The organism is Nonomuraea sp. CA-141351, from assembly GCF_050944675.1.
Taxonomy (GTDB): Bacteria; Actinomycetota; Actinomycetes; order Streptosporangiales; family Streptosporangiaceae; genus Nonomuraea.
The window spans coordinates 1503074-1560744 of sequence record NZ_CP191982.1 but is presented as its reverse complement, the minus strand read 5'-3'; the positions used below and the strand labels follow the sequence as shown (position 1 = coordinate 1560744).

Sequence of the window (57671 nt, the reverse complement as noted above, 5' to 3'; positions counted from 1 at the left end):
GGTGCGCCCTCGACCCGATCACCACCCGCTCGCCGGACAGCAACTGCCCGAAGGCGACGTCGATGGCGTCGAGGTCGGTCGCCATGTCGGCATCGACGAACCCGACGAACGGGGCACTGGTGCGGAGCAGTCCGGCACGTACGGCGGCGCCCTTCCCGGGAGCCGGGCACCGCATCAGCCGGACCGCCACAGGTCCACGCGGCCAGTCCCTGACGATCTCGCCCGTGCGGTCCGTGCTGTTGTTGTCGACGACGATGACGGCGGTCGGGAACGGCATGCGGGCAAGCTTCGCGCACAGCTGCAGGAGGCCCCCGGGAAGTCGTCGTTCCTCGTTGTAGGCGGGAATGACAATCTCAAGCAGTGGTGGTCGGCTCGTCCCCTCGTCCCCATGTGGAGAGGGCGGCATGTCGGCTCGGGTTACCGGTCGCCGTAGAAGTAGAGAGGCTGGTTGACCGGCGTGGCGGTGGCGCCGGTGAGAGAGACCGTGGTGACCGTCGCCACGAGAGCCGCTACGGCGACGCCGATGATCGCTGCTAAGAGGATCTTTATCATGGGGGGTTCCTCCTCGAGCGGACAAATGGTGCGGGCCGTCCCCAACCTAGAACCAATTCTTGCTACTCGGAAGTAGCTCTACAAAATCTTTATAAATCCCCTGATCAGGGCACATATCGAGGCAGCACGGGGCTGTCGAATCGGTAGAGTCGCAGGTCACCCGTATCGACCACTGGCCTTGCGCTCCGTAGCCATACGCCGAACCGTTGCCGCTCTTCAACTGTCCCCGCGTTGACTATCACGTAGCGAAATCCCGCTGCGGGTAGATCGGGCGAGGGTCCTTCTAGTACGTGTTCTACCGCCTGCGCCCGCGGGTCCTCGCTCTTGACGACCATGTCACCGACCCGTACGGCGTCGTTGGAGACCACTCGCCGCCCCGGCACGGCGAAGAAGCGCTGCGCGGGATCCAGCACGGCCCGCCCCCCGTTCCACGGGAACTGCCGGTAGGACTCGAACGGCAGCACCAGCACGTCCCCGGGCTCCCGATCGCGCCGGATGACCTCACGCGCGGCGGTCCAGCTCTCCGGGTAGGAGACGGCCCCCAGCTTCCCGAGCGACCCCCACGCCATGGTGGGCAGCACGGCCACCGGCACCAGAGCCATCGCGGCGACCCACACCCGCTCGCGCGCGACCGAATCGACGAGCAGCCCGAGCCCCAGAGCCGCCACCAACGCCAGCGGCGCCACGAACTGCTGGGCGTCCCTGAACACCGCGAACCCGCCCCACACCCCGACCAGCCAGGCGAACGCCTCCCTGCCGGGCTCGCTCACCCCGGCGCACGCGATGGCCAGGCCCGCGAACGCCGCCACGGCCAGGCCCTTCTTGTACGGCACGTCTCCCCGCAGGAAAAAGACGACCCCGGCCAGCGTGAGCAGCAGCCTGGCCGCCGCCCCCGCGAAGGCGCCGTAACCAGGGGGGACCGCGTACGCGTTCCAGATCCCGCCCAGCGACAGCAGGCTCCCCACCGCGCCGAACGGCGTGTCGGCCCTGGCCGCGAACGCGTACACACCGGCCGGGTCGCCATGGATCCCCTCGGGCCGCAGCGCGGTGGGCACCAGCCACGGCAGGCTGAACGCCGCCAGCAGCCCTGCCACAGGCAGGATCCGGCGAGCCACTGGAAGCGCCGTGATCGCGGTGACCGTCATCGCCGCGAACCCGCCGACCGCCGCGGGCACCATGGCAAGTGCGACCCTCCGGCCCGACCACGCGGCCCGCACCACCCAGGGCAGCCCGGCGTACCCGAGCAGCAGCGCCCACTGCCCCATCAGCAGCCGCTCGGCCACGTACGGGTTCCACACGTAGATCGCGCCCGCCACCAGCCGCGGCCCCAGGGACCCCGACGGCAGCAGCAGCGCGGCCCCCGAGCACCCCATCACGAAGATCCCCAGCAGGATCGCCTTCTGCACCAGCTCGGCAGGCAGCACCAGCGACAGCGCGGTCACCACGGCGTCGCTCGGCACGACCCGCGCGGCCCCGCCCGCCAGCCCGAACGTCCACGCGGTGAACGCCGGGTCCGGCACGAACACCATGTCCTGGAGCAGCGTGAACCCCCAGCCCAGCGCGGGTCCGAGCGCCAGGCAGCCGAGCGCCAGCCCGAGGAGGGCGGAGGCGGCCCCGGCTCTGGGCATGTGCGGCATCCCGCTATGACATCACAACCCCGCTACGGCCATTCCCCGCCCGACCTCCGCATGGTTGAGTCGTCGCGGGGGTGATGTCGAGCGTGTCTACAGCGGGGGCGCGCCAGTGGTCACGCGGCGGCGACGCCGTGCTCGCCGCGGGCCTGGTGATGGTCGCGGTGCAGCTCGTCTGGAAGTTCGAGCTGGTCAGGCGGACGTACTTCCGCCAGGACGACTTCCACTACCTCATCAGGGGCCTGGAGAACGGCTTCACCTGGGACTATCTGACCTGGGTGGACGTGGGCCACCTGCTGCCCGGCGGCTTCGGCATCTCGTGGGCGATGGCCCGCCTGGGCGGCTACAACGAGGTGCTCGCGCACACGATGACGATCGCATTGCAGGCCGGGGCGAGCCTGGCGCTGCTGCGGCTGCTGCGGCTGCTGTTCGGGGCGCGCCCCGCCATCCTGGTGCCGCTCGGGCTCTATCTGGTGACGCCCATGACGATCCCGTCGCTGTCGTGGTGGGCGGCGGTGCTGGAGACGTTGCCGATGCAACTCGCGCTGCCGATGGCGCTGCACGCACACGTGCTTTACGTGCGCGACGGCCGGCTGCGCCACGTGGTGGCGGCGTGCGCGTGGACGGTGTTCGGGCTGCTGTTCTTCGTTAAGGCGGCGTTCATCCCGGTCCTGCTCTTCGTGGTCACCGTCTGCTGGCTCACGCCCGGGCGCTGGCGGGTGCACTGGCGGGCGTGGGCGCCGTACGCGGCGATCCTGGCCGCGTACTCGTGGCTCTTCTTCACCAGGCTCTACAGCTCGGTCCAGCTCACCGACGCCACGCAGACGCCGCACCTGCCGGGGGCCGAAGTCGCGGGCGAGCTCGCCTGGGTCCTGGCCACGCGCGGGCTGGTGCCCACGGCGCTCGGCGGTCCTTGGCAGTGGAAGCCGATCGGCGACGACTACGCGATGGCCGCCACCCCGGAGCCGCTGGCCTGGGCCACGCTCGGCGTGGCCGCCGTCGTGATCGCGGTGTCGGTGCTCTACCGGCGGCGGGCCTGGCCGGCATGGCTGATGCTGCTCGGCTACTTCCTGCTGGCCGACGTGGTGCCGGTGCTGCTGGGGCGGATCGAGCAGCTCGGGCCCGGGGTGCTCGGCTATGAGCTGCGTTACCTGGCGGCCACGGCCATGGTGCTGGCCATCGTGGTCGGGCTGGCGTTCATCCCGCTGCAGGGCGAGGAGCGGCCGTGGCTGCGCCCGCGGCTCCGGCTCCGGTGGGCCTGGGTGCCGCTGGCCGCCGCGGTGACGGCGGGGTCGGTGTGGTCCGTGGCCGCGTACGCCGACCGGCCGCTCGGCAGCACCGTCCGAAGTTACGTGGAGACCGCAAGGCAGGCGCTCGCGCGCGTGCCCGCAGGCTCGGTGGTACTCGACACGTACGTGCCGCCGGCGGTCGCCGCGCCGGTGTTCTTCCACGACTACGCCCTGCACTCCCGTGTGCTGAGCCTGCCTTCTCCGATGCCCGTGACCTGGACGAAACGGCTCGAAGGACTGGTGCGGAACCCGCTGACGTTCGACGCCGCTGGGCGGCTGCGCCCGGTGACGCTCGACGGCGTCAAGATCCCGCAGGGCGCCACGTGCATGCCCGTCGGCGGGAAGGAGGTCCGCTTCCCCCTCCCCAGGCCGCTCGCGGGCGGCGAGTGGACGGCGCAGATCTCGTACCTGAACGGCCCCGAGACCACCCTGTCGGTACGGCTCGGGCTTGGGCGCACGGTGGTGCGGGCAGGCCGGGACCTGGGCACGACCTACGCCACGGTCACGGGCCATGGGGACGAGCTGGCCATCAGCACGCTCGACGGCTCCACGTGCGTCGGCGAGATCAGGATCGGCGTCCCGGTCCCGGCCGAGGACGCCGCGCCCGTCCCGCCGCTGCCCGTCCGCTAGTCCCTCGGCAGGCCCAGCATGCGCTCGCCGATGATGTTGAGCTGCACCTCCGTGGTGCCGCCGTAAATGGTCATCGCCCTGGTGGCGAGCACCGCCCGGTTCCAGTAGCCCGCATCGCCGAGCTTGATGTCGGCGGCCACGACCGCCGCCGGCCCGAGCAGGTCCACTGCGGTCTCCGAGACGTGCTGGGCGTGGGAGGTGGACAGCAGCTTGCGTACGGAGGCGTCCGCGCCCGGCTCGGCGCCGGCGAGCTGCTTGAGCGTGACCCGCAGCGAGAGGGCGTTGATCGAGTGGCCCTCGCACACCACTTCGGCCACCGTCTGCGCCTCGGCAGGCGTCAGCTCGCGATCGAGCCGGCCGATCAGGCCCAGCAGGTCGGACACGGAGGCGCCGGTGCCGCCGGAGCCGGACGACAGCGAGACGCGCTCGTTCGACAGCGTGTTGCGGGCGACCTTCCAGCCGTCGCCGACCTCGCCCACGACCAGCTCGTCGGGGACGAAGACGCCGTCGAGGAAGACCTCGTTGAACAGGTTCTCGCCGGTCATCTCGGTCAGCGGCCTGACGGTGACGCCCGGGGCCTTCATGTCCACCAGGAAGTACGTGATGCCTTCGTGCTTGGAGCCGTCGCTGGAGTTGCGGGCGATGCAGATGCCCCACTCCGCCACGTGGGCGACGGAGGTCCAGATCTTCTGGCCGGTGAGCTGCCAGCCGCCCTCGACCTTCTCCGCCTTCATCTGCAGCGAGGCCAGGTCGGACCCGGCGCCGGGCTCGGAGAACAGCTGGCACCAGATCATCTCGCCGCTGAGCGTCTTCGGCAGGAAGCGCTCCTGCTGCTCCGGAGTGCCGTAGGCGGCGATGGACGGCACCACCCACGCACCGATGATCATCGCGGGCAGCTTGACCTTGGCGGCCTTGAGCTCCTGGGCGATCAGCACCTGCTCCAGCGGCTTGGCGTCGCGGCCCCACGGCCTGCGCAGGTGGGGCATGACGAAGCCGCGCTCGGCCAGGGCGCGCTTCTGCTCCTTGCCCTCCAGCCGGGCGATCTCCGCGATCTCGGCGCGGATCGACTCGCGCAGTTCCTCGGCGTCCTCTGGCAGGTCGATCTGCATCTCTCGGGAGACGCCCTGCAGGGCCAGCTCGGTCACCCTGGCGGCCCACTCGGCGGACGAGCCGAGGAGGGCGCGCAGCGTGAGCGCGCGGCGGTAGTAGAGGTGGACGTCGTGCTCGAAGGTGTAGCCGATGCCGCCGAACGTCTGGATGGCGTCCTTGGCGCACTGGACGGCGGCGTCGGGGGCCATCACACCGGCGATGGCGGCGGCGTACTCCAGCTCCTTGGCTGCGCTGATGGTCGCGCTCCCTCGTGCCTCCGTTGGCATCGGGCTGGACGCCCTCGCTCTCTCCGGCCCGGCTCGCCGCTCCGCTGCTCTCGTGGCGTCCCAAACTGTGGCGCGAGCCTGCTCCAAGGCGACGAGCATGCGGGAGAGCTTGTGCTTGATGCCCTGGAACTGGCCGATCGGGCGGCCGAACTGGACGCGTACCTTGGCGTATTCGGCGGCGGCCGTGACGCACCAGGAGGCCAGGCCCGCCGCCTCGGCGCCGAGCAGGATCGCGGCGATATCACGCACGTCGGAGCTCTGGACGCCGCCCAGGATGCCCTCGGCGGGCACGACCACCTCCGACAGCTCCACCTTGGCCACCGGCCTGGTGAGGTCGAGGGACTTGACCGGGGTGACGGTGGCGGCGGACGCGTCGACGAGGACCCATTCCTCCCCGTCGGCCGTGGAGACCGGCAGCACGAGCGCGTCGGCCAGCGAGCCGCCGAGCACGGGGTCGGCCGTGCCGGAGACGACCAGGGAGCCGTCCTCGGTGCGGGTGCCGCTCAGCGTGCCGGTCAGCGCGACGGCGCCGGTGAGGGTCCCGTCGGCGAACGACTCCAGGTGCTCGGGGCGCTTCGAGGCGTTGATCACGGCGCTGGCCAGCACGGTCGGCAGGTAGGGACCCGGAGCCATGCGCTCGGCCAGCGCCTCGACGGCCACGGCCGTCTCCAGCAGGCCGTAGCCGGAGCCGCCGTACTCTTCAGGCACGTGCAGACCGAGCAGCCCCTGCTCGGCGAGGCCCGGCCAGAACGCGGGGCGCGTGTCCGCCCCGGCACGCAGCAGCTCGGACGGGATGTTCCGCTCGGCCCAGCCGCTCACCGACTCGCGGAGCGCCTCGTGCTCCTCGCTCAACCCGATCGCCATGCTCATCCTCCATGCCAGGTCCGGCCAACACCCAGAACCATATTCTAGAGGATACTTCTGGGCCTAGAGCGGACGCACCTGCTCCACGAGGGTGTTGATGTCGCGCCAGTGCGTCTTTTGCGTCTCGGGGATGGAGGCCAAGAGCATCGCGGGCTTGGTCTTGCCGACCTCGACGACCGTCACCATGGCCTGGGCGACCTGCTGCTTGCCGTTGAAGGTGTAGGTGACCTTGTAGCCGAGCGTCCAGCCCTTGCCGACCGGGACCTTCTTGGAGGCGGTCCAGGCGAGCGTGGCACCCTGGGGGTACTGGGTGCGGATCGCCCAGCGGGCGGCCTGGGTGGCGAGCTCGCGGTAGTCGGCGTCCTTGGAGGGTTTCTTCGCGGACGCGTCACCGGGAAACATGGCCGAGGCGATCACCGTGTGCGGGATGGCCACCTTGCCGATGCGCTGCGCGATCGAGAACGGCGGGAACGACTTGGCCTTCCACGGCGCGGCCAGCCTGGGATAGCTGATCCCGGTGTTCTTGTCGCTGATGATGCCGGTGACCACTGAGGCCGTGCCCGACAGGGTCGGGTACGCCTTGCTCGTCGGCACCGGCGGCAGCACGATCGGGGTCTCCGTGGCGGTCGGGGTGGGCGACGCCGTGGGGACGGCGGAGGCCGGTGCGGGGGCGACGGAGACGCCCTGCTCGGCCGCCTTCTTGTTGGCGGGCACGTCGCCGGAGAAGAGCATGAAGATCAGGAACACGGCCAGGACCGTGCCGAGTATGGCTCCGACGAGGTAGACGGCCTTGATCGGGATGTCACCGAGGCCGCGCCTCGGCAGCTCGGGGATGGGCGGCAGCGTGGAGGATAACGGGCTGATCGGAGGCGACTGCACCGGGACCTGCCGAGCCGGGGCTTGCTGCGCCGGAGGCTGAGCAGGCGGCCGCTGCGCCGGAGGCTGGTGAGCAGGGGGCTGCTGTGCCGGCGGGTTGCCGGCCGGCGGACGAATCGGGACCGAAGGCCCCGGCGCCGGCGGGCGCGGAATCTGGATCGTCTCCTCGGCCGGCAGGACGATCTTGCGGAACGGGGTGGTGGGTGAATCGTATGAGGGCCTCTGGTCGCCGACGTCCTCCATGGTCATGAGGTTACGTCACAAGAGAGCGGGATAATTCCTCTATTCGCCCCGCAGAATCTAATTCTGTATGGTCTGCGGATATGAGGGGTTTCTATGAGCTCGCAGTCGGCGACCCCGAACGTCCCGCCCTCCTGGGTGACGCGAGCGCCACCTACGGTGAGCTGCTCGCCCGGACGAACCAGGCCTCCAACGGCCTGACGTCCCGTGGAGTCGCCCCCGGCGACCGCGTGGTCACCGTGCTGAAGAACGGGCTCGACGCGCTCACCATGATGCTCGCGACGTACCAGATCGGCGCGTACCTCGTCCCCGTGAACTGGCACTTCACGGCCGAGGAGATCGGCTACATCGTGGACGACTGCGGAGCCGGGGTGGTGATCTCACCGGAGGCCCTCACAGTCGGCGAGCTCATCTCCGGGCAGCCCGCCGACGCGCCCGCGCACCGGCGGGCCGGGTCCATGATGCTCTACACCTCAGGTACGACGGGGCAGCCCAAGGGAGTGCGGCGACGGCTGCTGGATCTGACGCCGGAGGAGCTGTACCCGATCCTGATGCGGAAGAGCTGGCGGCACTTCGGGCTGCCGTTCGGCGGGGTGCACCTGGTGTGCTCGCAGCTCTACCACTCGGCGCCGTACGGGCAGGCCATGATGGCGCTGCAGTTCGGGCACTCGATCGTGGCGCCCGAGCGGTTCGAGGCCGCCGAGGCGCTGCGGCTGATCGAGCGGTATCGGGTGACGAACGCGTTCATGGTGCCCACGATGTTCCACCGGCTGCTGGGGGTGCCGGATCGGGAGTCGTACGACCTGTCGTCCCTCACCCACCTCTACCACGGGGCGGCCCCGTGCCCGCCGGCCACCAAGCAGGCAATGATCGACTGGCTCGGGCCGGTGCTGTGGGAGTACTACGGCTCCACCGAGGCGGCCGTGGCGACCATGGTGTCGTCGAAGGAGTGGCTGGCCAGGCCCGGCACGGTCGGCAGGGCGCTGGACGGGATGACGTTCACGATCATCGACGAGGACGGCCGCGAGGTGCGGCCCGGGTCACCGGGGCTGGTCTACATAGGCGGGATCAACCGGTTCGAGTACCACGGCGATCCCGGCAAAACGGCGGCGGCGATGCGCGGGCAGGCGTACACCCCGGGCGACATCGGCTACCTCGACGAGGACGGCTACCTGTTCCTGCTGGACCGGCGGACCGATCTGATCATCTCCGGCGGGGTCAACATCTACCCGGCCGAGATCGAGGCCGCGCTGCTCGAGCACCCCTCCGTGGCGGACGTGGCGGTGATCGGCGTACCGGACCCGGAGTGGGGCCAGAAGGTCGTCGCGCTCGTGCAGCCGGCGGCCGGGGTCGTGGGCGGGGACCAGCTCACGGCCGAGCTGCTGCGGCACTGCGCGCCCCGGCTGGCCAGGCTCAAGCATCCGCGCGTCATCGAGTACCGGGAGTCCTTGCCGCGCACGCCGACGGGCAAGCTGAGCAGGCGTAACGTCCGGGAGGCGTATCTTTCCGGCTGAGGTGGGCACAGATCTCCCATGAAGAGGATCGTTGCGGGACTGGCCACCGCTGCCGTGCTGCTCACCGGCTGCGGACCTGCCCCCACGTCCAGGGCCGCGCTGACTGGCACGCCCACTTCGCGACCGGCCGCTTCGTCCCCATCTCCGGCATCGCTGCATTCCCTGGAGTCGGAGTACGAGAAGGTCATCGCCAACGTGCTGCCGTCCATCGTGCAGATCAACACCAAGGTCGGACTCGGGTCCGGCATCGTGTACGACTCCGCCGGCCACATCGTCACCAACGCTCACGTGGTCGGAACGGCCACCAAGATGGAGGTCACGGTCGCCACCGGCGGCGCCCCGCTCCAGGCCAGGCTGGTCAGGGCCTTCAAAGCGGGCGACCTCGCGGTGATCAAGGTGGACCACCCCGGCGGGTTGCGGCCCGCGAAGTTCGGGGACTCGTCCAAGGTGCGGGTCGGGCAGATCGTGCTCGCCATGGGCAACCCGCTGGGCCTGTCGGGCAGCGTGACGGACGGGATCGTCTCGGCTATCGGCCGTACCGTCTCCGAGCCGCAGGAGGAGGGCTCCCCCGGCGCCACGATCGCCGGCGCCATCCAGACCTCGGCGGCGATCAACCCCGGCAACAGCGGCGGGGCGCTCGTCGACCTGGCAGGTCAGGTGATCGGCATTCCCACTCTCGGCGCCACCGACCCCGACCTGGGCGGGGGCGCCGCCCCCGGCATCGGGTTCGCGATCCCGAGCAACACCGCCACGGACATCGCCGCCCAGATCGTCAAGCAAGGCAGGGTCACCAACAGCCACCGGGCCGCCCTCGGCCTCAGGGGCAGCACGGTGATCGGCGCGGACGGCTTGCCGAGTGGGGTGGGCGTGGTCCGCGTCGAGCCGGGCGGGGCCGCCGAGAAGGCCGGGATCCGGCCCGGTGACCTGATCACCTCGATCAACGGCAAGAAGACGACGACGATGGCGGCCCTGGCCGAGACCATCGCCGCCCTCAAGCCCGGCGACCAGGCCAAGGTGGGCGTGCTCCACTCGGACGGCCAAACGGAGACGGTCGCCGTGACCCTGGGCCAACTCCAGAGCGAATGAGGGCCGTCCCCCCAAAGCCTCGCCTCCAAGGAGCCGAAGAAGTCCGGGGTGATGCACGCCCCACCCTGCCCCGAAGCCCTCTGCTTCCTTCCCCTCCAAAGGGCCCCAGCCGAAGCCGGGGAGTCACTGCTTGGCGGTGAAGATGACCTCGACGCGCCGGTTCTGGGCGCGGTTCTTCTCGTCGGGTTTCCCGTCCACCAAGTTGGGCCGCTTGGGCCGGCTCTCGCCGTACCCCCGCGCCTGGAGGGTCACGCCCGCGTCCGCGAGCAGCCCGCGCATGACCGCCTGGACGGCCTGCGCCCGCCGCTGCGACAGCGTGACGTTGTACGCGTCGCTCCCCTGGTCGTCCGTATGCCCCTCGATCTTGACCACCCCGCCCGCGCCGTCGGCCTTCACCTTCTCGGCCACCTGCTGGAGCCGCTGCCGGGCCTTGGCGGTCAGTTGCCACTTGTCCAGTGCGAACAGCACGTCACTGGTGAGCGAGACCGTCACCTGACGCCCCTGCTTGGTCTCGCTCTCGGTCCCGTCCAGCGACTCGACCTCGCCGATGATGTCCTCGACGGGCAGCACGAGGTTCTCGACGACACCGGTGGCGTCGGCCGGCGGGCTGGGCGCGGGAGTGGGGGCCAGGACCAGGGACAGGGCGACGCTAAGAGATCGGAACATCGGTGAACACGCCGATCATGGGCATCTCGATATTGATCTTGGTGACGTCCGCGGGAGGCGCGGCGAAGACCGCGTACACCGTGGACGTCTGCCCCGACTCCAGGAACTGGCCCTGGGTGCCGGAGCAGACGCACTGCGCGTCCTCGCCGGTGCCGTTGCGCGCCACCCGGTAGCGCTTGGCGTTCACCGGGTCGATCAGGGAGACGGCCGAGACCGTGAAGTCCAGCGTGCCGGTGCTCATGCCGTTGTGCATGTTGACCTTGCCGGCGGTCGCGGTGACCGTCCAGTTGAGTGTGAGGGTCCTGCCCTGGCGTTTGAGCCCGGTGATGTCGGCGCGTGCCTTGCCCTCCTTGACCGCGACCTCGCGGGTGGCGATCACCTTGGTGTCCTGGGGAGCCGCGCTCTGCTGCTCCTCCGCGGGGCTCGTCTCCTGCTTCTCGGTGGGGGACTCGGCGACGGCCTGCGACTGCCGCTCCTCGCCCCCGCCGCCCTGCCGGCCGGGGAGCGCTCCGCAGCCCGCCAGCGCGACGGCCGCGACGGCCAGCGCGATCGTCTTTCGCATTATGTGATCACCTTCGTCGTCGGGGGTACGGCCCTCACCGTAGGGAGGAGACCTTCAGGATCCGCATAGCCCGCTATATCCGCTGACCACGCCGCCTGCGGGCCTCCTGCGCGAGCCGTTCGACATCGGCCTTGCCCTGCTCGTCACCGAGGTCGTCAAACTCTCCCATAGCACGCGTAAGACTCTCAACGGCGCCCTCGATGTCGTCGAGGTCCAGCGCGGCGTGGGCGAGCGCCGTCAGGGCCTGCGCGGTGCCCCTGCGGTCGCCGTACGCGACGAACATCTCCAGCGCTTCCCTCGCGGAGCCGGCGGCGGCGCCGGGCTCGCCCTCCGTCCTGACGATCTCGGCCAGTACGAGCAGCGCCACCGCCTCGGGCAACCGGTCGCCCAGGCGGCGATTGATCCGCAGCCGCCGCTCCACGCAGTCGCGGGCCTCGGCCCGCCTGCCGGCGCCGAGATGCACCCTGGCCAGGTCCAGCAGCGCCTCCGCCTCGCCACGCGGGTCCCCGAGGTCCTGGTAGGCCGTCAGGCTCTGGTTGAGCGCGCCTTCGTCCCGGCGTAGCGCGCCCAGCGCCCGTAAGGCGTCGGCCCGCCCGCGCTGATCTCCGGCCTCCTCGAAGACCTGCAGGGCCCGGACGAACGCCTGATAGGCCTCCGCCGGGCGGGACTGGACGAGGCCGAGCCTGAGCGTGATCCTGGCCAGCTCCAGCCCTTCCACCAGCGGCTGGGCAGCCCGCAGCGCCGCGGCCGCCGCTTCCGTGCGGCCCTCGGCCCTGTGCAGGTCGGCCAGGCCCCGGAGCAGGAGCGCCTCGCCGTGCCGATGGCCCACCGCCCTGGCCGCGTCGAGCCCGGTCGCCGTGGTCACGTGCCAGTCGTCGTGGTGCGCGCCCAGCTCGAACAGCGGCGTCAGGTAGAACGCCAGCCGCCAGGCGGCCTCGTACAGGCCCGCCCGGTAGAAGTCCTCGACGGTCGCCACCAGGAACCGGCGCTCGGCGCTCAGCCACCGCGCCTCCTGCCGCAGCCAGCCGGTCTCCAGTCCCTGCCCGCCTGCTCCAGCCCCGGGCGGATGGACCTCGGTGCGGCCGGTGCCGGGCTCGGCCGGGAGGAGGGTGGCTCTGGCCTGCCTGGTTCGCTCGAGGATGGCGCCCGCTCTGGCCGCCAGCACACCCGCCGGGCCGCCGTCCTCCTCCGCGAGGCGCTCGGCGGCGTAGAGCCTGGTCAGGTCGTGCCATCCGTATCGCTCCTGGCCCGCCTCGTCCAGGCCGCGTGACTGCAGCAGCCCGGCCTCGGCGAGCGGCTCGAGATCCGCGTCCAGGACCCAGGAGGCGAAGTCGGGCGCCGACAGCGCGCCGAGCCCGCGCAGCAACCCCTTCTCAGGGTCCGGCAGCCCCCGGTAGCCGAGAGCCAGGCTGCCCCGTACGGCCAGGTCGCCCGCGCTGAGCTCGTCGAGCCGGCGCCGCTCGTCCCCGAGGCGGCCCGCCAGGTGATCGAGCGTCCACCCCGGCTTCCTGGCCAGCCGGGACCCGGCGATGCGCAGGGCCAGGGGCAGGTTGCCGCAGAGCCGGACGATGCGCAGGGCGGCCTCGGACTCGGCGCGTACCCTGTCGTGCCCGGCCACCTCGCCGAGCATCGCCACGGCCTCGTCCTGGCCGAGAACCCCCAGCTCGTACGCCCGCGCCGCCTCCAGCCCGGCCAGCGGCGACCGGCTCGTCACCAGGGTGAGGCTGCCAGGGCCGGTCGGCAGCAGCGGGCGTACCTGGGCCTCGTCGGCGGCGTCGTCCAGGACGACGAGCAGTCTCCTACGGGCGGTCATGCTCCGGTAGAGCCGCACGCGCTCGTCCAGCGCCGGTGGGACCGCGCCGTCCGGGTAGCCCAGCGAGCGCAGCAGGTCCTCCAGAACGGCGCCCGGCGGCCGGGCGCCGAGCGAGGCGTAGAGGCGGCCGTCCGGCCGCTCGAGCGAGGTGGCGGCACGCACGGCGACGGCCGACTTCCCGCAGCCGGGCGGACCGTGCAGGACGAGGTGCACAGGCGCGGACTCGTGCTCGCGGGCTGTCCGCACGATCCACTCGAGCGCGTGCTGCCGGCCGACGAAGTCGGAGATGTCCGGCGGCAGCTCATCGACCGGCCCCGCACTCTGCCGTGGCTCGCCGGTTCTCATCCATGGAGGGCCTTCGTCGTTCAGGACCCGATGGTGTGCGGCGGTCAGCTCGGCGCCCGGCTCCAGGCCCAGCTCCTCCACCAGCGTCCTGCGCGCGTCCTGGTACGCCCCGAGCGCCTCCGACCGGCGTCCCGCCTGCTGGAGGGCTTCGATGAGGCGTACCCAGGCACGTTCGCGCAGCGGATGCGCCCCTACCAGCGCCCGCAGCTCCCCGACCACCTCCGCACCCCTGCCGAGGCGCAGGTCCAGCTCCACCCGCTCCTCCAGCGCGGTCAGGCGCAGCTCCTCCAGCGGCACGGCGTGCGCCCGGCGCAGCGTGGACGATTCGACGTCGGCCAGCGCCTGCCCCCGCCACAACCCCAGTGCCGCCCTGAACGTGCCGGCCGCCTCCGCGATCCGCCCCGACTCGCGCTCCTGCCTGGCCGTGGCGACCAGCCGCTCGAACCGGTGGCAGTCGACCTCGTCCCGCTCGACGTCGATCGCGTAGCCGCCCGGCACAGTGCGGATGCCGTCCACGAGCTTGCGCAACGCGCTGACGTACACCCTGAGCACCGACCCCGCCGACGCCGGCGGCCGGTCGTCCCAGACCACGGAAACCAGGCGTTCGACCGGCACGGTCTCGCGGGCCGACAACAGCAGCGCCGCCAGCAACGTCCGGTGCTTGGCCGGTCCCGGAACCTGGCCGGCGTCGATCCTCAGCGGCCCGAGCACGCCGAAGCGCACGTTCACGCACCTCTCAGCATCACTGGCCCGCCGGTCTGAGCGCGAAGGAATCGAAGCGGACGCGCAGGCTCGCGGTGGCGCCGGATGCGGCGTGGACGCCTGACTCGTTCGGGCCGTAGGGCGCGTCCGCGTCGGACGCCTCCGCGACCAGGCGTTCGTTCAGCCACATGCGTAGCGTCACCTTGCCCCCGCTCTCGCCGCACTCCGCCACGATGCGGTTGACGGCCGCGCTCTGTGCGCTCGCCGGGCCGTACAGGGTCCTGCCCCTGGTGCCCGTGCGGCGCTTGACGATCGTGACCTTGCCTGAACTGCTCACCCCGAACTCGTAACGGTCTCCCGAGCGCGCCGAGCCATGGCACCACACACCGTACTCCCCGGACCCCTCCTCAAGGGCGGCCTTCGCGCTGACGACCACGCCGCCCTCCGGCTCCTGCCTGGGTGCCGACTTCCACAGCCGCCAGCCCGGCTTGACGGTCAGCTCGTAGCCGGAGCCCGGCTGCCGGGCGGTCCCACCCTCCGACGAGCCGACGGCCCACGAGTCGCCGAAGCCCGCCTCGTACGGCCGGCTCTCCTGGGAGAGCCCGGGCACGGCCACGGCGGCGACGGCGAGGACGAGCGCGCCTGCCCCCGCGATCCACGGCCACCGCCTCCGCTTCGGGCCGCTGGGCGGCTCGGGCGCCCCAAGCCGGCCCGGGGCGGGCGGCACGTCGGAGGCAGGCGACGCGTTGGGGAGGAGCGGTGCGGCGGCCGGGGTGGCGCCCGTCCAGGTACGTTCGACCACTTCGGTGGCCGCGGCCAGGCGGGTGCCGCCGACCAGGTCAGCCAGGAGCCGCTGGGCCGTCGGGCGCATGCGGGGATCCTTGGCCAGGGCCTGCTCCACGATCCGCCTGACCCCCTCGTCGAGCCCGTCCAGCCTGGGCCCCTCCTGCATGATCCGGTACACGACCTCCCCGGGCGCCCCGCCCCCGAACGGCAGCCGCCCAGTCCCCGCGAACGCGATCACCCCGCCCCACGCGAACACGTCGATCGCGGGCGTGAGCGGCTCCCCGCGCACCTGCTCGGGCGCCATGAACGCGGGCGTCCCGAGTATCGCCTGGCTGGCCAGGGCGTCGTTCTCGACGAGCTGGGCGATGCCGAAGTCGATCACCCGGGGGCCGAGCGGCGAGAGCAGCACGTTGGACGGCTTGAGGTCGCGATGGATCACCCCGGCCCCGTGGATGGCGCTCAGCGCGGTGGCGATGCCCACCGCGAGCGCCTCCAGGTTCCCGCCCGAGAGCGGCCCCTGATCGTGTACGGCATGCGCCAGGTCAGGCCCCTTGACGTACTCGGTGACGAGGTAGGCGACGTCACCGTCGATCCCCGCGTCCAGCACGGGCGCGGTGCAGAACCTGGCCACCCGCCGAGCCGCCGCGACCTCCCTCTCGAACCTTCGTCTGAACGCCGGATCGCGGGCCAGCGCGGGATGGATGACCTTGACCGCGGCCAGGCCCCCGGTGGGTGTGGACGCGAGATGCACCTCGCCCATGCCGCCGCTGCCGAGCAGGCGCCGCAGCGTGTACCCGCCAATGACCTCGTTCATCGCAGACACATTAGCCAGACTCAGACAACTCAGGTCCTATCAGGGCGATCAGGTCATCCCAGGGGAGCGCGCTCCCCTGCTCGTACGCCCGCGCGTACCGCTCCTCGCCGAGCCGGGCCCCCGCCTGGGCGGACACCCTGGCCACGTCGTGGTCACCCGCTGCGGCGGCCCCACGCAGACCGCGGGCCGCGCCGAGGAGGAGGGCTGCCCGTTCGCAGTCGTCCGAGAGCACGGCCACGCCCGCCAGGCCCTCGACCGCCAGCGCCATGTGCGGGCGGCTACGCAGCTCGAGCGCCCTGGCCAGGGCGCTCGCCTGCCGGTGGGCGGCCTCGGCCCGCTCGCCCTCCTCCGCGGCGATCCAGCCCAGCGCCACCTGTGCCTGGATCTGGTCGAGCCCGCCGCCGTAGGAGCCCTCGGGCAGGGCGGAGAGGTCCTCATAACGGGCGCGGGCCCCGGCGCGATCGCCGTTCAACCTCGCGAGCCGGGCCAGCCCGAACATCGCCTTGGTCGTCGCCTCCACGGCTCCCGTGGCCAGCTCCAGTGCCTCCTCGCAGCCCTCCCCGGCCGCCGCCAGGTCACCGAGCATGATCAGGCCGTCGGCGCGGCGGCAGAGCAGCTCGGCGCGGTCCTCCAGGGAGCCCAGCTCCTCGGCCAGCCGCAGCGCCTCGCCCATCAGCGTCACGCACCGCTCGCCCTCGCCCAGCCAGCCCATCAGATCGGCCAGCTGGGAGATCGCCGTCATCATGCCCCACCGCTCGCCGAGCGAGGAGAACCGCTCGATCGAGAGCCGCAACTGCCGCTCGCTCTCCGCCAGGTCCCCGGCCGTGAGGAACGCCAGCACGCCCCTGCCGAGGTGGTCGAGGCCGGCGATCCACGGGTCGGCGCTCCCGCGCATGCGGGTGGCGATGGCGTCAGCGAGCGCCTCGTTGGCCGGTCCCATGGCCATCGACCAGAAGAAGACGAGCTGGGGACGGGTCTCGACCAGGTTCATGGAGAGCATGAGCTCACTCGCCCGGTCCAGGTCCTGCTCGGAAGCGGGCAGCGCCGCGCCGAGCAGGCACAGGACGTACTCGCCCGCCAGCCCCTCCGGCGGGCCGTCGAGCGCGGCCAGCAGGGCGCGGGCGGGCGCGATCCCCTCGGCCCTGCGCCCGCGCAGCCACCAGTACGTGGACAGGTCCCCGAGCAGCCGCAGCCCCAGCGCGGGATCGGCGCCGGCGGCCCAGTGGAGGGCGGCGTTCAAGTTGTCGCGCTCGGCGTCGAGCCTGGCCAGCCAGCCGAGTTGCTCGGCGCGGAGCAGGTGGGGCGCGGCCTCGCGCAGGAGCCGGTGGAAGTGCTCGGCGTGCGCGCGCCGCAGCCTCTCGGTCTCCCCGGCCTCCGCCAGCCGTTCCGCGCAGAACGACTGGATGGTGCGGAGCATCCGGTAGCGGTCGCCCGCCACCTCGACCAGTGACTTCTCCACCAGCCCCGCGAGCGCGCCGGGCATGCCGCAGACCCGCTCTGCCGCCTTGAGCGCGGCCCCGCCGTGGAACACGCTCAACCGCCTGGCCAGCACCTGCTCGTCCGGCTCCAGGAGGTCCCAGCTCCACTCGACGACCGCGCGCAGGGTGCGGTGGCGCGGCGCGGCCGTACGGCTGCCTCTGGACAGCAGCCCGAACGCGTCGTCCAGCCGCGCCGCCACCTCCGCGACAGGCAGCGAGCGCAGCCTCGCGGCGGCCAGCTCGATCGCCAGCGGAAGACCGTCGAGCGCGCGGCATATGCGCACCACGTCGCCGGTGTTCTCCGCGTCCAGCGCGAACCCCGGGCGCACGGCGGCGGCCCGCTCCGCGAACAACCTGACCGCGGGGGCCTCCATGGGCGGCTCACCTGCCCGCGGTAGCGCGAGCGGGGTGACGTGGAAGACGGTCTCGCCGGTGATGGCCAGCGCCTCCCGGCTCGTGGCCATGACCCGCAGCCCCGGGCAGGCGCTGAGCAGCCGGTACGCGAGCGCGGCGGCGTCTTCGACGACGTGCTCGCAGTTGTCGAGCACGAGCAGCAGGGCACGGTCGGCGAGCGCGGCCGACAGGCGATCAAGGGAGTGCGGCTGGTAGTCGTCCTGGAGCGCGGTGGCCGGTCCAGGCGATGGGGACGGTGGCGCGAGCAGGGCCTCGCGCAGCCCGAGCGCCGCCAGCACCGCCTGCGCCACCCCACCGCCCTCGGCCATGCCGCCCAGCTCGACGAAGCACACCTCGGTGGCGCGGGCGGCGGCTTCGACGGCGAGTCGCGTCTTGCCCGCACCGCCCGGGCCGACGAGGGTGACCAGGCGCGAGCGGCCGAGCAGCCCGGCAAGCGCGGCCAGGTCGTCCTCCCGGCCCACGAAGCTCGTGAGCTGGGCCGGCACGCCGCGCGGCCGATGCGGGAACGCCTGGCCACCTGCGACCACACCTGGTCCGGCGGGTGAGCCGCCGAGCACCTCGGCGCGGGCCGGGACGGGCAGCTCGCCGCGGAGCACCGCCAGGTGTACCGCCGCCAGCTCCGGCGAAGGGTCGACGCCGAGCTCCTCGGCCAGCGCCGCCCGGCCCGCCTCGAACACGGCCAGCGCCTCACCCTGCCTGCCCGCCGCGTAGAGGGCCCGCATGAGCTGGCCGCGCAGCCGTTCCCGTACGGGATTGGCCGTCACCAGCTCCCGCAGCTCCGGCACCAGCGACCCGCCGAGCCCCAGCCCCAGCCCCAGCTCGGCCTCCACCCGCCCTTCGACCACGTCCAGCCGGAGCTCCTCCAGCCGCACCACCTGCGTCTCCGCGAACGGCACGCCCCGCACATCGGCCAGCGCGGGCCCGCGCCAGAGCGCCAGGGCCGCGCCGAAGAGCGCCACCCGCCGTTCGAGGGAGCCGGCCGCCCGTCCCTCGGCGGCCAGGCGCTCGAACGCCAGCACATCGACCTCCTCGGGAGGCACCGCGAGCCGGTACCCGGCGGGGTGGAACTCCACGGGCGCGTCCGCCCCCAGCCCTCGGCGCAACCGGGACACCTGCGACTGCAACGCGTTCACGGCCCCGCCCCGCGGCCCGTAGAGGCCGTCGATGAGCCGATCGGCGCTCACCACCCGCCCCGCGTCCAGCAGCAGCATGGCCAGCAGCGCCCGCAGCCGCGGACCGCCCGCCGGCATCTTGGTCCCGTCGGCGCGGCGTGCCAGGAGCGGGCCGAGTATCCCGAAACGGGTCACCCAGCCGCCTGCGTCAGCCGATATCGTGACGGCGGGATCCCGTACCGGTCGATGAACGCCTGCCGCAGCGTCTCCGCCGTCCCGAACCCGCACCGCACGGCCACGGACGCCATCGGCAGCGACGTGGAGGCCAGCAGATGGGCGGCGGCCTCGGTGCGGGCCTGCCGGACGTACCGCCCCGGCGTGAGCCCCAGGTGCTTGAGGAACAGCCGGGTGAGATGCCGCTCGCTCACGCCCGCCTCGGCCGCCAGCGCGGGGGTGGTGAGGTCGTCGCGCAGGTGGGCGGCGATGTATTCGACGGTCCGCTTGACGAGGCTGTTCGCAGGGGCGGGGGCGCTGACGAACATGCTCATCTGCGCCTGGTTGCCGGGCCGCTGGAGATAGGTGACGAGGTTGCGGGCCACCGTACGGGCCAGCTTGGTGCCGTTGTCCTCCTCAACGAAGGCCAGAGTGAGGTCGAGCGCGGCGGTGACGCCGGCGGACGTGGAGACGTTCCCGTCGCGGATGAAGATCGGGTCGGCGTCCACGGTCACCTCGGGGAACCGGCTCGCCAGCGTCTGCGCCTCCTGCCAGTGGGTCGTGGCGCGGCGCCCGTCGAGCAGCCCGGCCGCGGCGAGGATGTACGCCCCCGTGCAGACGGACGCGACGCGGCGGCTCTCCCTGGCCAGCCTGCGGATGTGGCCGACGATGAGCGGGTTGGCGGCGGCGTCCTCGTGGCCGATCCCACCGGACACCACCAGCGTGTCGAGCGGCCCGGTGATCCGCTCCAGCGACTGCTGGGCCTGGACGACCAGCCCGGTGGCGGAGGTGACGGCCTGCCCGCCGGGTGTGGCCACGCGCACCTCGTAGTACGGCGCGGCGCCGTGCCAGTTGGCGTCCTCCAGCGTCGAGGTGACGCATGCGATGTCGAGCAGCGCCGCCGCGTGGTACGCCACGACGACGACCCGTCGTCTCTCCATGGCCTCGACTGTAGGTCCGAGGGACGAAGAACCCAAGTTTCCGGACCTCCCCGGCCGCCTCCCTTGGCTTGCGATGGCGGCCCGGAGACAGTCGAGGCATGACACCGACAAGCACGAACTCCGGCCGCCGCTGGGGCCGATTCGCTCTCCATTATGTTGAGATGATCATCGCCATGTTCGTCGGCATGTTCGCGCTCGGCATGCTCCAGTCCGCCCTCGGGCTCGGCTTGTCCCACGACCGGCAGCCGGAGCTCGCGTACCTGGTCATGGCGTTCGACATGTCGGTCGGCATGGCCGCGTGGATGCGGATCCGCGGGCACGGCTGGGCCCCGACGTTGGAGATGTGCGCCGTGATGTTCCTCCCGGTCGTGCCGCTCTTCCCCCTGCTGTGGCTGGGCACCATCGACGGCGGGGTGCTGATGGTGGTGGCGCACGTGGCGATGTTCCCGCTCATGCTGGTGGCGATGCTGCGCCGCCTCGACGAGTACGCCGGCTGCGCTCACTGAGCGCCTTCCGGCAGGAACCGGCTCAGCAGGTAGACCTCCTCCACACGTGCGGGGGCGCGGAGGAGGTCCGCGGCCATCACCGAGTCGTGGAAGCCGGCCCAGTCGCGTTCGGCCCAGCGTAGGCGTCCTCGAGGCGGGCCGGCCAGCCTTCCGTCGCCCTCGGACCCGCTCAGCAGGTTGGCGATGATCAGGGAGGCGTTGTGGTCGTTGATGTCGTGTGGCGGCGAGGCGGGTTCCGGAAGTCGTACCGGAGTCCCGCGGCCGGTCTCGCCGATGCGACGGGATTCATCCCACCGGGTGCCGCTCAGGCCTCGATTCGGGCGCCGACCGAGCCTTGATCGCGCCGAGCGTGGCGCGGTTCTCCCGGATGACGGAGATCAGCACGTACGCGACCAGCAAGAGCCCCAGGCAGAGGGCGTCGGCGGCCCACCACGGGATCGCGGCGAGCAGCAGATAGCCCTCGCCGTCGCTCAGCCACCTGATCACGGCCGTGACCACGGTCACCACCGCGGTGACCAACAACCAGCTGCGCAATCGCGGCAGGTTGCCCTTGTTCCACAGCCGGATACGCCAGCCCATGAACACGGCGAGCACGCCGAGCAGGGCACAGAACCCGATCAGCCACCAGGGCAGCGCGAAGGCGGTCTGCTCGGCGATCTTCGCCTGAGCGGTGCGCAGCTCGGCCTCGGCCTTCTTCTGAGCCTCCACGGCGACGTCGAGCTGCTTCTTCAGTTGGGCCACACTCTGGCGCGTCTCCTGGCGCGGAGGCGGTGACGACGCCTCCGTCGGCAGCATCCGCGCCACGACGGTCAGCATGATCGCGACGAACGACAGCGCCAGGACGATGGCCATGAACAGGTCGATGAAGCGCAGGTCGAGCGGCGGTGCGAACGACCTGGTGGCCCGCTTCCTCACGGTTCCCTCACCAGGGTGTACTTCTGCGGCCTGCTCTCGGCCGCGCTCAGCCGCTCCACCGCGGTGCGCAGCGCGTCCAGGCCCTTGACGAGCTCCTCGGTCCTGCCCCTGGACAGGGCCAGCTCCTGGGTGAGCCCGCTCATGGCGGGGGCCGCCTGCTTCGCGGGCAGACGCGCGATGTACGTCAGGAACACCTCGTCGGCGGCCACCACGCTGGCCCGCTCCGCCCGCTCGATGAAGGCCATCGCACCGAACGAGAGCACGCTCAGGAACAACGCGATCAGGGTGACGCCGAACGCGGACGCCAGCTCCGGCAGCACGTGCTGCTTGAGCGCGGCGATCAGCACGCCGGGGTCTCCCTTGCTGTCCAGGGCGTCGGAGAACGAGCTGACCATCGCGCCCATCGTCAGCGCGGTGCCGATGAACCCGAAGACCGGCAGCGCCCAGATGAGCGCGTGATCGAGGTGATGCTTGTTGGCCATCTCGCTGTCGTCCAGCGCGGACCGGGCACTCAGCACCGCCTCGCAGTCATTGCCGGCCTCGGCCGCCTCCCTGAAGAGCTTCAGCCGCCGCGCCACCAGTGTGTCCTCGGTCGGCCTCACCGCCTGGACGTTCGCCACGGCCCGCTCGGTCGCGGCGCTCTCCCGCCGGATGTCCGGTATGGCCCTCACGATCCTGAGAACGGCCGTTAAGAACACCGCGATGATCAACGCGACCACGAGTTCCGCGGCCGTCGGTGCCGTGCTCGCGCCCACGGCCTGCAACAGCGATTCCACCAGTCCGGCCGCCATGAGCAGCGCGGAGACCACCAAGCTCACCACGGGCGCGAACGCCGAGTGACGCCAGCCGTACCTTGACACCCTTCAACCTCATTCCGACCCACAATTGTCAGAGGACCACCTAAGCACATAGAAAGCACTCATTGGTGGCGGAGAGGTATCGAATGTGCACCCAGGGTGCCCCCACAGACACGAAAACCGCCCCTTGCCTGCAGTGTCTCCGCAGGTATGGGGCGGTCTGATAGCTGGGGGTTCCAGGGGCTCATCCCCCTGGGCAGCACGAAGGCCCGCGGGGAGGAAGCGCAGCTTCCGACCACACGGGCCTCCGGGGGTTCCCCCTGGACAGCACGAAGGCCCGCGGGAAGGAAGCTCAGCTTCCGACCACACGGGCCTCACAGTGGAGGTGGCGGGAATCGAACCCGCGTCCTTCAACCCCAAGTCAGGGCTTCTCCGGGCGCAGCCTGCTGTGATTTTCTCGGCCCCGGCGATCACGCAGGCGAGTCGCCGACGGGCCCAGCCACTGTTTGATTTCCCGATCTCCCCCGTGGCCGGGTCGAACGGTTGAGCCTTCTAGCGATGCCAGACACCGGGCCGAAGGCACTCCCGGGCTGACAGTGGTTTCGCTACTTAGGCAGCGAGGCCCAGGGAGTCCTGGGCTACCACAGTGCGCTTGGAATTGGCACTTGTTGTTTGCGGTCACAGGATTAACGAGGTTATGTCCGCAGTCCTCGGCCCGCTTCACCTGGCTTGCAAAGTCGAAGTCGAAGCCAGTCACCCCCTGTGCAGTTGTCAACACACCCTCACGGGTGAGCAACATGAATGTACATGGGTTAACACCGTCAACGCCAACTTAATTCCCCCATGCCGAAACCCCCGGGAGCGTGGCACACAGCTCGCGCTCCCGGGGGCCGACCGGCAGGGTCGAGCCGGTCCGGACGGCAGGACTTCCCCCGAGATGAAGTCCTGTCTCATCACGGCGACTGGATCCGCAACCCCCCGAGCGGGCCCAGTCACTCAGTAAGACGCAGCCGGAGCCTCGGATGGTTGCTCAGCGTGGTGACAATTTCACGATGAGTTCCGAAGCGCCGAGAAGAAGCCGCCCGCCTCGGCCGCGGCGTCGTAGTTCTTCGCCAGCACAGCGATGGCCACGTCGCCCTGCCAGCCCACGAACCAGGTGTACTGGCTGCCTACGGTGGCCTTGACGCCGTACACCCTGCTCTTGCCTCCCCGGGCGCTCATGCCGGCCGCACCGGCCCGCATCATCGACGTCAGCGCCGTGCGGACCTTGGGGTCCAGAGGCACGGGGGCGGGCTGCGGAGGTTGTACGGCCTCCGCCGCCGGATCGGGCGACTTCGGCTCGGTGACCAGCACCGGCGGGCGCCAGGTGCCCGAGGCGACCGCCGCGGCCACCAGTGCCATACTGAGCGGGCTGACCTCGACGTTCTCCCCCGCGATGGCCTGGGCCTTGTCGGCGTCGCTGGACAGCGTGGGCAGCGAGCCGCTGAACGACTTGAGCGGCAGCCGCCACGGCTGCCCCACGCCGAACGCCTTGGCGCTCGCGGCCAGGTCGGCGGCCGTGACGCGGCGGGCCAGCGAGGCCAGCGCGGTGACGCACCCCCTGGCGAAGTTCTCCTGGAAGGTGGCCGACGTGGTCACCCCCGTGGACTGCCCCGTCTGCACGAACTTGGCGCCGCCCACCGTGCGCTCCTCGGGGCACGCCAGCCGCTGCTTGGGGCTGACGTCGCGCTTGATCAACGCGTCCGCGGCCACGATCGAGAACGCCGTGCCCGCCGGGAACTTGCCGGCCAGCGCGTGCTTCTCCTGGCTCATGTCACCCTTGGCCCCGACCGCGAGGATCTGGCCGGTGTCACGCTGCACCGCCACCAGTGCACTCGTCTCCGTGTCGGCCACCGCCTGCTCGGCCGCCGCCTGGACGTGCCGATCGATCGTGGTCTTCACCTGAACGTTCTGGCGGCCCAGCCACTCCTTGAGCAGTGCGACCTGCTTGCCGGTCTTGAGGTCCAAGATGATCACCTTGGTCTGCGTGGAGCCCGTCAAGGAGTTTTGGTAGGCCTTCTGCAGGCCGGTCTTGCCGACCGAGTCGCCGGCCCGCTCGGGGCCGCCGAGCTGCTGCTCGGTCTCGGGGGTGAGGGCGCTGACGCTGCCGACGATCTGCCGGGGCGGCTCGGGGTCGACGGGCTGGTCCTGCTGCTGCGTCTCGATCCCATCGATGTCGTCGAGCTTCGACTTCATGGACTGGAAGCGCGACCGCCCGAAGGTGACCAGCGCCACGAACTTGTCTGGCGGCGACGACTTGATACTGCTCAGCAGCCGGTCCTGCGCGTAGCCGGTGATCTCGGACAGCTTGGCGGCCACTTCCTCCGCCTTGTTGCCGAGTCTGGCCGGGTAGACGCCCGCGCTGTAGAACACGGTCTCGTCCTGAAGCCGCTCGCCGGTGCGGTCGACTATCGGCTGGCGTGGCTTCAGTTCGGTGTCGACCGCGAAGCGCTGCCCCTCCTTGAGCTGCGGATGCAGCACCGAGGGCGACCAGCGCACCTTCCACGTGCCGTCCACGAGGTGGAGCGGGAGCATCCCCTCGTACTCCCAGAGCGGGTTGTTCTCCCCCAGGTCGACCTCGGCGTGGAAGTCAGCCTTGGCCTCGTCGTCCGTCGTGCTGAGGCTTTTGATCTTGAAGCGGAACGAGGCCGCGTCGAGCTCCAGCTTGGCGTCGGACAGCGCCTTGCGCACCGTGGCGCGGTCGCCGTCGGCGCGGCCCGCGGCCAGGTCGTAATCGCCCGACTGCCAGCCCACGAGGAAGTCACGCACCGCGTCGTGCGGCGAAGGCTCCTCGAAGCAGCCGGTCAAAGTCGTGCTCGCGACCGCCAGGGTGGCGGTCGCGGCAAGGATGCGGCGAGCGCGTCTCATCGGGTGAGGTGCCGCCGCTCTCATCGGTTGCGGTGCCGCAGGGCACGGGCCATTTCCCGCTTTGCCTGCTGCTCCGCCAGCGTCTGCCGCTTGTCCCAGTCCTTCTTGCCGCGGGCGACGGCGATCTCGACCTTGGCCCTGCCGTCCTTGAAGTAGAGCGTCAGCGGGATGATCGTGAGCCCGCCCTCCTTGGTCTTGGCGGCGAGCTTGTCGATCTCTTTACGGTGCATGAGCAGCTTGCGCTTGCGCCGAGCGGCGTGGTTGGTCCACGTCCCCTGGGTGTATTCGGGGATGTGGACGTTGAGCAGCCACGCTTCGCCACCGTCGATGCTGGCGTAGCCGTCGACGAGCGAGGCGCGGCCCTCGCGCAGCGACTTCACCTCGGTGCCCTGGAGCACGAGACCCGCCTCGATCGTGTCCTCGAGGTGGTAGTCGTGCCTGGCACGTTTGTTTTGGGCGATGACCTTACGCCCGGTCTCACGTGGCATGCTTCGACTTTACCGGTGATTCCGCCTACACCCTGAGGTAGCGGCGGAGCGTCACGAACGAGGCCAGCACACAGATGACCACACCGATGAGCATGGTGATGGTGATGGTCTGGGCCACGTCGTTCCAGCCCAGCTGCGCGGTCCCGTCGCCCAGGAACGGCCCCAGCTCCTCGAAGAGGAAAACCTTGGTCACGATCAGGATGATCGCCGCGAACACGCCGCCGATGAGGCCCGCGATCACGCCTTCCATGACGAACGGGAGCTGGATGTAGAGGTTGGACGCGCCGACCAGCCGCATGATGCCCGTCTCTCTACGCCGGTTGAACGCGGAGAGACGTACGGTGTTGCCGATCAGCAGCGCCGCCGCCAGCACCAGGATGATCGCCACGGCCAGCGCGTAGAACGCGAGCTTGTCGAGCAGCTGGAAGAAGGGCCCGATCAGCTGTGCCTGGTCCATCACCTGTGCCACGCCGGGCTTGCCCTCAAGGGCCTGGATGATGGATTGGTAGTTCTTCGGGTCCGCCACCTTGACGCGGAAGGACGGCGGCATGTCCTCGACCTTGGTGGCGGTCACGAGGGCCTTGTTGGACGAGTACAGCTTCTGGAAGTTCTGGTAAGCCGCCGCCTGGTCCTCGTAGAACACCTCCTTGACGCCCGGGGTGCTCTTGATGAGCTGCTGGAGCTGGTCTGTCTGGGTCTTGGTGATCTCCTTGCCCTTGCAGGTGTCCATGGCGGACCCCTTGGTGCACAGGAAGACCGAGACCTCGACCTTGTCGTTCCAGTAGCCCTTCATCATGCCGACCTGGGCGTTGATCATCAAGCCGGCGCCCAGCATCGCCATGCCGACCGCCACGGTGATGATCACCGCGATGGTCATGGTCAGGTTGCGACGGAGGCCGATCCAGACCTCGGAGAAGATGAAATTCGCCCGCATGATTCTGTCTGCAGCTCCCTGTCAGTACGCCTGGCCGTAGACGCCACGCGACTGGTCACGGACGATCTTGCCGTCCTCCAGCTCCACCACACGCTTGCGCATGGAGTCGACGATGGCCGCGTCGTGCGTGGCCATGACGACCGTGGTGCCAGTCCTGTTGATGCGGTCGAGCACCTTCATGATGCCGATGCTCGTCGCGGGGTCGATGTTGCCCGTGGGCTCGTCGGCCAGCAGGATCATCGGCCGGTTGACGAAGGCGCGGGCCATGGCGACGCGCTGCTGCTCGCCGCCGGACAGCTCGTCGGGCATGCGGTGGGCCTTGCCTTCCAGGCCGACCAGCTCGATGACCTCGGGCACCACCTTGCGGATGAACCGCCGGGGCTTACCGATGACCTCGAGGGCGAACGCCACGTTCTCGTAGACGTTCTTGTTCGGGAGCAGCCTGAAGTCCTGGAACACGCAGCCGATGCGGCGGCGCAGGTGCGGCACCTTGAAGTTGGACAGGCGTCCCAGATCCTTGCCGGCGACGTGGATGGCGCCGGAGTTGGGCCGCTCCTCCTTCAGGACCAGACGCAGGAACGTGGACTTGCCTGATCCCGAGGGACCGACGAGGAACACGAACTCACCCTTGTCCACGTCTACGGATACGTGGTCGAGGGCGGGCCGGTTCTGGTTCGCATAGACCTTGGTGACATTATCGAAATGGATCACGAGAGCATCACGGCATGCCAGTCTAGGGGTCAGGACGGAAGCGAGGGTGGCATATGCCCACTTCCCGCCACCGGCCACTCGGGGTTACGTCGTCTTTACTGATGATCGACGTTTCGATTGGCCAGACGACAGTCTAGGGGGAAGACTGGGCTGGAAAGTCCATAACGGAAACAAAACGATTGTGCGGCTAGACTTGGGGCTGTCATGAGTTGTGAACACCTCGTATGCGCGCAGTGTGCCCACCCCGTAATCGAGGGCCGCTGCCCCACGTGTCGCGCCAGCAGGGAGCGGATGCACCAGCACGGCTTCGCCGGGCTGTCACCCGCCCTCATCGTTCTGCTCCTGGTCGCCCTGCTCTTCGTGAGCCTGGCGATCAAGCACCTCAGCGGGTTTTAGCTCTCCAACTCCTGGCGGCGCATCCAGCGGATCTCCGACTCGATGAACCCGTCGAGATCGCCGTCCAGCACCGCCGAGGGGTTGCCCGCCTCTGTGCCCGTGCGCAGGTCCTTGACGATCTGGTACGGGTGCAGCACGTAGTTGCGGATCTGCGTGCCCCAGGACGTCGTGGTCGCGCCGCGCAGCTCCGACATCTTCTCCGCCTCCTCCTGCCGCTTGCGCTCCAGCAGCTTGGCCTGCAGGACGTTCATGGCGGTGGCGCGGTTTTGCAGCTGGGAGCGCTCGTTCTGGCAGGACACGACGATGCCGGACGGCAGGTGCGTGATGCGCACCGCCGAGTCGGTCGTGTTGACGCCCTGGCCGCCCGGGCCGCTCGACCGGTAGACGTCGACGCGGATCTCGTCCTCGTTGATGTCGATGTGGTCGGTCTGCTCCACGACCGGCACGATGTCGACCCCGGCGAACGACGTCTGCCTGCGGCCCTGGTTGTCGAACGGGCTGATGCGGACCAGCCGGTGGGTGCCGTGCTCGCCGCGGAGCGTGCCGTACGCGTAGGGCGCCTTGATCGTGAACGTGGCCGACTTGATGCCGGCCTCCTCCGCGTAGGAGGTGTCGTAGACCTCGGTGCTGTAGCCCTTGCGCTCGGCCCACCGCAGATACATGCGCAGCAGCATCTCGGCCCAGTCGGCGGCGTCGACCCCGCCCGCCTGGGAGTTGATCGTGACGAGCGCCTCGCGTGCGTCGTATTCGCCCGAGAGCAGAGTGCGCACTTCCATGGCGCCTATGTCCGACCGGAGCGTTTCGAGCTCCTTGTCGGCCTCGGCGCGCGTGTCGTCGTCGCCTTCCTCGGCCGCCAGCTCATAGAGGACCGTCAGGTCGTCGAGACGGCGCACGAGGCCCTCGACGCGGTTGAGCTCGCCCTGGAGGTGGGAGAGCTTGCTCGTGACCTTCTGGGCCTGGTCTGGGTCGTCCCACAGGTCGGGCGCGGCAACCTGCTGCTCCAGCTCCTCGATCTGCTTGCGCATCGCGTCGAGGTCGAGCACGTCCTGGATGCTGCGGAGCGTGCCCGCGAGCTCGTTGATCTCTTCTGCCGGATCGATGCCTGCCACGTCTCCCAAGCCTACTTCCCCCGGAGAGCAACACCCCCCATCACCACCGCGACCCCATACCACTTTCTCCGGCTCGCACATTCCCGGCGCGCCCACCCGCCACGCCACACCACCCGCCCCCATGCGGCTTCGCGCCGTGCACGTAGCTCCCGTCCGCACGCGGAAACGGCGGCGCTTTCGGCGGGTGGAAAGGGGTATGGAAGGCTTCGGCTTCTCGCGGGCCCGAATAACATGGCGAGGTGCGTGTATACGGGCGGCGGAAGGTGCTGGCGCTCGCCGCCGGCGTACTGGCCGCGGCGACCGCCTGCTCGGGCAATGTCGCACCCCAGCCGTCCAAGGCGGCCGCCACCTCCTCCGCGTCCCCTTCGCCCTCCGCACCCGCACCCGCCGTTACACAGGCCGAGGCCGCCCAGGTGTTCTCGAAGATCACGGTCACCGACGACAGGCTGCGGGCGAAGAGCGACCTCCAGGGGCGGCTGGCAATGGCCGTCGACCTCACGACAGGCGGCCAGACGCAGCTCACCGTGGCCGCTTACCTGTCCACCGACTACGCGCCGCCCCGCCACAGGTGGGGGACGCCGACGCTGTTCGTGCCGAGGTTCGCGCCGGGCGAGCCGGCGCCCTGGTTCAGCGCGCTGGCGATGCGCGACGGCAGCCCGGCGCTGCTGACGTTCGCCAAGTCCGACCGCTGGCGGCTCAGCTCCATGGCCCAGCTCCTGCCGGGGCAGGACGTCCCGGAGATCCAGCGCGACGCCGACGGCTACGCGACCGCGCTGGCACCCGACGACAAGTCGATCACGATCAGCCCGCAGTTCATGGGGCCCGTGCACGCCAGCGTGGCCGAGACGGGGACCGCGGGGGTCACGGCCGGGCTCGTGGCGGCGGGGCCGTACACGACGGACGTGGCCGAGCAGATCGCCACCCTCCGGGAGCAGGCGAAGAACGACGGGTTCAGCTATGACTCGATCTTCAGCGCCGACAACTACCCGGTCTACGCGCTGCGCACCGAGGACGGCGGGGCGTTGATCCAGTACTCACTGTCCCGCACGACGTCGACGACGACGAAGACGGCCGAGGACGACTACATCCCGGTGCCGGAGTCCGCGCAGTGGGCGATCACCACGCCGGTGCTGCGCCGCACGCTCAAGCTGATCGAGACCCACCAGTACGCCGCCGCGGTCCCTCCCCTCAAGGCCCCCGCCCCCGCCGCCGTCATCGCCCACGACGGCGCGCTCACCCGCGCCTCCGGCCAGTAGCCCAAGCACCGCCCCCATCATCCGTTCCGGCTTCGCATGGCGTGGCGCGCCCATCCGTTACGGCTCCGCACAGTGCCGCGCCCCTCGGCTTCGCAAACCGCCGCCCCTCAACCCCCCACTTGTTACGGCTCCGCACAGTGCCGCGCTTCTCGGCTTCGCAAACCGCCGCCCCTCAACCCCCCATCCGTTACGGCTCCGCACGGTGGGCCGCACGCGCCGACGTCAGTGGCCATCCGTCATGGCCGGTCGTGAAGGCTCACGGGTTGCTCGCCGTGACGACGCGCACTCTGGGCCCGCTTCTTCGCTCATTCGCCGGCCCGCTTAGCAACTCGGGTTGACTAGGCTCGTTTAGTCAACTACGGTTGCTTGCATGCCGGCTGATGAGATTCCCGTACCCCAGGAGCCCGCTGACGCGCTGGCGGCCGTGGTCGCATTGCGGCGCCTGGCCGATCAGCTGGAGGACGCCGCCGTAGAGCAGGCGATGCGGGTCGGCTGGGGCTGGCCGCAGGTCGCCGAGGCGCTCGGAGTCACGCGCCAGGCGGTGCACAAGAAGCATGCCAAGCGGCTCATCGCCGCCGGCGTCACGCTGAGGAGACGACAGTGAGCGCTATCGACCACTACATCAACGCGATCCTGGTGCAGGGCCGAGCCGAGGCCCTGGCGGACGGGTCGGCGGCGATCGAGCCACACCATCTCCTGCTGGCGATCGCCTCCGTCGAAGAGAACGCCGCCCGGCAGGCGCTCACCGCCGAAGGGCTCGACCGGCAGGCGATCAAGGATGCGCTGGACCGGGAGTTCGAGCGCAGCCTGAGCCTGGCCGGGGTGTCGCTCGCCTCGTTCGGCCTCCCCACGTCGACCCCCGACCCGAAGCGCTCCGTGAATATGGGGGCCTCGACCAAGCTCGCCCTCGATCGCGCCATCGCGGCCGCCACGGGCAAGAAGGACCTGCGGCCCGGCCATCTGCTGCTCGGCATCCTGCAGGCCGAGGTCGGCACCGTGCCGAGGGCGCTGGCCCTGGCAGGCGTGGACCGGCCCGCCCTGATGGCGAGCGTCGAGCAGGCACTGGCGAACGGAAGCTGGTGACGCCCCCGCTGCCCGAGACCGCACCACACAACGCACCGACGCGGGGCCCCAAGGGCTCCGCACCTCACAACGACCTCGGCCTGCCCGCCACAGTCACCGGCGCGGCCGGCTACGTCACAGACGCCCGCAACACGCGATTCTCCGAGCCCGCGCACGCGGCACGCCCGACATAGGGCCTGCGTTTCACCACCCAAGGCGCCCAGCAGAGCCCTTTGGACCCCACGCGGGCGACTCCCGAGAGGCCACCGCGCGCGGGCATCCGTCGGGGCACCACCGCGCGGGCGCCCATCGAGGCGCCACGGCGCCGCGGCGCCGCGCGTGACACCGACGGCCCTGTCGTCGGCACACAGCGCATGAATCCCCCTTCTCCACACCCCCATCACTGAGGCATGCCCTCATGCGAGAGGTGAGCTAGTTCATGACCACCGAACCGGTCGTTCTCGACGTCGACGGGCTGCGTATGCGTTACGGCTCGTCAGACGTCCTGCACGATGTGACGTTCCAAGCCCGCCACGGCGAAGTGCTGGCCCTGCTGGGGCCGAACGGGGCGGGCAAGACCACCACGATCGAGATCCTCGAAGGCTTCAGGATGCGGTCGGCCGGCCGGGTCGAGGTGTTAGGCGTCGATCCCGCGCGCGGCGACGAGCGGTGGCGGGCCCGGGTCGGGGTCGTGCTGCAGTCCTGGCGCGACCACGGCAAGTGGCGGGTGCGCGAGCTGCTCGCCCACCTCGGCACCTACTACGCCCCCTACGCCACCGGCCTCATCCAGCGGCCGTGGGACGCCGGCGAGCTCGTCGAAGCCGTCGGCCTGACCGGACAGGCCGACAAGAAGATCAGGACGCTGTCCGGCGGGCAGCGGCGCAGGCTGGACGTGGCGATCGGCCTCGTGGGCCGGCCCGAGCTGCTCTTCCTCGACGAGCCGACCGCCGCGTTCGACCCGCAGGCCAGGCACGAGTTCCACGATCTCGTACGCGACATCGTCAGCGGCCACGAGACCACGGTCCTGCTCACCACCCACGACCTGGACGAGGCCGAGAAGCTGGCCGACCGCATCCTCGTACTCGACGGCGGCCGGATCATCGCGGACGGCACGGCGGGCGAGCTGGCACGGCGCATCGCGGGCGAGGACGAGGTGCGCTGGATGCGCGGCGGGCAGCGCTTCATCCACAGGACCGCCGACTCCACCAGGTTCGCGCGTGACCTGTTCGACCAGCACGGAGACCAGATCCGAGAGCTGGAGATCCACCGGGCCTCGCTGGAGCAGACGTATCTGGCCCTGGTCCACCAGGCCGAGGGGGCGAATCGATGAACGCGACCGTACTGCGCGCGGGCTGGTCCCGCGGCCTGATCGAACTGCGGCAGTCGTTCACCAACGGCGCCGAGCTCTTCTCCCACTTCCTCTGGCCCGGGTTGATGGTGGCGACCATGTTCTTCATCCGGGACATGTCGTTCGGAACCAGCGGACTCCTGCTCGGCACCCTGGCTCTGCCCGGCATCCTCGGCATGAACGCCGCGACCGGCATGATCAGCATGAGCCAGCAGCTCACCGCCGACCGCGAGGACGGCACGCTGCTGCGGGCCAAGGCCACCCCGCACGGGATGCCCGCCTATCTCATCGGCAAGGTGCTCTCGGTCTCCGGCGGTCTGCTCGCCGACCTGGCGATCTTCCTCGTCCCCGGCGTGCTCATCGTCGAGGGCCTGACGATCGACCCGGGCTCCTGGCCGACCCTGGCCTGGGTGCTGGCGCTGGGGCTGGTGGCGACCCTGCCCATCGGCGCGGTCATGGGCTCGGTGTTCGCCAGTGCCCGCGCCCAAGGGCTGATCCAGCTGCCGTTCCTCGCCGTGATCGGCGTCTCCGGCATCTTCTACCCGATCACCGCGCTGCCCGAATGGCTGCAGTGGATCGCCCAGATCTTCCCCATCTACTGGATGGGCCTCGGCATGCGCTCGGCCCTGCTGCCGGACTCCGCGGCCGCCATTGAGATCGGCGAGTCGTGGCGGCACCTGGAGACCGCCGGCGTGCTGGGCGCCTGGGCCGTGCTCGGCCTGCTCCTGGCGCCCGTCGTGCTGCGCAGGATGGCACGCGGGGAGTCCGGCTCGGGCGTGGCCGCGCGCCGCGAGCAGGCGCTGCAGCGGATCGGGTGACGCATGACCGCCACCGAGGTGACCGGCCGGTCGCTGGCGCCCGATCTGGCCCGCGGCTTCATGCTGCTGCCCATCGCGCTGGCGCACACGCCGATGTTCGTCTCCGGGCAGGCCTCCGGGGCCCTCGACGCCGTCGCCACGTTCCTCAAGCATCTGCTCGCGGACAACCAGGCCCGGCCCATGTTCGTGTTCCTGTTCGGCTACGCGCTGGGCCAGATGATGCGCCGCCATCAGGCCCGGGGAGGCGACTGGCCCTCGTTCAGAGCGCTGCTGCGGCGCAGGAGTCTGTGGCTGATCGCCATCGGCTTCGTGAACGGCATGCTGCTGGTGCCGCTCGACATCGTCGCGGTGTATGGGGTGACGCTGCTCGCGCTGGTGCCCATGGTGCGGGCCAGGGACTCGGTGCTGTGGTGGACGGCCGCCGCGGCCCTCGTCCCCGCGACGCTCATGGTCGCCTGGCAGAGCATGGCGACCTACGCCGGCATGGTGCCCGCCACGCTGGCCGGAACCATGCCTGCCGGCTTCGGCGCCCACGTCATGGCCGATCTCCAGGGATGGCCGCTCAAGACGCTCCTGTCCACGCTCGCCGTCGTGCCCGGCATGCTGCTGGGCGTCTGGGCCGCCCGCCGCGCGATCCTGGACGAGCCCGGGCGGCACGCGGTCCTGCTGCGCCGCGTCGCCCTGGTCTGTCTCGGGGCCGCACTGGCCGGCAGGCTCCCGGCGGCTCTCCTGGTCGCCGGCGCGTGGACGACCGGCTCGTACGCGGCCGTCGCCGTCGCCCACACCCTCACCGGGTACGCGGGCGGCATCGGCCTGGCCGCCCTCATCGGCCTCGTGGCTCTACGAGCGGAAGGCGCCCGGACGCCGCTCGCCACGGAACCCCGGCACGAACGCGCCACGGCGACCGGCCGCGGCCCGCTCACGCCCGCGGGTAACGGACCCCATCGCCTGCCGGACCATGCGGGCGGCGGCCCGCTCACGCCCGCGGGTGACGGACGCGCCACAACCGCCACGGAAGCCGGGCGCGGGCCGTTCACGGCCGCCGTCGCCGCGCTCGGCCGGCGGTCGCTGACGTTCTACCTGCTCCAGTCGGTGGTGTTCGTCGTGCTGTTCTACCCGTTCACCCTGGACCTGAGCGCCGGCCTGGGCGTGGCGGCCGCCTGCGGGATCGCGGTCGCCCTCTGGGCGGTCTCGATCCCGCTGGCGGACTGGATGCGCCGCGCCGGCCACCGCGGACCGGCGGAGGTGCTGCTGCGGCGGTTGACCTACCGCCGCAGCACGACGCCCTAGGAATCCGTGTGCGGAAGGTTGCTGGTCGACACCAGCGTGCGGATCGCGCGGAGGGCGACCGACAGGGTGGCCAGGTCGAAGTGGTCGCTCTCCCAGATCTCCGACAGCGTCTGGCGGGCCCGGGAGACCGCCGCCGAGTTGGCCTCCGACCACCTGGCCAGCCGCTCCTCCGGCGACAGCCCCGATTTGCTGTGGGCCAGCACGTCGCGGGTCAGCGAGGCATGCGCGGCGTAGAGGTCGTCGCGCAGGGCGGAGCGGGCCATCGAGTTCCACCGGTTGTCCCGGGGCAGCGCGATCACGCGCTCCCTGAGACGCGCCAGCTGTAGCCGGTCTGCCAGGTCGAAGTAGACCTCCGCCACCTCGTTGACCGGGCGGCCCGTCACCGACGCGACCTCGATCAGGTCCAGCATCGAGTACGCCGGCACCATCGCGGCGACCCGTTCGGCCAGCTCCAGCGGCACACCCCTGGCCACGAACGAGTCGCGGCGCTCCTCGTAGGCGGCCAGGTCGGGCCCCGTCAGCAGCTTGGGGATGTGGGACAGCAGGCCGTTGACGCCCTTCACGAAGAAGTTGACGGACCCGGCCAGGTCCAGCGGCGGGCGGCGGTTGACCAGCAGCCAGCGGGTGCCGCGCTCGGCGAGCTTGCGGGCCTCGAGCAGCATGGCGATCTGGACCTCTGTGCCGACCTTGTTGTCCAGGTCCTCCACGGCCCGGTGGAAGCTGGCCAGGTCGAACACCTCGCGCGCCACGAGGTAGGCACGCACGATGTCAGGCGTCGAGGCGCCGGTCTCCTCGCCGAAGCGGTACATGAACGTGGTGCCCATGGAGTTGACCAGCTCGTTCACCACGCAGGTGGTGATGATCTCCCGCCGCAGCGGGTGGTTGTCCATGTAGGGCCTGAAGCGATCACGCAGCGCCGAGGGGAAGTACGACACCAGCCACGAGGCCAGGTAGGGGTCGTCGGGCAGGTCGGAGCCCAGCAGCTCGGCATCGGCCACCAGCTTGGTGTAGGCCAGCAGCACGGAGAACTCCGGCGCGGTCAGTCCCAGCCTGGCCTGGCGGCGCTCGGCCAGCGTCTTGTCCGAGGGCAGGAACTCCAGCTCCCGGTTGACCAGCCCGTCCCGTTCCAGCCGCCGCAGGTAACGGGAGTGGATGTGGAGCATCTCCACGGCCTGGGCGCGGGCCGCGGCGAGGACCACGTTCTGTGCGTAGTTGTCACGCAGCACCAGGTCGGCGACCTCGTCGGTCATCGAGGTGAAGACCTGGTTGCGCTGCTTGTCGGTGAGCTCGCCGTCGCGTAGGACCTGGTCGAGCAGGATCTTGATGTTCACCTCGTGGTCGGAGGTGTCCACCCCGGCCGAGTTGTCGATGAAGTCGGTGTTGACCAGCCCGCCGTTCAGCGCGAACTCGATCCGGCCGAGCTGCGTGAACCCCAGGTTGCCGCCCTCGCCGATGACCTTGCAGCGCAGATCCCCCGCGTTGACCCGCAGCGCGTCGTTGGCCTTGTCGCCCACGTCCGCGTGGGACTCGGAGGTGGCCTTGACGTAGGTGCCGATGCCGCCGTTCCACAGCAGGTCGACCGGGGCCCGCAGGATGGCGCTGATCAGGTCGTTCGGTGCCAGCGACTTGACGCCTGCCGGGATGCCGAGCGCCTCGTGCATCTGCGGCGTGAGGTGGATGGACTTGGCCGTGCGCGGGAAGATGCCGCCGCCGGCCGAGATCAGCTTGGCGTCGTAGTCCTCCCAGGAGCTGCGCGGCAGCTCGAAGAGCCGCTGCCGCTCCTCGAACGAACGGGCCGCGTCGGGCGAGGGGTCGATGAAGATGTGCCGGTGGTCGAACGCGGCCACCAGCCGGATGTGCCGGGACAGCAGCATGCCGTTGCCGAACACGTCGCCGGACATGTCGCCGACGCCGGCCACCGTGAAGTCGGTGGTCTGCACGTCCACGCCCATGGTCCTGAAGTGGTACTTGACCGACTCCCACGCGCCGCGGGCGGTGATGCCCATGGCCTTGTGGTCGTAGCCGATCGAGCCGCCGGAGGCGAACGCGTCGCCCAGCCAGTAGCCGTACTCCTTCGCCACGCTGTTGGCGATGTCGGAGAAGGTCGCGGTGCCCTTGTCGGCGGCGACCACGAGGTAGGTGTCGTCGCCGTCGTGCCTGACCACGTCGGGCGGCGGCACGACCTTGCCGTCCTCGAGGTTGTCGGTCACGTCCAGGAGTCCCGAGATGAAGGTGCGGTAGCAGGCCACGCCCTCGGCGAGCATGTCTTCCCGCGCTCCGGACGTAGGCGGCTGCTTTACGACAAATCCACCCTTAGACCCAGTGGGCACAATGACGGTATTTTTCACCATCTGCGCCTTCACCAGGCCGAGGATCTCCGTACGGAAATCCTCCATCCGGTCGGACCACCGCAGGCCGCCCCGCGCCACCTTCCCGAAGCGCAGGTGCACGCCCTCGACCCGCGGCGAGTACACGAAGATCTCGTACTTGGGCCGGGGCAGCGGCAGCACGCTGATCGCCTGCGGATCGAACTTCAAGGAGATGTACGGCTTGCGCTTGCCGTCCACGGTCTGGAAGTAGTTGGTGCGCAGGGTCGCCAGGATCATCTCGAGGTAGGCCCGCAGGATCCGGTCCTCGTCCAGCGAGACCACCTCGTCGAGCGCGCCCAGGATCTCCTCGTGGAGCGCCTCGGCGAGATCCATCCGCACGTCCTCGGGCCGCCGCGGATCGAGCCTGGCCTCGAAGAGGCGTACGAGCAGCCGCGCCAGCCGCACGTTGCCGGCCAGCACCCGCTCCATGTAGGGCTGCGAGAACGTGCTTCCGGCCTGTCGCAGGTACTTGGCGTAGACCCGCAGGATCTGGACCTGCTCCCAGGTCAGCCCGGCGCTCAGGATGAGCGAGTTGAAGTCGTCGGCCTGGACCTGCCCCTTCCACAGGGCGGTGAGCCCGTCCTGGAAGAGCCGCTTGAAGTCGTTCCTGTCGACCTCCTCCGACGGCGTGTACCGCAGGCCGAAGTCGTAGATCCAGGCGTTCTTGGTGCCGGGGTCGTTGTCGCGGTCGATCTCGTACGGCCGCTCGTCCACGACCTCCACGCCGAGCCGCTGGATCAGCGGCAGCGCCTGGGACAGCGAGATCGGCGAGCCGACCTTGTAGATCTTGAGCCGCCGCTCCCCCTCGGTCGCGTCGTACGGCTCGTAGAGGTTGATGCCCACTTCCTCGCCGTCGCCCGCGGCGACGAGCTCCTCCAGGCGGCGCAGGTCCACGACGGCCACCTTGGGCGGGAAGTCCACTTTGTAGCCCTCGGGGAACGCGGACGCGTACCGCCGGATGAGCGGGGGCGCCTCCTCCTCCGAGGTCATCTCGCCCAGCGCGGCTGCCAGGTCGTCCTCCCAGGAGCGGGTGAGCGCCGCCAGGCGGGCCTCCAGCTCCTCCACGTCGACGCTCGGCGGCGGGAGCTGCTTGCCCCGCTCGCCCCGCACGACCACGTGCAGCCGGGCCAGCACCGACTCGCCGATCATCGCGCTGTAGTCGAGCGACTTGCCGCCCAGGGCCTTCAGCAGCACCTCCTGCATCTTCAGCCGCACCTTGGTGGTGTAGCGGTCGCGCGGCAGGTAGATCAGGCAGGAGATGTAGCGACCGTAGTCGTCGCGCCGCAGGAACAGCTTGACCTGCTTGCGCTCGCGCAGCCGCAGCACGCCGAGCGCGATCGGCAGGAGCTGGTCGATCGAGGTCTGGAAGAGCTCGTCGCGGGGGAAGGTCTCGAGGATCTCGATCAGGTCCTTGCCGTCGTGGCTGTCGGGCGCCAGCCCGGCCTGATCGAGCACGTCGGCCAGCTTCCGCCTGAGCACGGGGATCCTGGAGATCGACTCGTTGTAGGCCACGTGCGTGAACAGGCCGAGGAAGCGCCGCTCGCCGATCACCTCGCCCTCGGGCGAGAACAGCTTGACCCCGATGTAGTCGAGATAGGTCGCCCGGTGGACGGTGGCCCTGGAGTTGGCCTTGGTGATGATCAGGAGCTGCTTCTCCCGGGCCTTGGCGCGCACCTCGGCGGGCAGCGCAGAGAAGCTGTCGGAGCCCACCTTGTCGTCGCGCAGGATGCCCAGCGCCGCCCCTGGCAGCGCCCGCAGCGTCTCGCCCTCGTCCGTGTGGTCCAGCCGGTACTCGCGGTAGCCCAGGAAGGTGAAGTGCCCGTCGGCGAGCCAGCGCAACAGGTCGAGGCTGTCCTCGACCTCCGCGGGCTCCAGCGGCGGCGGGTTCATGCTCAGGTCTTCCGCGGTCTGTACGGCCAGCGCCCGCATCTTCCTGAAGTCCTCGACCGCGTGGCGCACGTCGGCGAGCACCCGCTGCAGGTCGGCCTCGAGCCGGTCGAGCGCCTCAGGGTCGGCCTGCCGGTCGATCTCGATGTGCATCCACGACTCGACCAGTATCTGGCCGGTGACGTCCTCCTGGCCACGGCCGAGCATCCGGCCCGTCATGTCGCGGCGCACCCGCATCTGCGGGTGGACGACCAGGTGGATGCCCAGGTCGTGCCGGTCGAGCTCCATCGTCACCGAGTCCACCAGGAACGGCATGTCGTCGGTGACCACCTCGACGACGGAGTGCCCGGGGTCCCAGCCGTTCTCGTCCAGCGTGGGGGTGTAGGCCCGGACGACCGCTCTGCCCTGAGGGCGGATCTCAGCCATCTGCCGCTGCGACATCGCAGGGCCGTACACGTCAACGGGGTTGCGGTCGAGCAGGTCCTCGGGCGCGACATGCCGGTAGTAGACCCGGAGGAAGGACAGGGCCTCCTCCGTGCTCACATGTTCGCTGCTGACCGCGCAACTTTCCGCGGCTCGCTGGAGCAGCTCATCCTTGGCCTCGTCGAGGGGCATTTCGGTCTCACTCCTTTGTGAGGGTTTGCCATAGCTATTCATAGCCAGGCCCTTAGTTCCCACAACAGCGGGAAATAGTGCAAACGCGTTCTACCGCGCAGATAGGGGGCACCGGTCGAGCCTCCTGTGCCTGACTTGGTGCCGATCTGGCGTTCGACCATCTGGACGTGACGCATCCGCCACCGCGCCGCGGTCGCGTCGTGCGTCAGCAGGTCTTCGGCCAGTTGCCACAGGTCGTCGTAAGACCCGCGGTCCCTCGCCACGGCCAGCAGCGAGCCCATGATCTCGTCGTCGGAGACCGGCAGGCCACGCTGGGAGAGGGCGGTGAGATAAGCATCCCACAGCGTCGGCTCCTCCAGCCTGCGGCGCAGCCGCGCGAGCTCCGTGTCGCTGGCGTGCCTGAAGGTGCTGAGATAGCGCTCGTCCTTCAGCCCCGACAGGAACTCCAGCTCCCGGAACTGCACCGACTGGAAGCCGCTGGCCGGCTCCAGCTTCGCCCGGAACTCGAGGAAGTCCTGAGGCGTCATCGTCTCCAGGACGTCCACCTGCTCGATCAGCACCCTCTCCACCCTGTGCACCCGCTGGAACAGATGCCTGGCCCGCCAGAGCTCGCCGGCGAACATGGCCTCGCGGGCGCTCTCCAGCTCGTGGAGCAGCAGTTTGAACCACAGCTCGTAGACCTGGTGGATGGTGATGAAGAGCAGCTCGTCGGGGGCCTCCGACTGCGGCTGCTGCTGCGCGAGAAGCTCGGGCAGGCGAAGATAGCCGCCGTACGACAGCCGGCCGCCTTCCTCGCCGAACCGCCGATGCGGGGGAACGGGCGCATCACCGTCGATGCCCACCGAACACCTCCCCCTGAACCGCCCGGTCATCCTTCACCGGACGCGAAGCCTCGCCGTACCGATACCACCTGAAAAGGGTATGGACGTCAACGTGACATCGACATCGGGGGGTCGTCGTCGGAGGCTGAGGGAGTGTTCTTGAGCTCGTCGAGCTGCTCCGGAAGCTCAGCAAGCTCGATCAACTCCGCCTGGCATCTCTCGCACGTGTCGAGGTGGCGTTCGAACGCCTCATGCTCCTCATCATCGAGGACGCCGAGGACATAAGCGGCCACCCCGTCGTGCATCAGCCGGCTACCCCCTTGTCCCGCAGCAGCTCGCGGAGAGCCCGGATCCCGTAGTAGAGCCGGGACTTCACCGTGCCCGGCGGGATCCCCAGAATCTCCGCCGCCTCATTTATCGTACGGTCTCTGAGGTAGGTCTGCTCTATGACTTCACGGTGTTCTTCAGAGAGGCTGCGGAGCGCGTCGGCGACGACGATCGCCGAGAGAGCCCGCTCCGAGCCGTCGGGCACGGCCATCATGTCGACTTCCGGTGGCTCGACCTCGTGAGGCCGGGCGCTCTTCCGCCGACGTCCATCGATAACGATTCGGCGGGCTACTGTGAGTAGCCACGCCCATATAAGGCTTGGTTCCCATTGCAGTCTTGCCGAGTTTCGCCAGGCTCTGACGAGCGTCTCCTGCACGACGTCTTCGGCCCATTGAAGGTCGTTACCTGTCGATTTGCGTACGTGGCGCAGCAGAGGGCCGCCGAACTCCTGGTAAAGCGCCGCGATGCGGTGCTCCGCCTCGGCATCCGCACTCTCGAACCTGCCGTCGAGGTGACCTAGCACGGGGCACATCTTTACACCTTCGTTATCAGTCCGGTAGCCACTCCGATAACTCCAGTCATTTCTAACTATCTCCGGCCATGACTGAACCAGGCCCGCGAAGCTCGCGTACCTCCGACCATGCACAGGCTTTTGCGCGGCGAGCTCTTCATGCTCGGCGGCTTCGTCGTCGCGGCCGCGGTGACGATCGTGCTGGTCATGCCGCCCTCGATCGATCCCGCGGCCGCGACGTGGACGCAGACGTCCTCAGGACCCCTCACGGCTGCCGACCGCGACCTGCTCATCAAGGTGCGCCAAGCCGGCCTCTGGGAGATGCCCGCGGGTCAGTACGCCGAGACCCGCGCAGAGTCCCAACGCGTGAAGGAGGTCGGCAGGCTGATCATGCAGGACCACATCAAGCTGGACCTGCTGACCCGGCAGACTGCCAAGAAGCTCGGCGTGGCGCTGCCCGACGAGCCCAACGCCGACCAGCAGAGCTGGCTGGCCCAGCTGGCCGCGGAGAGCGGCCCAGCCTTCGACAAGGACTTCGCGAACCTGTTGCGTGCCGCGCACGGCAAGGTCTTCACCGTCGTGGCGGGCGTACGGTCCGGGACGCGTAACTCGGAGATCAGGAAGTTCGCCCAGGAAGGCATCAACTTCGTCATGCGCCACATGACGCTCCTGGAGTCCACCGGCCTGGTCGATCACAACCAGTTGCCCGAACCGCCGACGCCCTCACCGGCTCCACCCGTCGCAATGGCGGTCGAAACGAGGAGACACACATGAGGAGATCCAGACGCATGGCCGCGGCCATGTCCGCTTTGGCCGTGGCGGCGGGCGGACTGGTGTCCGCGGCCGTCATCGGCGTCGGCCCCGCGCGCGCCGACCACTGCGACCCGGCCCAGGCCACCCAGACGCCGCAGGCAACCCAGACGCCGCAGCGGCAGAGGAACCGGAACCAGAACCAGGACCAGCAGCAGGACCGGGACCAGCAGGGGCAGAACCAGGACCAGCAGGGGCAGGACCAGAACCAGCAGGGCCAGGACCAGAACCAGCAGGGCCAGGACCAGAACCAGCAGGGCCAGGACCAGCAACAGCAGGACCAGAACCAGGGCCAGCAGAACGCCGACCAGCAGGACCAGGCGCCCCAGGGCGGCGGCGCCGCCGTGCTGGACCCGGCCCAGGACCCCGGATCGGACGAGACGGCCGCGCCCGACCAGGGCCAGGCTTCCGACCCCGAGCAGACCGCGTCGACGTTCTCCCGCCGCAACCGCCCGACCAGGACCGCCACCCCGGTGCCGACCCGGAGCCAGGGGCAGGGCCAGAACCCGAACGGAACCGCCTCCCCCACCGCCTCGCCCACGGCGTCCGACGACGACCACAACGAGTGCGCAGACCTCGGCCCGTTCGTCGAGGACTTCGTCGACATCCGCCAGGTCGCGCCGCGTCAGCTTGACGCCCGCATCGGCAGGAACGGTTCGCGGGGCAGCTTCGTCTCCCAGTGCGGGACGAACCGCAACGGCCACAACAACCCGGACAACTTCATCGTCGCCCCCGGCGTCAGCAACGGCGCCCACCACCTGCACGACTACGTGGGCAACCTGTCAACGGACGGCTTCTCCACGGACGAGAGCCTGGCCGCCGCGGGCACCACGTGCCGGTTCAGCGACAAGTCCACCTACTTCTGGCCGGTCCTCAGAGACCGCAAGGTGGACCAGAACACCGAGGACCCGGACGGCAACGTCGGCCAGGTGCTACGTGCCCGCTCCGTGACGCTCCAGTTCCGCGGCAACGCCACCTCCAGGGTCGTCGCGATGCCGAGGTTCCTCAGGCTGATCACCGGTGACGCCAAGGCGGCCACCAACGGAGGCGCCAACGCCAGGGCCGCCTGGAGCTGCACGGGATTCCAAAATCGCATAAGTCCCGACAAATATCCGCTTTGCCCGCGCGGCAGCCAGGTCGTTCGTATCCTGGATTTCCCTAGCTGCTGGGACGGCCAGAACACCGACAGCGCCAATCACAGAACGCACGTGGTCTTCCCTGGTCAGGATGGCGCCTGCCCACAGGGCACCAGGGCGATTCCGGCACTGCGCATGACCCTCACGTACTCCGTGCCGCAGGGCCCGTCCTTCGCCGTGGACGCCTTCCCCGAACAGAAGCACAACCCGGTCACCGACCACGCGGACTTCGCGAACGTGATGCCCGACCGGCTGATGCAGTTCGTCGTCTCATGCATCAACCGGGGCCGCCGTTGCTGATCTGAAAGCCCTGACGGGCGACCCAGCCTTCCGAGTCGCACCCTCACCCGACCTTGGAGGGAACATAGATGCTCCACAGACGACACCCCCGGCACGCCCCCACGAAGCTGGACACCAGGAACGTCCGGCTGGGGGCGAGCGCCTCGATCACGGCCATCCTGCTGTCGGCGTTCGCGCTGACCAGGACGGAACGCGGCGTCGCGCTGCTCGGCCGAGGGGTCAGCTTCCTCGAGTTCTACGCGGGCGTGTTCGCCCTGGTGCTGCTGACCACGACGATCGCGCTCGGTCTGCTCACGACCGAACGCGTCTTCCTGTCGCCGGCCAACCGGGTCAGGGCGCAGCTCGCGCACAAGGCCACCGCGCTCATCGGGCTGGCCTACCTGGTCACGCACATCACACTCATGATCAGCCTCGGGCACGTACCGCTGGGGGCGGCGGTCGTGCCGGTGGCCGGGCTCTACGTGGGGCTCGGCACGCTGGCCTTCGACCTCATGGTCCTGGCCGTGGCCACGGGAATGCTGAGGGGGCGCTTCGCGGTGCGGAGCAGGCCGTGGATGTGGCGGATACTGCACTCCGCCGCGTACATCGCCTGGCCGGTCGCGATCATGCATGGATTGACGGCCGGCCGCCAGCCGGCCGGTTGGGTGGCCTGGTCCTACGTGGCCTGCCTGGCGGCGGTCGGCTCCGCGCTGGTCGTGCGCGTGCTGGCCACCGTGCGGCGGCCGCCGATCGTACCTGAGCAGGTCGAAGGGCCCGTGGTGAGCTCGGCCGCCGCCGCGGGTGTGCCCGTGGAGCGGCCGCAGAAGACGGCGGCGCCGGTGGCAGCGGCTCAGGCGGCCGCCAGGCTCAACGCGCCGGTGAGCCTCGCCGACGCTCGGCGCAGGTACCGGGAGGCCGGATGACCCCGCCCGAGATCTGCCCGGCACGCACATCAGGAGGCCGGATGACCCCCGCAACCCCCCAGGAGCAACCGTGATTCCGGCCCGAGTGCCGCGGGTGTTACGCATCGGACCGGCCCGGCTGACCGCCGGGCTGGACCAGACCCGGCGGCTGGACCTTCCCGCCCATCGCACCCTCCACGGCTCGCCCGAGCCGCGCGAGCTGGGCGAGCTCATCTCGCAGGCCAACGAGGTGGACATGCGCGGCCGTGGCGGGGCGGCGTTCCCGTTCGCGCGCAAACTGCGGGCCGTCGCCGACGCGATGGGCTCGGGCGGCGAGAGCGTCGTGCTGGTCAACGGCGCAGAGGGCGAGCCCGCCAGCTCCAAGGACGCCATGCTGCTCACCCGGAACCCGCATCTGGTGCTGGACGGCGCGGTGCTGGCGGCCGAGGCGCTGGGCGCCCGCGAGGTGGTCGTCGCCACGGCCGGGGGCGAGGTGGCCGAGGCGTCCGTCGCCGCCGCCGTGGCCGAGCGCAGGGCCGCGAACGTGTCGGGCGGCGCGGAGAGCCGCGTCCCGATCCGGGTGGTCGGGATCAAGGAGAGGTTCATCTCCGGAGAGGGCGGCGCGCTCGTGCGTGCCGTGAACGGCGAGGAGGGCATCCCGCCGGGCAGGAAGAAGCGGGCCGCCGTCAGCGGCGTGGACGGCCTGCCGACCCTGCTGTCCAACACGGAGACGTACGCGCAGTTCGCGCTGCTCGCCGAGCTCGGCCCGGAGAAGTACGCCGAGGTCGGCACGAGCAAGGAGCCCGGCACCATCCTGCTCACCGTCAGCGGCGGCGCTGCCAACGGCGCGGTCATCGAGGCGCCGACCGGCACCTACCTGGCGGACGTGCTCGCGCTGACCGAGGCCGAGGTCGGAGACGGGGTGCTCATCGGCGGCTACCACGGCGCGTGGCTGTCGGCGGAGATGGCCCAGTCGGCCGTGATCTCGCGCGAGGGCATGAAGCAGGCCGGGGCCACCCTGGGCGCCGGGATCATCGTCCCGCTCGGCGAATCGACGTGCTCGCTGGGCGAGGCCGCCAGGGTCGCCTCCTATCTCGCGGCCGAGTCAGCGGGCCAGTGCGGTCCGTGCCGGCTCGGCCTGCCGGACATCGCCAGGGCCATGTGCGCGCTGGTCGAGGGCACCGGCTCGGTGGACGCCGTACGGCGCTGCGTGCGCGGTGTCGAGCGGCGCGGAGCGTGCTTCCACCCGGACGGCACGGCCAAATTCGTGCTGTCGGCGCTGGACGCGTTCGAGAGCGAGATCGCGCTCCACCTGGAGCACGGCTCGTGCGGACGGCCGGTGCGCGGCGTGCTGCCCATGCCCGAGCGCGAGGCCGACGTCGAGTACCGGCTGGAGGTCGACTGGTCCCGCTGCCAGGGGCACGGGCTGTGTGCGCACCTGCTGCCGGAGTTCGTGGACCTGGACGACTACGGGTTCCCGTCGTTCAGGAACGTCCCCGGGTGGATGGCCAAGGAGGCGCGGCGTACCGTCGAAATGTGCCCCGCGCTGGCCCTGCGGCTCGCCCAGACCACAGGAGACGGGCCGAAGCCGGTCGGGTCGCCGCTGCGGTTGGTCAAGGACGGAGTGCTCAAGAAGGCCGGGTCGGGTGTGCCCCGGCTCACGCGGGTGGGCGCCGTACCCACCCCGAACGCGTTTGGGGGGACGGCCGGGTGAGGCCGAAGTGATGAAGATGTGACCAACCTGGCGGGTCATCCCGACGTCTCACCGATCGGCCGAACACCGATCTCAGCTGGGAGACGTCCATGAACCGCCGGGAATTTCTACATGTCGCCGCGCTCGCGCCGCTGGCCGCCGCGGCGTCCCGGCTGGAGGCGCTCGGGGCCTCCGCGCCGCCGCCCAACTGGGCGAGGCTGCGCGGGCAGCTGGCCGGCACGCTCGTGCTGCCCGGCGACGCCGGCTACGACACCGCGCGCCGTCTCTACAACCCCGCCTACGACCGGATCAGGCCGGGCGGGGTCGCCTACTGCGCGAACGCGGCCGACGTGTCGGCGTGCCTGTCGTTCGCGCGCACCAGCGGCGTGCCGGTCACCACGCGTTCCGGAGGACACTCCTACGCGGGCTGGTCGACGGGCACGGGGCTGGTCATCGACGTGTCCAGGATGAACTCGGTCGCCTCCGCGGGCGGCCGGGCCACGATCGGCGCGGGCGCCAAGCTGATCGACGTCTACGACCGGCTCTCCCGCCACGGGGTGAGCATCCCCGGCGGCTCCTGCCCCACGGTCGGGATCGGCGGACTCACGCTGGGCGGGGGCATCGGCGTGGTGTCGAGGAAGTACGGGCTCACGTGCGACACCCTCGAGTCCGTACGCGTCGTCACGGCCGACGGCAGGGTGCTGACCTGCGACGCCGCGCGTAATGCCGGGCTCTACTGGGCCTGCAGGGGCGGCGGCGGAGGCAACTTCGGCGTGGCGGTGTCCTTCACTTTCAGGACGTTCGAGGCGCACGACGTCACCGTGTTCTTCCTGCACTGGCCGTGGTCCAAGGCGGAGGCCGTGGTCAAGGCGTGGCAGTCGTGGGGACCGTCCGCGCCGGACGAGCTGTGGTCGTCGCTCCATCTGGCGCGCTCGGCGAGCGGTCTGGACGCCTCCGTCGTCGGCACCTACGTCGGCGGCAAGCCCGCCCTCGACCGGCTGCTGGCCCCGCTCGTCGCCAAGGCCGGGCGGCCGTCGTCCCGCTCGGCGCGGACGGTCCCCTACCTGGAGGGCATGAAGATCATGGGCGGCTGCGCGGCCATGTCGGTCGCCGAGTGCCGCCGGATGCCGCGGGAGGCGTTCGCGGCCAAGTCGCACATGGCGTACGCGAAGCTGCCGGCGAACGGGGTCCGGGCGCTGGTGGAGGGGGTGGCGCGCGGCGGGCGGCACGCCGTGCTGCTGGACGCGATGGGCGGGGCCATCGGCCGCGTCGGCCCCGCGGCCACGGCGTTTCCGCATCGGGCGGCACTTTTCAGCGTGCAGTATTACGCGGAGGGGACGGATCGGGCATGGCTGCGCGGCATGCATTCCGACATGTCTCAATATTTCGGGGATCATGCATATGTCAATTACATCGATCCCGATTTGAAGACTTGGCGGAATGCGTATTATGGGCCCAACGCAGCCCGGCTCGCCGAGGTGAAGTCCACCTACGACCCCGACCGGCTGTTCCGGCTTCCCCAGGGCGTTTAGATTTTTCCGCGCACGTACACCGGCTCTCCGATCGGCACCATTTTGTACAGGCGCACGGCGGTGGGCACCGGGATGCGTACGCAGCCGTGCGAGGAGGGCTTGGTGGGCACTATCGACGAGCCGTGCATCGCGATGCCGCCGGTGAAGTAGAGCGAGTTGAACATCTCTCCCAGAGGGCTGTGCGTCCAGCCGGGCGCCCGCTTGTAGACCTTGAAGTCCCCCACCGGGGTGACGGCGTAGCCGCAGTGGCCGGCCTCGCAGTAGTGCACCCCGGCGCCGGTCGAGACGTGCGAGGTCAGCACCGGGCGGCGGCGGCGGTAGACGGTGAGCAACTGGTCGGTCAGGTTGATCTCGACCCGGTCGGCGGGGCCCTTGGGCACCAGCGGGCGCAGCCGTCTGGGCCGGTCGAACTCCCTCCAGAGCTGCGGCCCCACCGCGTTCATCGGCCTCATCCGACGGCTCTTCTGGAAGCCCCAGACCGCGTACCTCGTCTGGACGTCGTACTTTCCGTTCATGGGGCCGAAGTAGAAGCCGTGTTCGCGCAGGCGCCGCTGGAGCTGCTGGACCATGTCGCCCCGGGCGCCCGGCATCAGAATGGTGACGCCCTCCTCCGCCTCGTCAGACGGTTGCTCCGCCCGGACAGGGGGTTCGCCCGCCCGGACAGGGGGTTCTTCCGCCCGGCCAGGCGGTTCTTGCGCCAGAACCGGCGGCTGCTCCGCCGGGTCGGGCGGGTCCTCCGCCAGGGCGGGCACCACCGCCAGTAGCGGGAGAGCGCATCCTGCGACCAGAGCCGCAATTGCGCGAAGCATTGTCGTCATAAACCGACGCTTACCCAGATCGCCGAGAATTCATCTCCAGCGCAGGTTTCGCCAAGCAAAGTCCTGGAGAATAAGCGAACCTCGTTAAATACGGCCATTTCGCTTTTATGCACTTCTATAGGACGGAGAACGGGTCGCGGCGGCGGGCGAGGGTGGAACCATGAGGCGTCACGGTCACGCGTCGCGTAGCCGGAGCAGCAGGGCGCCGCCCGTCAGGGACGCGGCAGCCCAGGCGGCCACTACGCCGAGACCGGCCCATGGGGCGATGGGGAGATCGGCGAGATCCACTGTCGTCTGGACGGCCAGCCCCGCATTCGAGGGGGAGATCGTCCAGAGGACCCGCCGCAACTCCTCGTCGGAGAACATGAGGATGGCGATCGGAAAGAGGTAGAGCAGGCCGAGCACCACCCCGGCGGCCGCCGCGGAGTCGCGTACGGCAGTGGCGAGGCCCAGGCTGAGCAGCGCCACCAGCACGAGATACAGGACCGAGCCGACGGCGGCGCGCAGGATGGGCCCGTCGGCCAGGGACAGCGGCGGGTAGCCGTGCGCGGGTGTGAAGCCGCTGCCCGGCAGCAGGAGCCGACCGGCCAGCACGGACCCGAGCACGGCGAGGATCCCCGCACCCAGCGTCAGCCCGCCGACCACGACCGCCTTGGCCGCCAGAACGGCGCCCCGGCGGGGCATCGCGGTGAGGCTGGTCTGGATCATGCCGGTGCTGTACTCGCCGCAGATCGCCAGCACGCCCAGCAGGGCGACCAACGCCTGACCCAATTGGACACCGACGAGACTGATCCTGGCGGCGTCCTGCCCGCACCCCGCCGCCGCGCAGGGCACGACCGCGGCCGCCACCGCGCCCATCGCCACGGTCAGCACGACGAGCGCGCCCAGCAGCCATCCAGGCCCCGCCACGGTACGCAGCTTGGTCCACTCGGCATGCACTTCCCGCCTCACAAGTCCCTCCCGTACAGCCCCACGCCGCCGCAGACGTCCCTCATACGTCACTCCGGCGCAGCCGGTGCGCGGCCAGGGCGAGCGCCAGGGCGGCGTACGCGCACAGGACCGCGAAGCCCGCCCAGGGCGGCAGCGGGAAGTAGCCCTCCGCGGGTGCGTAGCGGGCAGTCACGTGCGCGTACGTGGGCATGCTCTGCTGGATCGCGAACCCCGCCGCCGGAGTGAGCCGCAGCAACCACCGCGACACCTCGTCCGGCAGGATCGACGCGGTCGCGAGCACGTACGGGACGAGGATCGCCACGATGACCGCGATGACGGCCATGGCGCTGCGCCGGAACAGCGCCCCGACGGCGAGGGCGAGGACGGCGGCCACGGCGAGCAGCGCGGCGGTGCCCACGATCACCTGCACCGAGGCGAGCGGCGCCACCGGGGCGAGCACATTTCCGTTCGCGGCCAGGATCGACCGCCCGACCGGCACGGTGACGGCGGCGGCGACCAGCCCGGCGGCGAAGGTGACGGCGGCGGTCACCACGGCCTTGGCCGCCAGCACCCGGCCGCGCCGCGGGCTGGCGAGCACGGTGGTGCGGATCAGTCCCCGCCGGTACTCCGCGGTGACGAACATCACCGCCACCACCATCATCACGACGAGCCCGACCAGGGCCCCGATCAGCACGCGCTCGGGTGGCATGCCCTCCGCGGACGGCGCGATGTCGCCCACCCCCGTGACCTTGAACGTGCCGCCCGACCGGACGAGCCCACCCGGATGGTGCGGGGTGACGCCGTCGGCCTCCATCGTGAGGCCGATGTCGTCACGGCGCCATGTGCCCCCGGCCGCCACGCCCCGCACGCCGACCTGGTCCATGACGGCGGTGACCTCGGCGAAGCGCGAGGCCGTCACGACTCCGCCTGTCACGGTCGAGGTCGCGGTCAGGTCGCCGGGAGAGGCGGCGAAGAGCCCGATTTGGACTTTCCCGGCGAGCCCGGGCGGATGGACGGTGCCCACCGTGGTCCAGTGCGAGCCGTCGGCCGACTCCTCGCCGGTGATCGTGTCGCCCGTACGGGTCAGCCTCAGCCAGCGCGGCGACGCCGCCGAGACACCGCCGGGACGCCCCGCCACGTCCTCGGTGAAGTTGTGCTGCATGCGCACACCGTGGCTACCGGTGACCATCAGAGCCGCGTATGCCGCCCCCTGCCGGGTGCTCTGCTTGATCATGACCCCGGCCTTGGCCCACGGTGTGACGCCGGGGACGACGTTCCTGACCCCGGGGGTGACGTCGGCTTTGCGGATCTGGCCGGTCATGGAGCTCACGCGTACGGTGATGCCGCCGTCGCCGTCCAGCGGCTGGTGCACGAAGTAGAAGCGGTCCTCCACGGCCACGCCGCCGGGACCCATCAGAGGGGCGGGACAGGGCTCCTCGATCGGCCCGTTGCTGCACGAGGAGCGGCTGCCGGTCGCGAACAGCACTCCCAGCCCCACGATGAGCAGCGCCGCGAGCGCCAGGCCGAGCATCCAGCCGCGGACCGTGCGGAACTTGGTCCACTCGGCACGCAGCAGCTGCGCGAAGCCGTCACGACCGGCCCGCAGCCGGGAGCGGTAGGGGGTGACCGCGGTCATCGCGCCGCTCCCCTGAACTCGACCGCGTCCCTGGTGAGGTCGAGGTAGGCCTCCTCCAGCGTCGCACGGTGGGCGGCGACCTCCGAGAACGGCACCCCCTGCGCGCCGAGCAGCCGCACGATGTGCTCGGCGGCCAGCCCGGAGACCACGAGCGTGTCCCGCTCGGTGACGGTCACGGTGGCGCCCGCGCCGGCCAGCACCGGCATCGCCTCGGAGCGGGCCGTCGTGCGCAGCGTGACCCGGTCGTGCGAGGCGGTCGTGATCAGGTCGTCCACGCTGGTGTCCGCGACGACCCGGCCCCTGCCCACGACCACGAGATGGCCCGCGGTGTCCTGCAGCTCGCTCATCAGATGGCTGGACACCAGCACGGCGCGCCCCTCCGCGGCCAGCGACCGCAGGAAGCCGCGGATCCACACGATGCCCTCGGGGTCGAGGCCGTTGAACGGCTCGTCCAGCATGAGCACCGGCGGGTCGCCGAGCATCGCGGCGGCGATGCCGAGCCGCTGGCGCATCCCCAGCGAGTAGCCGCCCGCCTTGCGCCGGGCCGCCGGGGTCAGCCCGACCTGCTCGATCACCTCGTCCACCCGGCCGGCGCCGAGGCCCTGGGAGTGTGCCAGCCACAACAGGTGGTTGCGCGCGGTGCGGCTCGGTTGCAGCGCGGCCGCGTCCAGCAGCGCGCCGACGTGACTAAGAGGGCTGCGCAGGCTCCTGTACGGCCGCCCGCCGACCAGCGCGCGGCCCTCGTCGGCCGCGTCCAGGCCGAGCACCACCCGCATGGTGGTGGACTTGCCCGCCCCGTTCGGCCCCACGAACCCGGTGACCTGGCCCGGCAGCACGGTGAACGTCATCCCGTCCAGTGCCTGGGTCTGGCCGAACCGCTTGCGCAGGCCGGTGACTTCGATGGTTGCTTCCACGCCAGGCACACTAGGCAGCGCCCCATGCCGGGGTCGTCACGCGGCGGAGCGATCTGCGGCGTCGCTGGCGTCAGCTACGTCACGTCCCTCTTGTGAGGGATGCCAGGATTGCCCGCGCCCGGGACAATGACCTGGTGGAACGAGCGCAAGACCGGAGCGCCGCGCCACCCGCCCAGCCCCCGGCGGCACGCGGCTCGAGGCGGCTGGCCGAGGTGGCGTACGGCTGGGGGTGCCGGGTCGCCTCGGCGCCGTACGCGCCGGTCGTGGCCGGCGTGGTGCTGGCGCTGCTCGCGGTGGTCGAGTCGGTCACGCACGCCGGGCACGCGTCCCCCTTGAACGAGAGCGTGAGCGCCCCGGTGGGCAGCGCGTCCGTGCCGCCCGAGGAGGCGACGGTGACCGGTGACGGCGCCGCGCCGTTGTTCCTCGTCGTCTTCCCTCTACTGGCGCTGGCCACCACGCTGCCGCTGCCCCTGCTGTGGGCTCAGCCGGCCGTGGCGGCGATCCTGACCTCCGGGGCGTGCCTGCTGTCGATCACGGCTTTCCACACGCTGACCGTGGCGGGCGTGGTGGCGCAGCTGGTCACCGGCTACCGGCTCGGCCGTCACGGGTCGCAGGCGGCGGCCGTGCTGGTCGCCGTGCCGTACGCGGTGCCGGCGGTGGCGCTCGGTCCTGGCGACCACGTGTGGAGGCTCACGCTGGTGCTGGCGTTCCTGGCCCCGGCGGCGGCGCTGGCCGGGATCGCCGTGCGGGCCCGGCACGAGGCGACAGCCGACACCGCCGCCCGGCAGGTCATCGCCGACAGCCTGCTCGAGCACACCGCCCGCGGCGAGCGTGCCCGCATCGCCCGCGAGCTGCACGACGTGGTCGCCCACCACATCTCCATGGTGGCCGTGCAGGCGGAGACGGCCCGGGTGGCCATTCCCGGGATGCCGGCGGCGGGCGCGGAACGGCTGCTGGCGATCGGAGACACCGCCAGGGCGGCGCTGACCGAGATGCGGCGGCTGCTCGGCGTGCTGCGCGAGGACGCCGAGGCCGAAACCGTCCGGCGTCCCCAGCCCGGCCTGCGCCTCCACGAGCTCAATGAGCTGATCGACGAGGCGAGGGAGGCGTCGGGTACGAGCACCCGGCTGATCCTGCGTGGTTCGCCGGTGGAGCTGGACCCCGGCGTGGAGCTGGCCGCGTACCGGATCATCCAGGAGGCGCTCACCAACGCGCGGCGGCACGCGCCGGGGGCGGCGGTGGACGTGGAGCTCGACTACACCGGCGAGGACCTGCGCCTGCTCGTGCGCGACAACGGCCCGGGGCCGTCGGGCGCGGAACGGGGCGGGCACGGCCTGTCCGGCATGCGCGAGCGTGCCACCGCGGCCGGCGGCGAGTTCCGCACGGGCCACGCGTACGGCGGCGGCTTCCTCGTGGAAGCCCGGCTGCCAGGAAGGGACGGGACGGCCGGATGAGCGGCGAGCACTCCAAGGTCAGGATCGTCATCGCCGACGATCACCTGGTCGTGCGGACCGGGTTCGCCGAGCTGCTCGACACCCAGCCCGACTTCAAGGTCGCGGGCACCGCCGCCGACGGGGCCGAGGCCGTGCGGGCCTGCCGTGAGCTGTCCCCCGACGTGGTCCTCATGGACGTGCGCATGCCGGTCATGGACGGCATCGAGGCCACCAGGCGGCTCGCCGGCGGGCCGAAGGTGCTCATCCTGACCACGTTCGACCTCGACGAGTACGTCTACGACGCCCTGCGCGCGGGAGCCAGCGGCTTCCTGCTCAAAGACGTCACGGCCGAGCGCCTCTTCGACGCGGTCCGCGTCATCGCCGCCGGCGAGGCGCTGCTGGCCCCGGCGGTCACCAGGCGCCTCATCAGCGAGTTCGCCCGCCTGGGCCCGAAACCGGGCACATCGGCGCTCTCCTCGCTCACTCCTCGCGAGACGCAGGTCCTGCGGCTGGTCGCCGAGGGCCTGTCCAATCCCGAGATCGCGGCCAGGCTGGTGGTCACGGAGGAGACGGTCAAGACGCACGTGAGCCGCATCCTGGGCAAGCTCGGCCTGCGCGACAGGACCCAGGCCGTCGTCGCCGCGTACGAGACGGGCCTGGTCGTGCCGCGCGGCCGGGCCTGAGCGTCAGAAGTCGAACTTGTCGACGTTGTCCTTGTTGAACACGGTCGGCTTGCCGAGCAGCACCTCGCCCTTGGCCCCGACCGTGTACTCGCCGAGCTTGCCCGCCTTGAACTTCTCCCCCTCGGCCCCGGTGATCTGCCCGGACGCGAGCGCGGCCGCCGCGTACGACGCCAGGTAGCCCAGGTCGGCCGGGTTCCACAACTCGAACGCGTCGATGGTCCCGTCCTTGACGAACTTCCTGAGCTGGTTGGGGGTGCCGAGCCCGGTGAGCTTGACCTTCCCCTTGTACGGCGAGTCCGACAGGTAGCGGGCGGCCGCGGCGATCCCCACGGTCGTGGGCGAGATGATGCCCGCCAGGTCCGGATACGAGCGGAGAAGTCCTTGTGTCTCGGTGAACGACTTCTGGTCGTCGTCGTTGCCGTAGGCGACCTTGACCAGCTCCATGTCCTTGTACTCGGGCTTCTTGAGCTCGTCCTTCATGAAGTCGATCCAGGTGTTCTGGTTCGTGGCGTTGGGGGTGGCGGACAGGACGGCGATCTTGCCCTTGTGCCCGATCTGCTCGGCCAGCAGCTGCACCTCCGTGCGGCCCAGATCCTCCGCGCCGGCCTGGTTGACGAACAGGTGGCGGCCCTCGGCGGCGGTGTCGGAGTCGTAGCTGACGACCTTGATCCCGGCGGCCATCGCCTGCTTGAGCGCGGGCACGACGGCGTTCGGGTCGTTCGCGGAGATGACGATGGCGTCCTGCTTCTGCTGCATCAGCGTGTTGATGTAGGACACCTGCGAGGACGCGCTCGCGTCGGACGGCCCGACCTCCTTGCCCTCGCCGCCGAACTCCTTGGCGGCCTCGACGCCACCGCCGTCGGCGATCGTGAAGTACGGGTTGTTGACCTGCTTGGGCAGGAACGCGATCTTCAGCCCCTGCTTGATGGGGGCGTTCGGATCGGCCGCGGCAGACGACGCGGCGGCTGTGGCGGAGGCGGAGGACTGCTGTGCCACGTCGCTCTTCGTCGTGCCGCCGCAGGCGGCCGTCAGCAGGACGAGTCCGGCAAGGAGCGCCGTGGGCCGCCAAGGGGTGCGCGTTGTCATGAAGCGGACTTCCCTTCCATTTGTGGTGATGTGCGCCGCCGCCATACCGCCCCCAAGTTCGGCGCCAGCACGGATGCGACGAGCAGCAGGCCCGTCACGAAGTTCAGGACCTCGTTGGCCACGTCGGCGAGGATGAGCGCGTTGCGCACGACGCCGAGCAGCAGCACCGCCATCAGGACACCGGGCAGCGTGCCGCGCCCACCGAAGATCGACACCCCTCCGAGCAGTACGGCGGCCACCACGGCCAGCTCGAGCCCGACGCCGTTGTCCGCCCTGGCGCTGGCGTAGCGGAACGTGTAGACGAGGGACGCCAGCGACGCCATCACTCCGGAGGCCACGAAGAGCCAGAGCTTGATCCGCTTGACCCGGACGCCCGCGAAGAAGGCGGCCTCCACGTTCGAGCCGAGCGCGAAGATCGAGCGGCCCAGCCCCGTCGCGTGCAGCACCACGGCCGCCACCGCCGCCAGCACCGCGACCAGCACGGTCGCGAGGGGGATCGGCCCCATCGAGGCCGTCGCCAGGCTCGTGTACGCGGGCGGCAGGTCGGCCACCGCCTGGTCGCCGAGCATCACGTACGCCAGGCCGCGGAACAGCGCGAACGTCCCGATCGTGACCGCCAGCGAGGGCAGGCCGAGCCGGGTGACGAGCAGCCCGTTGAACGCCCCGCAAGCGGCGCCCACCAGCAGGCAGATGGGCATGATCGCCTCGATCGGGAGCCCCGCGTTCCACAACCGGCCGAGCACCGCGCACGACAGGCCCAGCGTGGAGGCCACGGACAGGTCGATCTCGGCCGCGACGATCACGAGTGTCATGGTCAGGGCCATGAGGGCGATCTCGGTGGTGTCGAGGAGCAGGAAGGAGACGTTGGACCCGTTCGCGAACCCGTCCACGCCCAGCGAGGCCCACACGATCACGCCGGCGAGCAGGACAAGGATGAGCCCCTCCCACCGGCGGGCCATCCGGACGAGATCAACGGCCATCGTCGGGCCTCCCAGAAGCGGGGTCGGTGGAATCGTGGAACCTCCGGCGGCGGAGCGCGGCGGCGACGCGCAGGGCCAGCACGCGGTCGAGGACGATGGCGGCGATCAGCAGGGCGCCGTTGATGGCGGTCTGGGCGAGGGCGTCCACCCGGAGCACGGCCAGCGCGCTGGTGATGCTCGCCAGCAGCAGCGCCCCGAGCGCCGCCCCGTACACCGTGCCGCTGCCGCCGAAGATGGCCACCCCGCCCACCACGACGGCCGCGATCACGTCGAGCTCCTTGCCGGTCGCCACGGTGGCGTCCACGGTGCCGAAGCGGGCCGCCCACATGACCCCGGCCAGCCCTGCCAGCGCCCCGTTGGCCACGAACGCCGCGACGATCCGGCGCCGCACCCTGATCCCGGCCAGCACCGCGGCCTCGGGGTTGGAGCCGATGGCGTACAACTCGCGGCCGGAGCGCAGGTTGCCCAGCATCCAGCCGACCACCGCCAGCACCGCCAGGGCGACCAGAGCGAGCAGCGGCACGCCGAGCACCGAGCGCGTCCCCAGGGACAGGAAGCCCTCGGGCATGTCGGCCGCGTTCACCTGGCGCCCGCCGGCCCAGGCGTAGTCGATGCCGCGGAAGGCGTACAGGGTGCCGAGCGTGGCCACCAGCGCGGGCACCTTCGCCGCCCCCACGAGCAGCCCGTTGACCGCCCCGCACAAAGCGCCGAGCAGCACGCACCCGGCGATCACGACCGCGACCGGCACGCCCGGACGGTCGGCCAGGATCAGCGCGCCCCCGAACGCCGACAGGCCCACCACGGAGCTGACGGACAGGTCGACGTTCCTGGTGATGACCACGAGCGTCTGGCCGACGGCGAGCATGGCGACTATGGCCGAGTTCAGCAGGATGTCGCGGAGGCTGGCGTAGGTGAGGAACGACGGGTTGACGGCGCCCGTGACGCCGAAGAGGGCGCCGAGCGCGACGACGATGCCCAGCTCGCGCACCCGCGCGACCCGGTCCACCAGCCGCCGGCCACCGTTGCGCCTGGCGGTCTCAGGTCTGGCGGCGGTCACGGTCACGCGACGCTCCTTCCGGTCGCGGCGGCCATCACGCTCTCCTCGGTCGCGTCCGCACGGGCGAGCTCCGCCACCAGCCGCCCCTCGTGCATGACCAGGACCCTGTCGGCCATCCCCAGCACCTCGGGCAGCTCGGACGAGATCATCAGCACCGCCACCCCGTTACCGGCCAGCTCCGACAGCAGCCGGTGCACCTCGGCCTTGGTGGCCACGTCGATCCCGCGGGTCGGTTCGTCCACGATGAGCACCGACGGCCTGCGTGCCAGCCACTTGGCCAGCACCACCTTCTGCTGGTTGCCGCCGGACAGCACGTTCACGGGGTCCGTCAGCCGCCCGAACTTCAGCCGCAGCCGCACCGCCCAGTCCTTGGCCCGCTCCCGTTCGGCCGGCCGGGAGATCAGCGGCCCTCTGCGTACGGCGGCCAGCCCGGCGAGCCCGATGTTGCGCTCGATGGACAGGTCCATGACGAGGCCCTGCTGCCGCCGGTCCTCGGGCACCAGCGCCAGTCCGGCCGCCATGGCCGCCGTGGGGCTGGCGGGCCGCAGCCGCTTGCCGTCCACCTCGACGCTGCCCGCGTCCCACCGGTCGATGCCGAACACGGCCCTGGCCACCTCGCTGCGCCCGGCTCCGACGAGCCCGGCCAGCGCGACGATCTCGCCCCGCCGCACCTCGAAGGACACGTCGGTGAAGACGCCTTCGCGGGTGAGCCTGCCTACCTTCAGCGCCACCTCGCCGCGGGACGTCTCCTGCTTGGGGAACAGGGCGTCCAGCTCCCTGCCGACCATGCGCCGTACCAGGTCGTCGGGGG

General features: G+C 70.7%; 47 protein-coding genes and 1 other RNA gene (2 of these 48 running past the window's edge). 17 read left to right on the top strand and 31 right to left on the bottom strand.

Translation table 11 applies throughout. The features are described 5' to 3' along the window. The 3 genes from ACQPWU_RS07885 to ACQPWU_RS07875 all read right to left on the bottom strand — a co-directional run. Window positions 1–406, bottom strand: partial view of a glycosyltransferase gene (locus ACQPWU_RS07885; protein ID WP_433438025.1) — the 5' portion only. 398 nt of this gene lie to the left of the window's left edge; 406 of the gene's 804 nt are visible here — the first part of the coding sequence; it begins with the start codon at window positions 404–406; its stop codon lies off the left edge, out of view. A gap of 11 nt (window positions 407–417) precedes the next feature. Then, on the bottom strand, window positions 418–552 hold the full coding sequence (locus tag ACQPWU_RS07880) for a hypothetical protein (RefSeq protein ID WP_344996422.1): 135 nt from the start codon (window positions 550–552) through the stop codon (window positions 418–420). A 104-nt stretch (window positions 553–656) separates the two neighbouring features. Continuing rightward, the gene (locus ACQPWU_RS07875; protein WP_433438023.1) at window positions 657–2180 is read right to left on the bottom strand and encodes a hypothetical protein; all 1524 of its coding nucleotides are present in this window, start codon (window positions 2178–2180) and stop codon (window positions 657–659) included. A gap of 92 nt (window positions 2181–2272) precedes the next feature. On the opposite strand from ACQPWU_RS07875, the gene ACQPWU_RS07870 reads away from it, so the two are divergent. Next, on the top strand, window positions 2273–4102 hold the full coding sequence (locus ACQPWU_RS07870) for a hypothetical protein (protein ID WP_433438021.1): 1830 nt from the start codon (window positions 2273–2275) through the stop codon (window positions 4100–4102). Here ACQPWU_RS07870 and ACQPWU_RS07865 read toward each other — a convergent pair. Both ACQPWU_RS07865 and ACQPWU_RS07860 read right to left on the bottom strand, forming a co-directional pair. Next, complete coding sequence (locus tag ACQPWU_RS07865) at window positions 4099–6342, bottom strand: acyl-CoA dehydrogenase (RefSeq protein ID WP_433438019.1); 2244 nt, start codon at window positions 6340–6342, stop codon at window positions 4099–4101. The genes ACQPWU_RS07870 and ACQPWU_RS07865 overlap by 4 nt on opposite strands. Window positions 6343–6405: 63 nt before the next feature. Continuing rightward, a complete protein-coding gene (locus ACQPWU_RS07860; protein ID WP_433438018.1) occupies window positions 6406–7461 on the bottom strand; it encodes a hypothetical protein in 1056 nt (351 codons plus the stop codon). Window positions 7462–7541: 80 nt separating this feature from the next. Here ACQPWU_RS07860 and ACQPWU_RS07855 point away from each other — a divergent pair, with 80 nt between their 5' ends. Continuing rightward, entirely contained in the window at window positions 7542–8972 is a 1431-nt protein-coding gene (locus ACQPWU_RS07855) for an AMP-binding protein (RefSeq protein WP_433438017.1), read from the top strand. Between the two features lie 18 nt (window positions 8973–8990). After that, complete coding sequence (locus ACQPWU_RS07850; protein WP_433438016.1) at window positions 8991–10058, top strand: S1C family serine protease; 1068 nt, start codon at window positions 8991–8993, stop codon at window positions 10056–10058. Window positions 10059–10181: 123 nt separating this feature from the next. Here the strand turns inward: ACQPWU_RS07850 and ACQPWU_RS07845 are convergent, their stop codons facing one another. The 6 genes from ACQPWU_RS07845 to ACQPWU_RS07820 all read right to left on the bottom strand — a co-directional run bounded on the left by ACQPWU_RS07845 (window position 10182) and on the right by ACQPWU_RS07820 (window position 19904). Then, the gene (locus tag ACQPWU_RS07845) at window positions 10182–10724 is read right to left on the bottom strand and encodes an OmpA family protein (RefSeq protein WP_433438015.1); all 543 of its coding nucleotides are present in this window, start codon (window positions 10722–10724) and stop codon (window positions 10182–10184) included. Continuing rightward, on the bottom strand, window positions 10708–11286 hold the full coding sequence (locus ACQPWU_RS07840) for a hypothetical protein (protein ID WP_433438014.1): 579 nt from the start codon (window positions 11284–11286) through the stop codon (window positions 10708–10710). The genes ACQPWU_RS07845 and ACQPWU_RS07840 overlap by 17 nt, the downstream gene beginning before the upstream one ends. Before the next feature lie 73 nt (window positions 11287–11359). After that, a complete protein-coding gene (locus ACQPWU_RS07835; RefSeq protein WP_433438012.1) occupies window positions 11360–14173 on the bottom strand; it encodes a BTAD domain-containing putative transcriptional regulator in 2814 nt (937 codons plus the stop codon). A 13-nt stretch (window positions 14174–14186) separates the two neighbouring features. Continuing rightward, complete coding sequence (locus ACQPWU_RS07830; protein WP_433438011.1) at window positions 14187–15746, bottom strand: serine/threonine-protein kinase; 1560 nt, start codon at window positions 15744–15746, stop codon at window positions 14187–14189. Between the two features lie 10 nt (window positions 15747–15756). After that, the gene (locus ACQPWU_RS07825; RefSeq protein WP_433438010.1) at window positions 15757–18945 is read right to left on the bottom strand and encodes a BTAD domain-containing putative transcriptional regulator; all 3189 of its coding nucleotides are present in this window, start codon (window positions 18943–18945) and stop codon (window positions 15757–15759) included. Beyond that, the gene (locus ACQPWU_RS07820) at window positions 18942–19904 is read right to left on the bottom strand and encodes a GlxA family transcriptional regulator (RefSeq protein ID WP_433438009.1); all 963 of its coding nucleotides are present in this window, start codon (window positions 19902–19904) and stop codon (window positions 18942–18944) included. Before ACQPWU_RS07820 ends, ACQPWU_RS07825 begins: the two co-directional genes overlap by 4 nt. A 161-nt stretch (window positions 19905–20065) precedes the next feature. On the opposite strand from ACQPWU_RS07820, the gene ACQPWU_RS07815 reads away from it, so the two are divergent. Next, entirely contained in the window at window positions 20066–20410 is a 345-nt protein-coding gene (locus tag ACQPWU_RS07815; protein ID WP_433438007.1) for a hypothetical protein, read from the top strand. 285 nt (window positions 20411–20695) lie between these two features. Here ACQPWU_RS07815 and ACQPWU_RS07810 read toward each other — a convergent pair whose 3' ends face one another. From ACQPWU_RS07810 to prfB, 8 genes are all read right to left on the bottom strand, one after another. Further along, the gene (locus ACQPWU_RS07810) at window positions 20696–21325 is read right to left on the bottom strand and encodes a hypothetical protein (RefSeq protein ID WP_433438005.1); all 630 of its coding nucleotides are present in this window, start codon (window positions 21323–21325) and stop codon (window positions 20696–20698) included. Beyond that, window positions 21322–22185 carry a hypothetical protein gene (locus tag ACQPWU_RS07805; protein WP_433438004.1) on the bottom strand — a complete coding sequence of 288 codons (864 nt, stop codon included), beginning with the start codon at window positions 22183–22185 and terminating at the stop codon, window positions 21322–21324. The genes ACQPWU_RS07810 and ACQPWU_RS07805 overlap by 4 nt, the downstream gene beginning before the upstream one ends. A 314-nt stretch (window positions 22186–22499) precedes the next feature. Then, window positions 22500–22883: a transfer-messenger RNA gene (gene ssrA / locus ACQPWU_RS07800) on the bottom strand. A 286-nt stretch (window positions 22884–23169) separates the two neighbouring features. Next, window positions 23170–25029 carry a penicillin-binding transpeptidase domain-containing protein gene (locus tag ACQPWU_RS07795; RefSeq protein ID WP_433438002.1) on the bottom strand — a complete coding sequence of 620 codons (1860 nt, stop codon included), beginning with the start codon at window positions 25027–25029 and terminating at the stop codon, window positions 23170–23172. Between the two features lie 20 nt (window positions 25030–25049). Further along, window positions 25050–25517, bottom strand: coding sequence for an SsrA-binding protein SmpB (gene smpB / locus ACQPWU_RS07790; RefSeq protein WP_360691571.1), 468 nt, complete (start codon window positions 25515–25517; stop codon window positions 25050–25052). 25 nt (window positions 25518–25542) lie between these two features. Then, window positions 25543–26451: a permease-like cell division protein FtsX gene (gene ftsX / locus ACQPWU_RS07785; protein WP_433438000.1), complete on the bottom strand. Its 909-nt coding sequence runs from the start codon at window positions 26449–26451 to the stop codon at window positions 25543–25545. Window positions 26452–26472: 21 nt separating this feature from the next. Continuing rightward, window positions 26473–27162, bottom strand: a complete 690-nt coding sequence (gene ftsE / locus ACQPWU_RS07780; protein WP_185088544.1) for a cell division ATP-binding protein FtsE — start codon at window positions 27160–27162, stop codon at window positions 26473–26475. A gap of 392 nt (window positions 27163–27554) precedes the next feature. Continuing rightward, window positions 27555–28667 carry a peptide chain release factor 2 gene (gene prfB, locus ACQPWU_RS07775; RefSeq protein WP_433437997.1) on the bottom strand — a complete coding sequence of 371 codons (1113 nt, stop codon included), beginning with the start codon at window positions 28665–28667 and terminating at the stop codon, window positions 27555–27557. Window positions 28668–28906: 239 nt separating this feature from the next. On the opposite strand from prfB, the gene ACQPWU_RS07770 reads away from it, so the two are divergent. The 6 genes from ACQPWU_RS07770 to ACQPWU_RS07745 all read left to right on the top strand — a co-directional run bounded on the left by ACQPWU_RS07770 (window position 28907) and on the right by ACQPWU_RS07745 (window position 34441). Further along, window positions 28907–29923 carry a hypothetical protein gene (locus tag ACQPWU_RS07770; protein WP_433437995.1) on the top strand — a complete coding sequence of 339 codons (1017 nt, stop codon included), beginning with the start codon at window positions 28907–28909 and terminating at the stop codon, window positions 29921–29923. Window positions 29924–30293: 370 nt separating this feature from the next. Next, complete coding sequence (locus ACQPWU_RS07765) at window positions 30294–30527, top strand: hypothetical protein (protein ID WP_433437993.1); 234 nt, start codon at window positions 30294–30296, stop codon at window positions 30525–30527. Then, window positions 30524–31006 (top strand): Clp protease N-terminal domain-containing protein, encoded by a 483-nt coding sequence (locus ACQPWU_RS07760; RefSeq protein ID WP_433437991.1) that lies wholly within the window; start codon window positions 30524–30526, stop codon window positions 31004–31006. Before ACQPWU_RS07765 ends, ACQPWU_RS07760 begins: the two co-directional genes overlap by 4 nt. Window positions 31007–31424: 418 nt before the next feature. Further along, window positions 31425–32315, top strand: a complete 891-nt coding sequence (locus ACQPWU_RS07755; protein ID WP_433437989.1) for an ABC transporter ATP-binding protein — start codon at window positions 31425–31427, stop codon at window positions 32313–32315. Continuing rightward, complete coding sequence (locus ACQPWU_RS07750) at window positions 32312–33151, top strand: ABC transporter permease (RefSeq protein ID WP_433437987.1); 840 nt, start codon at window positions 32312–32314, stop codon at window positions 33149–33151. The genes ACQPWU_RS07755 and ACQPWU_RS07750 overlap by 4 nt, the downstream gene beginning before the upstream one ends. 3 nt (window positions 33152–33154) lie before the next feature. Then, complete coding sequence (locus ACQPWU_RS07745; RefSeq protein WP_433437985.1) at window positions 33155–34441, top strand: DUF418 domain-containing protein; 1287 nt, start codon at window positions 33155–33157, stop codon at window positions 34439–34441. Here the strand turns inward: ACQPWU_RS07745 and ACQPWU_RS07740 are convergent. From ACQPWU_RS07740 to ACQPWU_RS07725, 4 genes are all read right to left on the bottom strand, one after another. Then, window positions 34438–39312, bottom strand: a complete 4875-nt coding sequence (locus tag ACQPWU_RS07740; RefSeq protein WP_433437984.1) for an NAD-glutamate dehydrogenase — start codon at window positions 39310–39312, stop codon at window positions 34438–34440. The genes ACQPWU_RS07745 and ACQPWU_RS07740 overlap by 4 nt on opposite strands. A gap of 38 nt (window positions 39313–39350) precedes the next feature. Then, window positions 39351–40154 carry a tryptophan 2,3-dioxygenase gene (locus tag ACQPWU_RS07735; protein WP_360691602.1) on the bottom strand — a complete coding sequence of 268 codons (804 nt, stop codon included), beginning with the start codon at window positions 40152–40154 and terminating at the stop codon, window positions 39351–39353. 86 nt (window positions 40155–40240) lie between these two features. Continuing rightward, entirely contained in the window at window positions 40241–40438 is a 198-nt protein-coding gene (locus ACQPWU_RS07730; RefSeq protein WP_360691605.1) for a zf-HC2 domain-containing protein, read from the bottom strand. Further along, a complete protein-coding gene (locus ACQPWU_RS07725) occupies window positions 40438–40992 on the bottom strand; it encodes a sigma-70 family RNA polymerase sigma factor (protein ID WP_360691608.1) in 555 nt (184 codons plus the stop codon). The genes ACQPWU_RS07730 and ACQPWU_RS07725 overlap by 1 nt, the downstream gene beginning before the upstream one ends. Before the next feature lie 108 nt (window positions 40993–41100). On the opposite strand from ACQPWU_RS07725, the gene ACQPWU_RS07720 reads away from it, so the two are divergent. The 5 genes from ACQPWU_RS07720 to ACQPWU_RS07700 all read left to right on the top strand — a co-directional run bounded on the left by ACQPWU_RS07720 (window position 41101) and on the right by ACQPWU_RS07700 (window position 47323). Next, a complete protein-coding gene (locus ACQPWU_RS07720) occupies window positions 41101–41745 on the top strand; it encodes a DUF4142 domain-containing protein (RefSeq protein WP_433437981.1) in 645 nt (214 codons plus the stop codon). Next, the gene (locus ACQPWU_RS07715) at window positions 41742–43217 is read left to right on the top strand and encodes a DUF1996 domain-containing protein (protein ID WP_433437980.1); all 1476 of its coding nucleotides are present in this window, start codon (window positions 41742–41744) and stop codon (window positions 43215–43217) included. The genes ACQPWU_RS07720 and ACQPWU_RS07715 overlap by 4 nt, the downstream gene beginning before the upstream one ends. A gap of 68 nt (window positions 43218–43285) precedes the next feature. Continuing rightward, window positions 43286–44119, top strand: a complete 834-nt coding sequence (locus ACQPWU_RS07710; RefSeq protein ID WP_433437979.1) for a ferric reductase-like transmembrane domain-containing protein — start codon at window positions 43286–43288, stop codon at window positions 44117–44119. A 70-nt stretch (window positions 44120–44189) separates the two neighbouring features. Next, entirely contained in the window at window positions 44190–45812 is a 1623-nt protein-coding gene (locus ACQPWU_RS07705; RefSeq protein ID WP_433437978.1) for an NADH-ubiquinone oxidoreductase-F iron-sulfur binding region domain-containing protein, read from the top strand. Between the two features lie 89 nt (window positions 45813–45901). Beyond that, the gene (locus ACQPWU_RS07700) at window positions 45902–47323 is read left to right on the top strand and encodes an FAD-binding oxidoreductase (RefSeq protein WP_433437976.1); all 1422 of its coding nucleotides are present in this window, start codon (window positions 45902–45904) and stop codon (window positions 47321–47323) included. On the opposite strand, the gene ACQPWU_RS07695 is transcribed toward ACQPWU_RS07700, so the two are convergent. The 4 genes from ACQPWU_RS07695 to ACQPWU_RS07680 form a co-directional block, all read right to left on the bottom strand. After that, window positions 47320–48141, bottom strand: a complete 822-nt coding sequence (locus ACQPWU_RS07695; RefSeq protein ID WP_433437974.1) for a L,D-transpeptidase family protein — start codon at window positions 48139–48141, stop codon at window positions 47320–47322. The genes ACQPWU_RS07700 and ACQPWU_RS07695 overlap by 4 nt on opposite strands. 174 nt (window positions 48142–48315) lie before the next feature. Next, on the bottom strand, window positions 48316–49092 hold the full coding sequence (locus tag ACQPWU_RS07690) for an ABC transporter permease (RefSeq protein ID WP_433437972.1): 777 nt from the start codon (window positions 49090–49092) through the stop codon (window positions 48316–48318). 40 nt (window positions 49093–49132) lie between these two features. After that, a complete protein-coding gene (locus ACQPWU_RS07685; RefSeq protein ID WP_433437971.1) occupies window positions 49133–50707 on the bottom strand; it encodes an ABC transporter permease subunit in 1575 nt (524 codons plus the stop codon). Then, entirely contained in the window at window positions 50704–51621 is a 918-nt protein-coding gene (locus ACQPWU_RS07680) for an ATP-binding cassette domain-containing protein (RefSeq protein ID WP_433437970.1), read from the bottom strand. Before ACQPWU_RS07680 ends, ACQPWU_RS07685 begins: the two co-directional genes overlap by 4 nt. Window positions 51622–51755: 134 nt before the next feature. Here ACQPWU_RS07680 and ACQPWU_RS07675 point away from each other — a divergent pair, with 134 nt between their 5' ends. Further along, window positions 51756–53075 carry a sensor histidine kinase gene (locus ACQPWU_RS07675; protein WP_433437968.1) on the top strand — a complete coding sequence of 440 codons (1320 nt, stop codon included), beginning with the start codon at window positions 51756–51758 and terminating at the stop codon, window positions 53073–53075. Further along, the gene (locus ACQPWU_RS07670) at window positions 53072–53737 is read left to right on the top strand and encodes a response regulator (protein ID WP_433437966.1); all 666 of its coding nucleotides are present in this window, start codon (window positions 53072–53074) and stop codon (window positions 53735–53737) included. Before ACQPWU_RS07675 ends, ACQPWU_RS07670 begins: the two co-directional genes overlap by 4 nt. Window positions 53738–53740: 3 nt before the next feature. Here the strand turns inward: ACQPWU_RS07670 and rhaS are convergent, their stop codons facing one another. The 4 genes in view from rhaS to ACQPWU_RS07650 are tightly spaced (each overlapping or abutting the next) and all read right to left on the bottom strand, a layout consistent with a single transcriptional unit that may run on beyond the window. Then, window positions 53741–54823 carry a rhamnose ABC transporter substrate-binding protein gene (gene rhaS, locus ACQPWU_RS07665; RefSeq protein ID WP_433437964.1) on the bottom strand — a complete coding sequence of 361 codons (1083 nt, stop codon included), beginning with the start codon at window positions 54821–54823 and terminating at the stop codon, window positions 53741–53743. Continuing rightward, on the bottom strand, window positions 54820–55803 hold the full coding sequence (locus ACQPWU_RS07660) for an ABC transporter permease (RefSeq protein ID WP_433437963.1): 984 nt from the start codon (window positions 55801–55803) through the stop codon (window positions 54820–54822). Before ACQPWU_RS07660 ends, rhaS begins: the two co-directional genes overlap by 4 nt. Next, complete coding sequence (locus tag ACQPWU_RS07655; protein ID WP_433437962.1) at window positions 55793–56866, bottom strand: ABC transporter permease; 1074 nt, start codon at window positions 56864–56866, stop codon at window positions 55793–55795. The genes ACQPWU_RS07660 and ACQPWU_RS07655 overlap by 11 nt, the downstream gene beginning before the upstream one ends. Beyond that, a protein-coding gene (locus tag ACQPWU_RS07650) for a sugar ABC transporter ATP-binding protein (protein WP_433437961.1) crosses the window boundary here: on the bottom strand, window positions 56863–57671 show its 3' portion. The gene runs 688 nt beyond the window's last position; 809 of the gene's 1497 nt are visible here — the last part of the coding sequence; the start codon falls outside the window, past its right edge; the stop codon is at window positions 56863–56865. Before ACQPWU_RS07650 ends, ACQPWU_RS07655 begins: the two co-directional genes overlap by 4 nt.

What these genes read in the sequence shown, in the direction of transcription:
- ACQPWU_RS07880 (WP_344996422.1), bottom strand. Translation starts at nt 552, where the DNA reads ATGATAAAGATCCTCTTAGCAGCGATCATCGGCGTCGCCGTAGCGGCT.
- ACQPWU_RS07875 (WP_433438023.1), bottom strand. Translation starts at nt 2,180, where the DNA reads ATGCCCAGAGCCGGGGCCGCCTCCGCCCTCCTCGGGCTGGCGCTCGGC.
- ACQPWU_RS07865 (WP_433438019.1), bottom strand. Translation starts at nt 6,342, where the DNA reads ATGGCGATCGGGTTGAGCGAGGAGCACGAGGCGCTCCGCGAGTCGGTG.
- ACQPWU_RS07860 (WP_433438018.1), bottom strand. Translation starts at nt 7,461, where the DNA reads ATGGAGGACGTCGGCGACCAGAGGCCCTCATACGATTCACCCACCACC.
- ACQPWU_RS07855 (WP_433438017.1), top strand. Translation starts at nt 7,542, where the DNA reads ATGAGGGGTTTCTATGAGCTCGCAGTCGGCGACCCCGAACGTCCCGCC.
- ACQPWU_RS07850 (WP_433438016.1), top strand. Translation starts at nt 8,991, where the DNA reads ATGAAGAGGATCGTTGCGGGACTGGCCACCGCTGCCGTGCTGCTCACC.
- ACQPWU_RS07845 (WP_433438015.1), bottom strand. Translation starts at nt 10,724, where the DNA reads ATGTTCCGATCTCTTAGCGTCGCCCTGTCCCTGGTCCTGGCCCCCACT.
- ACQPWU_RS07840 (WP_433438014.1), bottom strand. Translation starts at nt 11,286, where the DNA reads ATGCGAAAGACGATCGCGCTGGCCGTCGCGGCCGTCGCGCTGGCGGGC.
- ACQPWU_RS07830 (WP_433438011.1), bottom strand. Translation starts at nt 15,746, where the DNA reads ATGAACGAGGTCATTGGCGGGTACACGCTGCGGCGCCTGCTCGGCAGC.
- ACQPWU_RS07820 (WP_433438009.1), bottom strand. Translation starts at nt 19,904, where the DNA reads ATGGAGAGACGACGGGTCGTCGTCGTGGCGTACCACGCGGCGGCGCTG.
- ACQPWU_RS07815 (WP_433438007.1), top strand. Translation starts at nt 20,066, where the DNA reads ATGATCATCGCCATGTTCGTCGGCATGTTCGCGCTCGGCATGCTCCAG.
- ACQPWU_RS07795 (WP_433438002.1), bottom strand. Translation starts at nt 25,029, where the DNA reads ATGAGACGCGCTCGCCGCATCCTTGCCGCGACCGCCACCCTGGCGGTC.
- smpB (WP_360691571.1), bottom strand. Translation starts at nt 25,517, where the DNA reads ATGCCACGTGAGACCGGGCGTAAGGTCATCGCCCAAAACAAACGTGCC.
- ftsX (WP_433438000.1), bottom strand. Translation starts at nt 26,451, where the DNA reads ATGCGGGCGAATTTCATCTTCTCCGAGGTCTGGATCGGCCTCCGTCGC.
- ACQPWU_RS07765 (WP_433437993.1), top strand. Translation starts at nt 30,294, where the DNA reads ATGCCGGCTGATGAGATTCCCGTACCCCAGGAGCCCGCTGACGCGCTG.
- ACQPWU_RS07755 (WP_433437989.1), top strand. Translation starts at nt 31,425, where the DNA reads ATGACCACCGAACCGGTCGTTCTCGACGTCGACGGGCTGCGTATGCGT.
- ACQPWU_RS07750 (WP_433437987.1), top strand. Translation starts at nt 32,312, where the DNA reads ATGAACGCGACCGTACTGCGCGCGGGCTGGTCCCGCGGCCTGATCGAA.
- ACQPWU_RS07745 (WP_433437985.1), top strand. Translation starts at nt 33,155, where the DNA reads ATGACCGCCACCGAGGTGACCGGCCGGTCGCTGGCGCCCGATCTGGCC.
- ACQPWU_RS07740 (WP_433437984.1), bottom strand. Translation starts at nt 39,312, where the DNA reads ATGCCCCTCGACGAGGCCAAGGATGAGCTGCTCCAGCGAGCCGCGGAA.
- ACQPWU_RS07730 (WP_360691605.1), bottom strand. Translation starts at nt 40,438, where the DNA reads ATGCACGACGGGGTGGCCGCTTATGTCCTCGGCGTCCTCGATGATGAG.
- ACQPWU_RS07725 (WP_360691608.1), bottom strand. Translation starts at nt 40,992, where the DNA reads ATGTGCCCCGTGCTAGGTCACCTCGACGGCAGGTTCGAGAGTGCGGAT.
- ACQPWU_RS07720 (WP_433437981.1), top strand. Translation starts at nt 41,101, where the DNA reads ATGCACAGGCTTTTGCGCGGCGAGCTCTTCATGCTCGGCGGCTTCGTC.
- ACQPWU_RS07715 (WP_433437980.1), top strand. Translation starts at nt 41,742, where the DNA reads ATGAGGAGATCCAGACGCATGGCCGCGGCCATGTCCGCTTTGGCCGTG.
- ACQPWU_RS07710 (WP_433437979.1), top strand. Translation starts at nt 43,286, where the DNA reads ATGCTCCACAGACGACACCCCCGGCACGCCCCCACGAAGCTGGACACC.
- ACQPWU_RS07700 (WP_433437976.1), top strand. Translation starts at nt 45,902, where the DNA reads ATGAACCGCCGGGAATTTCTACATGTCGCCGCGCTCGCGCCGCTGGCC.
- ACQPWU_RS07695 (WP_433437974.1), bottom strand. Translation starts at nt 48,141, where the DNA reads ATGACGACAATGCTTCGCGCAATTGCGGCTCTGGTCGCAGGATGCGCT.
- ACQPWU_RS07685 (WP_433437971.1), bottom strand. Translation starts at nt 50,707, where the DNA reads ATGACCGCGGTCACCCCCTACCGCTCCCGGCTGCGGGCCGGTCGTGAC.
- ACQPWU_RS07670 (WP_433437966.1), top strand. Translation starts at nt 53,072, where the DNA reads ATGAGCGGCGAGCACTCCAAGGTCAGGATCGTCATCGCCGACGATCAC.
- rhaS (WP_433437964.1), bottom strand. Translation starts at nt 54,823, where the DNA reads ATGACAACGCGCACCCCTTGGCGGCCCACGGCGCTCCTTGCCGGACTC.
- ACQPWU_RS07660 (WP_433437963.1), bottom strand. Translation starts at nt 55,803, where the DNA reads ATGGCCGTTGATCTCGTCCGGATGGCCCGCCGGTGGGAGGGGCTCATC.